General features: G+C 41.1%; 50 protein-coding genes, 2 tRNA genes and 3 pseudogenes (2 of these 55 cut by a window edge). 30 read left to right on the top strand and 25 right to left on the bottom strand.

Annotated features, from left to right (window positions below; genetic code table 11):
• The 6 genes from RMX98_RS15445 to RMX98_RS15420 form a co-directional block, all read left to right on the top strand.
• On the top strand, positions 1–2,498 hold the 3' portion of the coding sequence (locus tag RMX98_RS15445; protein WP_322681619.1) for an EAL domain-containing protein. 139 nt of this gene lie to the left of the window's left edge; 2,498 of the gene's 2,637 nt are visible here — the last part of the coding sequence; the start codon falls outside the window, past its left edge; it ends in the stop codon at positions 2,496–2,498.
• Positions 2,499–2,660: 162 nt separating this feature from the next.
• Positions 2,661–3,581 carry a histone deacetylase gene (locus RMX98_RS15440; protein ID WP_322681620.1) on the top strand — a complete coding sequence of 307 codons (921 nt, stop codon included), beginning with the start codon at positions 2,661–2,663 and terminating at the stop codon, positions 3,579–3,581.
• Between the two features lie 453 nt (positions 3,582–4,034).
• Positions 4,035–4,172 (top strand): hypothetical protein, encoded by a 138-nt coding sequence (locus tag RMX98_RS15435; RefSeq protein ID WP_322681621.1) that lies wholly within the window; start codon positions 4,035–4,037, stop codon positions 4,170–4,172.
• 177 nt (positions 4,173–4,349) lie between these two features.
• Complete coding sequence (locus tag RMX98_RS15430) at positions 4,350–4,796, top strand: tellurite resistance TerB family protein (protein WP_322681622.1); 447 nt, start codon at positions 4,350–4,352, stop codon at positions 4,794–4,796.
• 254 nt (positions 4,797–5,050) lie between these two features.
• Positions 5,051–6,406 (top strand): UDP-N-acetylmuramoyl-tripeptide--D-alanyl-D-alanine ligase, encoded by a 1,356-nt coding sequence (locus RMX98_RS15425; RefSeq protein ID WP_322681623.1) that lies wholly within the window; start codon positions 5,051–5,053, stop codon positions 6,404–6,406.
• Positions 6,407–6,539: 133 nt separating this feature from the next.
• Entirely contained in the window at positions 6,540–6,764 is a 225-nt protein-coding gene (locus RMX98_RS15420; RefSeq protein ID WP_409881250.1) for a GNAT family N-acetyltransferase, read from the top strand.
• Positions 6,765–6,827: 63 nt separating this feature from the next.
• Here RMX98_RS15420 and RMX98_RS15415 read toward each other — a convergent pair whose 3' ends face one another.
• Together RMX98_RS15415 and RMX98_RS15410 are read right to left on the bottom strand one after the other, a co-directional pair.
• Complete coding sequence (locus RMX98_RS15415; RefSeq protein ID WP_322681624.1) at positions 6,828–7,157, bottom strand: hypothetical protein; 330 nt, start codon at positions 7,155–7,157, stop codon at positions 6,828–6,830.
• Positions 7,158–7,357: 200 nt separating this feature from the next.
• Positions 7,358–7,759: a fasciclin domain-containing protein gene (locus RMX98_RS15410; RefSeq protein WP_322681625.1), complete on the bottom strand. Its 402-nt coding sequence runs from the start codon at positions 7,757–7,759 to the stop codon at positions 7,358–7,360.
• A 176-nt stretch (positions 7,760–7,935) separates the two neighbouring features.
• Here RMX98_RS15410 and RMX98_RS15405 point away from each other — a divergent pair.
• Positions 7,936–8,278, top strand: a pseudogene (locus RMX98_RS15405) (ketopantoate reductase C-terminal domain-containing protein); the annotation flags it as partial.
• Positions 8,279–8,350: 72 nt separating this feature from the next.
• On the opposite strand, the gene RMX98_RS15400 reads toward RMX98_RS15405, so the two are convergent.
• Complete coding sequence (locus tag RMX98_RS15400) at positions 8,351–8,821, bottom strand: GAF domain-containing protein (RefSeq protein WP_322681626.1); 471 nt, start codon at positions 8,819–8,821, stop codon at positions 8,351–8,353.
• Between the two features lie 235 nt (positions 8,822–9,056).
• Between RMX98_RS15400 and RMX98_RS15395 the strand changes: the two genes are divergently transcribed.
• From RMX98_RS15395 to RMX98_RS15385, 3 genes are all read left to right on the top strand, one after another.
• A complete protein-coding gene (locus RMX98_RS15395; RefSeq protein ID WP_322681642.1) occupies positions 9,057–9,599 on the top strand; it encodes a Uma2 family endonuclease in 543 nt (180 codons plus the stop codon).
• Between the two features lie 173 nt (positions 9,600–9,772).
• Positions 9,773–11,476 (top strand): serine/threonine-protein kinase, encoded by a 1,704-nt coding sequence (locus RMX98_RS15390; RefSeq protein WP_322681627.1) that lies wholly within the window; start codon positions 9,773–9,775, stop codon positions 11,474–11,476.
• A gap of 69 nt (positions 11,477–11,545) precedes the next feature.
• Positions 11,546–12,292: a DUF561 domain-containing protein gene (locus RMX98_RS15385; RefSeq protein ID WP_322681628.1), complete on the top strand. Its 747-nt coding sequence runs from the start codon at positions 11,546–11,548 to the stop codon at positions 12,290–12,292.
• 221 nt (positions 12,293–12,513) lie between these two features.
• Here RMX98_RS15385 and RMX98_RS15380 read toward each other — a convergent pair whose 3' ends face one another.
• Positions 12,514–13,662 (bottom strand): DegT/DnrJ/EryC1/StrS family aminotransferase, encoded by a 1,149-nt coding sequence (locus RMX98_RS15380; RefSeq protein ID WP_322681629.1) that lies wholly within the window; start codon positions 13,660–13,662, stop codon positions 12,514–12,516.
• Positions 13,663–13,989: 327 nt separating this feature from the next.
• Here RMX98_RS15380 and RMX98_RS15375 point away from each other — a divergent pair, with 327 nt between their 5' ends.
• A complete protein-coding gene (locus RMX98_RS15375; RefSeq protein ID WP_322681630.1) occupies positions 13,990–14,766 on the top strand; it encodes an ABC transporter permease in 777 nt (258 codons plus the stop codon).
• A gap of 482 nt (positions 14,767–15,248) precedes the next feature.
• Entirely contained in the window at positions 15,249–15,467 is a 219-nt protein-coding gene (locus tag RMX98_RS15370; protein ID WP_094350008.1) for a hypothetical protein, read from the top strand.
• 166 nt (positions 15,468–15,633) lie between these two features.
• Here RMX98_RS15370 and RMX98_RS15365 read toward each other — a convergent pair whose 3' ends face one another.
• From RMX98_RS15365 to RMX98_RS15345, 5 genes are all read right to left on the bottom strand, one after another.
• The gene (locus tag RMX98_RS15365) at positions 15,634–16,290 is read right to left on the bottom strand and encodes a Uma2 family endonuclease (protein ID WP_322681631.1); all 657 of its coding nucleotides are present in this window, start codon (positions 16,288–16,290) and stop codon (positions 15,634–15,636) included.
• A gap of 402 nt (positions 16,291–16,692) precedes the next feature.
• Complete coding sequence (ftsH3, locus tag RMX98_RS15360; RefSeq protein WP_322659564.1) at positions 16,693–18,534, bottom strand: ATP-dependent zinc metalloprotease FtsH3; 1,842 nt, start codon at positions 18,532–18,534, stop codon at positions 16,693–16,695.
• 113 nt (positions 18,535–18,647) lie between these two features.
• Positions 18,648–19,430 (bottom strand): aminotransferase class IV, encoded by a 783-nt coding sequence (locus RMX98_RS15355; protein WP_322681643.1) that lies wholly within the window; start codon positions 19,428–19,430, stop codon positions 18,648–18,650.
• A 26-nt stretch (positions 19,431–19,456) separates the two neighbouring features.
• Positions 19,457–19,876 (bottom strand): GNAT family N-acetyltransferase, encoded by a 420-nt coding sequence (locus RMX98_RS15350; protein WP_322681632.1) that lies wholly within the window; start codon positions 19,874–19,876, stop codon positions 19,457–19,459.
• A 58-nt stretch (positions 19,877–19,934) separates the two neighbouring features.
• A complete protein-coding gene (locus RMX98_RS15345; RefSeq protein ID WP_322681633.1) occupies positions 19,935–20,720 on the bottom strand; it encodes a hypothetical protein in 786 nt (261 codons plus the stop codon).
• A 520-nt stretch (positions 20,721–21,240) separates the two neighbouring features.
• Here RMX98_RS15345 and RMX98_RS15340 point away from each other — a divergent pair.
• From RMX98_RS15340 to RMX98_RS15330, 3 genes are all read left to right on the top strand, one after another.
• Positions 21,241–21,741 carry a hypothetical protein gene (locus RMX98_RS15340; protein ID WP_322681634.1) on the top strand — a complete coding sequence of 167 codons (501 nt, stop codon included), beginning with the start codon at positions 21,241–21,243 and terminating at the stop codon, positions 21,739–21,741.
• 106 nt (positions 21,742–21,847) lie between these two features.
• The gene (locus RMX98_RS15335; RefSeq protein WP_322681635.1) at positions 21,848–22,687 is read left to right on the top strand and encodes a hypothetical protein; all 840 of its coding nucleotides are present in this window, start codon (positions 21,848–21,850) and stop codon (positions 22,685–22,687) included.
• Positions 22,674–23,621, top strand: coding sequence for a hypothetical protein (locus tag RMX98_RS15330; protein ID WP_322681636.1), 948 nt, complete (start codon positions 22,674–22,676; stop codon positions 23,619–23,621). Before RMX98_RS15335 ends, RMX98_RS15330 begins: the two co-directional genes overlap by 14 nt.
• 103 nt (positions 23,622–23,724) lie before the next feature.
• On the opposite strand, the gene RMX98_RS15325 is transcribed toward RMX98_RS15330, so the two are convergent.
• Complete coding sequence (locus RMX98_RS15325) at positions 23,725–24,945, bottom strand: acetate kinase (RefSeq protein WP_322681637.1); 1,221 nt, start codon at positions 24,943–24,945, stop codon at positions 23,725–23,727.
• Between the two features lie 53 nt (positions 24,946–24,998).
• Between RMX98_RS15325 and RMX98_RS15320 the strand changes: the two genes are divergently transcribed.
• Entirely contained in the window at positions 24,999–25,382 is a 384-nt protein-coding gene (locus tag RMX98_RS15320) for a hypothetical protein (RefSeq protein ID WP_409881239.1), read from the top strand.
• On the opposite strand, the gene RMX98_RS15315 is transcribed toward RMX98_RS15320, so the two are convergent.
• Positions 25,365–25,859, bottom strand: coding sequence for a hypothetical protein (locus RMX98_RS15315; RefSeq protein ID WP_322678606.1), 495 nt, complete (start codon positions 25,857–25,859; stop codon positions 25,365–25,367). The two genes, RMX98_RS15320 and RMX98_RS15315, sit on opposite strands and share 18 nt — an antisense overlap.
• 235 nt (positions 25,860–26,094) lie before the next feature.
• Here RMX98_RS15315 and RMX98_RS15310 point away from each other — a divergent pair, with 235 nt between their 5' ends.
• From RMX98_RS15310 to RMX98_RS15295, 4 genes and pseudogenes are all read left to right on the top strand, one after another.
• The gene (locus tag RMX98_RS15310) at positions 26,095–26,973 is read left to right on the top strand and encodes a M48 family metallopeptidase (protein WP_322678605.1); all 879 of its coding nucleotides are present in this window, start codon (positions 26,095–26,097) and stop codon (positions 26,971–26,973) included.
• Positions 26,974–27,320: 347 nt separating this feature from the next.
• Positions 27,321–28,253 (top strand): annotated as a pseudogene (locus RMX98_RS15305) (hypothetical protein).
• A 222-nt stretch (positions 28,254–28,475) separates the two neighbouring features.
• Positions 28,476–29,600: an alpha-hydroxy acid oxidase gene (locus RMX98_RS15300; RefSeq protein ID WP_322678604.1), complete on the top strand. Its 1,125-nt coding sequence runs from the start codon at positions 28,476–28,478 to the stop codon at positions 29,598–29,600.
• A 111-nt stretch (positions 29,601–29,711) separates the two neighbouring features.
• Positions 29,712–29,795: transfer RNA gene (locus tag RMX98_RS15295), tRNA-Leu, on the top strand.
• 295 nt (positions 29,796–30,090) lie between these two features.
• On the opposite strand, the pseudogene RMX98_RS15290 reads toward RMX98_RS15295, so the two are convergent.
• Positions 30,091–31,144 (bottom strand): annotated as a pseudogene (locus RMX98_RS15290) (IS630 family transposase).
• An 821-nt stretch (positions 31,145–31,965) separates the two neighbouring features.
• On the opposite strand from RMX98_RS15290, the gene RMX98_RS15285 reads away from it, so the two are divergent.
• Both RMX98_RS15285 and RMX98_RS15280 read left to right on the top strand, forming a co-directional pair.
• Positions 31,966–32,622, top strand: coding sequence for a WecB/TagA/CpsF family glycosyltransferase (locus RMX98_RS15285; protein ID WP_322678602.1), 657 nt, complete (start codon positions 31,966–31,968; stop codon positions 32,620–32,622).
• A gap of 312 nt (positions 32,623–32,934) precedes the next feature.
• Positions 32,935–33,006, top strand: a tRNA-Gln gene (locus RMX98_RS15280).
• A gap of 88 nt (positions 33,007–33,094) precedes the next feature.
• Here the strand turns inward: RMX98_RS15280 and RMX98_RS15275 are convergent.
• Positions 33,095–33,574, bottom strand: coding sequence for a hypothetical protein (locus tag RMX98_RS15275; protein ID WP_322678601.1), 480 nt, complete (start codon positions 33,572–33,574; stop codon positions 33,095–33,097).
• Positions 33,575–33,763: 189 nt separating this feature from the next.
• On the opposite strand from RMX98_RS15275, the gene RMX98_RS15270 reads away from it, so the two are divergent.
• Positions 33,764–35,062, top strand: a complete 1,299-nt coding sequence (locus tag RMX98_RS15270; protein WP_322678600.1) for a hypothetical protein — start codon at positions 33,764–33,766, stop codon at positions 35,060–35,062.
• A 287-nt stretch (positions 35,063–35,349) separates the two neighbouring features.
• Here RMX98_RS15270 and RMX98_RS15265 read toward each other — a convergent pair whose 3' ends face one another.
• From RMX98_RS15265 to cobU, 5 genes are all read right to left on the bottom strand, one after another.
• Positions 35,350–36,495, bottom strand: a complete 1,146-nt coding sequence (locus RMX98_RS15265) for a SpoIID/LytB domain-containing protein (RefSeq protein WP_322678599.1) — start codon at positions 36,493–36,495, stop codon at positions 35,350–35,352.
• 209 nt (positions 36,496–36,704) lie between these two features.
• Complete coding sequence (locus RMX98_RS15260) at positions 36,705–38,912, bottom strand: polysaccharide biosynthesis tyrosine autokinase (protein ID WP_322678598.1); 2,208 nt, start codon at positions 38,910–38,912, stop codon at positions 36,705–36,707.
• A gap of 644 nt (positions 38,913–39,556) precedes the next feature.
• On the bottom strand, positions 39,557–40,516 hold the full coding sequence (locus tag RMX98_RS15255; protein WP_322678597.1) for a ribonuclease Z: 960 nt from the start codon (positions 40,514–40,516) through the stop codon (positions 39,557–39,559).
• A gap of 351 nt (positions 40,517–40,867) precedes the next feature.
• Positions 40,868–41,287 (bottom strand): hypothetical protein, encoded by a 420-nt coding sequence (locus tag RMX98_RS15250; RefSeq protein WP_322678596.1) that lies wholly within the window; start codon positions 41,285–41,287, stop codon positions 40,868–40,870.
• Between the two features lie 50 nt (positions 41,288–41,337).
• Complete coding sequence (cobU, locus tag RMX98_RS15245; RefSeq protein WP_322678595.1) at positions 41,338–41,913, bottom strand: bifunctional adenosylcobinamide kinase/adenosylcobinamide-phosphate guanylyltransferase; 576 nt, start codon at positions 41,911–41,913, stop codon at positions 41,338–41,340.
• Positions 41,914–42,420: 507 nt separating this feature from the next.
• Between cobU and RMX98_RS15240 the strand changes: the two genes are divergently transcribed.
• The 6 genes from RMX98_RS15240 to RMX98_RS15215 all read left to right on the top strand — a co-directional run bounded on the left by RMX98_RS15240 (position 42,421) and on the right by RMX98_RS15215 (position 49,660).
• On the top strand, positions 42,421–43,233 hold the full coding sequence (locus RMX98_RS15240) for a hypothetical protein (protein WP_322678594.1): 813 nt from the start codon (positions 42,421–42,423) through the stop codon (positions 43,231–43,233).
• A 276-nt stretch (positions 43,234–43,509) separates the two neighbouring features.
• Positions 43,510–44,442, top strand: a complete 933-nt coding sequence (locus RMX98_RS15235) for a glycosyltransferase family A protein (protein ID WP_322678610.1) — start codon at positions 43,510–43,512, stop codon at positions 44,440–44,442.
• 23 nt (positions 44,443–44,465) lie between these two features.
• Entirely contained in the window at positions 44,466–45,470 is a 1,005-nt protein-coding gene (locus tag RMX98_RS15230) for a glycosyltransferase family 2 protein (RefSeq protein ID WP_322678593.1), read from the top strand.
• A gap of 114 nt (positions 45,471–45,584) precedes the next feature.
• Positions 45,585–46,166: a hormogonium polysaccharide biosynthesis acetyltransferase HpsU gene (gene hpsU / locus RMX98_RS15225; protein ID WP_322678592.1), complete on the top strand. Its 582-nt coding sequence runs from the start codon at positions 45,585–45,587 to the stop codon at positions 46,164–46,166.
• A 516-nt stretch (positions 46,167–46,682) separates the two neighbouring features.
• Positions 46,683–49,079, top strand: a complete 2,397-nt coding sequence (locus tag RMX98_RS15220; protein ID WP_322678591.1) for a response regulator — start codon at positions 46,683–46,685, stop codon at positions 49,077–49,079.
• A 104-nt stretch (positions 49,080–49,183) separates the two neighbouring features.
• Entirely contained in the window at positions 49,184–49,660 is a 477-nt protein-coding gene (locus RMX98_RS15215) for a hypothetical protein (RefSeq protein ID WP_322678590.1), read from the top strand.
• A gap of 215 nt (positions 49,661–49,875) precedes the next feature.
• On the opposite strand, the gene RMX98_RS15210 is transcribed toward RMX98_RS15215, so the two are convergent.
• From RMX98_RS15210 to RMX98_RS15200, 3 genes are all read right to left on the bottom strand, one after another.
• Complete coding sequence (locus tag RMX98_RS15210) at positions 49,876–50,274, bottom strand: nuclear transport factor 2 family protein (protein ID WP_322678589.1); 399 nt, start codon at positions 50,272–50,274, stop codon at positions 49,876–49,878.
• Positions 50,275–50,312: 38 nt separating this feature from the next.
• The gene (locus RMX98_RS15205) at positions 50,313–51,320 is read right to left on the bottom strand and encodes a zinc-binding dehydrogenase (protein ID WP_322678588.1); all 1,008 of its coding nucleotides are present in this window, start codon (positions 51,318–51,320) and stop codon (positions 50,313–50,315) included.
• A 299-nt stretch (positions 51,321–51,619) separates the two neighbouring features.
• Positions 51,620–52,414, bottom strand: a complete 795-nt coding sequence (locus tag RMX98_RS15200; RefSeq protein WP_322678609.1) for an aspartyl/asparaginyl beta-hydroxylase domain-containing protein — start codon at positions 52,412–52,414, stop codon at positions 51,620–51,622.
• Between the two features lie 117 nt (positions 52,415–52,531).
• On the opposite strand from RMX98_RS15200, the gene RMX98_RS15195 reads away from it, so the two are divergent.
• Positions 52,532–54,016, top strand: coding sequence for an amidohydrolase family protein (locus RMX98_RS15195; protein WP_322678587.1), 1,485 nt, complete (start codon positions 52,532–52,534; stop codon positions 54,014–54,016).
• Between the two features lie 299 nt (positions 54,017–54,315).
• On the opposite strand, the gene RMX98_RS15190 is transcribed toward RMX98_RS15195, so the two are convergent.
• The 4 genes from RMX98_RS15190 to RMX98_RS15175 all read right to left on the bottom strand — a co-directional run.
• Complete coding sequence (locus tag RMX98_RS15190; protein WP_322678586.1) at positions 54,316–55,218, bottom strand: DUF4437 domain-containing protein; 903 nt, start codon at positions 55,216–55,218, stop codon at positions 54,316–54,318.
• An 83-nt stretch (positions 55,219–55,301) separates the two neighbouring features.
• A complete protein-coding gene (locus RMX98_RS15185) occupies positions 55,302–55,601 on the bottom strand; it encodes a protealysin inhibitor emfourin (protein WP_322678585.1) in 300 nt (99 codons plus the stop codon).
• 217 nt (positions 55,602–55,818) lie between these two features.
• Positions 55,819–56,898 carry a M4 family metallopeptidase gene (locus RMX98_RS15180; RefSeq protein ID WP_322678584.1) on the bottom strand — a complete coding sequence of 360 codons (1,080 nt, stop codon included), beginning with the start codon at positions 56,896–56,898 and terminating at the stop codon, positions 55,819–55,821.
• A 413-nt stretch (positions 56,899–57,311) separates the two neighbouring features.
• Positions 57,312–57,671: the 3' portion of a class I SAM-dependent methyltransferase gene (locus RMX98_RS15175; protein WP_322678583.1), read on the bottom strand. The gene runs 357 nt beyond the window's last position; only the last 360 of its 717 coding nucleotides appear in the window; its start codon lies beyond the right edge, outside the window; the stop codon is at positions 57,312–57,314.

The raw sequence follows: 57,671 nt of genomic DNA, 5'->3' as shown, positions 1-57,671 counted from the left end.
CAGTATCAATGCAACATGCAATTTTATTGCGAGTAACTGTTCCAGAAACTGACCAATATGGCTTCCAAATAATTGATGGCAACTATAAAGGAAAAGGAAGTACTAATGGCTTATTTGTAAATGGTAGTAAATGCTTTTCTCATAATCTCAGGCATGGAGATATCATTGCCTTTGGCAGTAATCAAGCTCAGGCTAAATATTATGCTATTTCCAATATTTCAGAACAAGTATTTTCGGAATCTTTTGATGTTGAAGATTTATCTGGTTTTCTTTCAGAGCAAGCTAGTCCTGCCAATCCCTTTCAAACTTTAGCTGTCGATCCTAGCTTTGAAGCGGCTAGTGAATCCGCCTTAGCCCGCCTAGCATCCTTCCCTGAACTCATCCCCAATCCAATTATTGAGATGGATTTTGAGGGAACAGTTACTTATCTCAATCCAGCCGCAGCTCTTAAGTTTCCCAAGCTTCGGGAAGTTGGGACGAAACATCCTATTTTAACAGGACTTCTGAGTGGAGTTAACAATCTAGAAACAAATCCTTTTGTGCGGGAGGTGGAAGTAGGCACGGAAGTTTTTGAACAATCCGTTCTCTACCTTCCTGAAAGTGATTTAATTAGAACTTTTATTGTTAGGGATATTACAGAGCAAAAGCAAGCTACAGCCGAACTGCGCCAGCGCGATCGCTTGCTACAGGCAGTTGCCGAAGCTGCCAATTATTTGCTAGGGGAAATGAATTATGAAACTGGTATTGATCGAGCTCTAGCTGTACTGGGTGAAGCTGCCAAGGCAGATCGTGCCTATCTCTTTCAAAACCATCCCCATCCTATTACAGGTGAAATAGCAGTCAGCCTACGATTTGAATGGACGCACTCTTTTATTGAATCTACCCACCATCATTGGCAAAATCAGCCTTATCAAGCTTCAGGATTAGCCCGTTGGTACACTGTTCTCTCTAGTGGCCAGTCGATTAGCGGACTCACTCAAAAATTTCCTGTCGCTGAACAAGAATTACTGATTCGAGATGGCATTCAATCTCTTCTCTTGGTACCTCTTCGCTTGGAAAATGAGTTCTGGGGGTATCTTGGCTTGGCAGACTGCACCTTTGAGCGTCATTGGTCTAGGCATGAAGAATCTACCCTTTTGACAATGGCCGCCAGTATCATTAGTACGCAGCAGCGTCAGCAAGTAGAAGAAAAGATTCGCTATCAAGCCCTCCATGACATGCTAACAGGGTTGCCGAATCGCTTACTATTTAATGAATTGCTCAGTAAAACTCTGCTCAACGCCACTCGCAATAGCGAAAGTTTAGCTGTGATTTTCCTTGACCTGGATCGCTTCAAGGTCATTAATGACACTCTGGGGCACACTCTGGGAGACCAATTATTACAAAGTGTCTCTCAAAGATTAAAAGACTCGCTCAGAGGCGGAGACACTGTAGCTCGTTGGGGAGGCGATGAATTCACTATCTTACTCCCGCGAGTCAATGATATTGAAGAGGTAACTTTGGTGGCGCAGAGAATCTTACAAGCCTTAGAGGATGCTTTTCATCTCCAAGGACATGAACTTTATGTAACAGCTAGCCTCGGTATTGCGTTGCTTGATAACAACAGTCCTGATGCCGAAACCCTAATCCAGCACGCAGATGCCGCTTTGTATTACGCCAAAGACAAAGGGCGGAATAACTACCAATTCTACAGTGTTTCCCTGAGTGCTAAAAATCCTGAACTCCTGACTTTAGAAAAGAGCTTGCGCTATGCCCTAGAACGCAATGAATTTACGATGTACTATCAGCCTCGTGTGAACATTGCCACAGGAGAAATTACCAGTATGGAGGCTCTATTGCGTTGGCAGCATCCAGAGATGGGATTGGTTGCACCCAGTGTCTTCATTCCCCTGGTTGAAGAAAGTGGATTAATTGTCCCCATCGGCGAATGGACGCTGCGGACGGCTTGTATTCAGAATAAAATCTGGCAAGATCAAGGATTTCCACCCATAAAGATCGCTGTCAATCTTTCTCTTAAGCAGTTCCGCCAACCCAAATTGGTGCAGACTATAGCCACAGTTTTAGAACAAACCGGTCTAGAGCCGCGCTTTTTAGAATTAGAAATTATGGAAACCACAGCCATTGAGGACTTAGATTTTACCAGAACGGTGTTAGAGAATCTACAGCAAATGGGTGTTTATATCTCCATTGATGACTTTGGTACAGGTCATTCCTCGCTCTCGCGCCTACAGCTTTTGCCACTCCACAATCTGAAAATAGATAAATCTTTCATTCAAAATTTGACACAGGATGTCAAAGTAGCTCATATTATCCAGGCTATAGTTACCTTGGGACACAGTTTGGGATTGAAGTTGACGGCTGAAGGGGTAGAAAAGGAAGAGGAATTGGAGTTCTTAAAATCTATCAACTGTGAGGATGTACAGGGCTATTTATTCTACCGACCGCTTTCGGCCCAAAAAGCAACAGAAATCCTTGAAAGTAAACGACCAACACTCTAGTACAAAAGATATCTTCAAAAAAGCAAGACGTAGCAATGCTACGTATCTACAAGGTTTCTGGATAACGCATATTTATTTTCAACAAATGTTTAAAGAAAAACTGTTTGTACTAGTGAGGATACAATAACATTCAGTGTCTCTGCTGCCAACCTTTATCATTCTATGCTGCCAGTCATCTATTCCGACGAATTTTTAGATCACAAGACTGGAAAATACCATCCTGAAAAACCAGAACGCTTGATCGCGATCGCAAATGCCCTAAAAGCAGCTACATTTGCAGATCAAATCACCTGGCGATCGCCTACACCAGAATCAGAACAGCCTTCACTAATGCCTTCGTTGGTTCAAGCTCATAGCCCAGCATACATCAAAAAACTTTGGCAAATCGCCTCTAGTGGCGGTGGCCCTTTGGATGGAGATACGCCAGTTTCCCCACGCAGTTATGATGTGGCATTGTTGGCAGTCAGTGCATGGTTGGATGGAGTTGAGGTTGTGTTAAAGTCGGCTAATCCAGCTTTTGTACTAGCGCGTCCCCCAGGACATCACGCTGAAAGTGATGCGGGGATGGGTTTTTGTCTATTTTCTAATGCCGCGATCGCCGCTTTATTTGCCCTCGAACAACCCGGAGTTAATCATGTCGCCATCTTAGATTGGGATGTGCATCACGGTAATGGTACTCAGTCCATTGTCGAAACTTATCCACAAATTGCTTATTGTTCGTTACACCAGTACCCTTGTTATCCTGGTACTGGGAGAGCTACAGAACGCGGCTTTCACAATAATGTCCTCAACTTGCCTGTACCCCCAGGTAGCGATATTACAGTATATCAGCCGTTGTTTGAAAACAAGGTAGTACCCTTTTTAGCCAACTTTCAACCAGATTTACTAATTGTCAGTGCTGGTTACGATGCCAACGCGGCAGATCCTTTGGCAAGTATCAATTTGCAGCCAGAAGACTATGCTTTGTTTACTGATTATTGTTTAGGGGTAACTCGTAAAATTCTGTTTGGCTTAGAAGGTGGCTATGACTTTGATACTCTTTCTCAATCAGTTGTAGCGACGATTGGACGTTGTTTAGTCTAAGCTTTCCTCGTCTCAATGCTGAGTTTCGAGGCAGCGATCGCCCTTGGCGTCAGAAGTTTTGATGCTTGTGGCAAGCCTTGTGGTGGGCATCTACTCAATACAATTCAGTTCATCTCTAAGAAAGTTACAGTAAGTTTTTCCCCGCTACCCTTTTGCCTTTTGTACCCAATGCCCACTTGCCCTGAGCGACTTGTGCCGAGCCGGAGCCGAGGTAAGCCCTACCACTTCGTGGAAGCAAGCTACGCGTAGCGTCTCGCAGAGAAGGGATGCCCCATTCCCCATCGCTTTTTTATAAACTTCATTGAATCTTCAGAAAGAAAAATTTTAAGCAGGGTTATGAAAGAGCTAAAGTTTTGTTAAGATGCAATTGCTAGCACTTTCTCAACGAAATTCACCTATCCGGGTGTGGAGAAATAAAAAGCACTAGCAGCACAAAGTTCAAAAGGTGAAGCAATGACCACCTATATTTTTTTCGATGAAGCTTTACAAATGCTGACCAACGCCTATTTGATATCGGTAGTACTGTTAATAGCAGCTTCTGGTATAGGTTTGGCGGTAATTGAGACAATAGAAAAGACAGGAGAACGCTAAATTTACAGATGGCAATGTAGTTCTTGCCAAAAACCATTGGGTACAACTGTTCGCCATGAATAAATCCTGGGAACACTAAGGGATGAAAGTCTTATAGCATTACAGTCTTACCTGTAAATCTACCAAACATACGGGTCGCTGTAACGCTGTTGGGACTCTAACCAAGGAGCTACTACAATGGGTCTATTCGACGCTGTGTTGGGCACAGAAAGCCAAACCCAAGCAGCACTCAATCCAGCAGAAGCTTTTGCTGTCATTATCTTGACGGCAACTGCTTCAGACGGTTATATTTCTGTTGAGCAAACAAATTCTATCATTTCTGTGCTGTCCCGGATGAAACTTTTTAAAAGTTATCCTAATGAAATGATAAACAGGCTATTTGACAAAATCTTGGGCATTCTCCAGGGTGATGGCTTTAATGCTTTGTTTAATGCAGCAAAAGATTCTCTATCTCAAGATTTGCGGGAAGCAGCCTTTGCAGTAGCGACCGATTTAGTCCTAGCTGAAGGTATTGTACCTGAAGAAGAAAAAAACTTCTTAAATGATTTATATCAAGCTTTAGGGGTTTCTAGTGAGATAGCAATACAAATTATGCAAGTAATCTTGATTAAAAATCGCGCATAGGGTGATAGAACATAACTTTTTATGCCCATTGTCCTTAGCTGATTAAACTCTATAAGTAGCTTATAAAGAAAGCGTGGCAGGGAAGTTAAGCTTCTTTGCCACTATTTTTTGATTATTTATTTGCGATAATTCCATATCGTTGAAAAATATTGCATTACAACGTCTCTACATTGATCGTATAAATTATCTGATTTAAACAATATTATGTCATAATTCGATTTTATGATTTTGAACAATAAAATTGTAAATTAGTTATGCGTTGTTCTGCCACCCTAACCCAACTGGTTGAAGTTATTTTGGCCCATTCTGTAAACTTATCTGAAACTGCTTTAACACAAGTAACTAGCGGTATCCAAACAGATAGCCGTACCTTGAAGCCGGGTGAAGTATTTGTCGCTTTCCGAGGCGATAAGTTTGATGGACATGAATTTGTGCCAACTGCGATCGCAAAGGGGGCAATAGCTGCAATCGTAGATTTTGAATACGAAAATCCGGGATTTCCTGTATTACAGGTAAAAGATACTCTCAAGGCATATCAACAAATTGGCCGATGGTGGCGCGATCGCTTTAATATTCCTGTAATTGGTGTCACCGGTTCGGTGGGTAAAACTACAACTAAAGAATTGATCGCCGCAGTTTTAGGAACAAAGGGACGAGTTCACAAAACTTATGGAAATTACAATAACGAAATCGGTGTTCCGAAAACTCTCCTAGAACTTGGTGCTGAAAATGACTACGCCGTGATTGAAATGGCGATGCGGGGTAGGGGACAAATTGCCGAACTGACGCAAATAGCGCGGCCAACAATTGGAGTGATTACCAATGTGGGGACGGCACATATTGAGTTACTCGGTTCCGAAGAAGCGATCGCTGAGGCAAAATGTGAGTTGTTAGTCGAAATGCCTGCTGATAGTGTGGCAATTCTCAACCACGACAATCCTTTATTAATGACCACGGCGGCAAAATTTTGGCAGGGAGAAGTTTTGACTTACGGCTTTTCTGGTGGAGATATTCAAGGGCAGTTAATTGATAACGACCAGGTGGAAGTCGCAGGAATCCAATTACCTCTACCTTTACCTGGCCGTCATAATGCGACTAATTTCTTGGCAGCTTTAGCAGTGGCAAAGGTGTTGGGGATTGATTGGGCATCCTTAAAAACAGGTGTAATCGTAGATATGCCTACAGGGCGATCGCAGCGATTTACCTTACCCAATGATGTGGTAATCTTAGATGAAACTTATAATGCTGCACCAGAAGCTATGATTGCAGCGTTGCAATTATTGGCAGAGACACCCGGAAAGCGGAAGATTGCCGTATTGGGTGCAATGAAAGAATTGGGAGAGCGATCGCAGCAGTTACACCAGCGAGTGGGAGAAACAGTACGAAAGTTGAATCTAGACGGTTTGTTGGTTTTGGTAGATGGACAAGATGCCGAAGCGATCGCTCTTAGTGCCGAGGGTATCCCATCGGAGTGCTTTGCAACTCATGCCGAGTTGGTGGCTAGGTTGAAGACATTTGTGCAAACAGGCGATCGTTTATTGTTCAAAGCCGCCCATTCTGTGGGACTAGATCGGGTAGTCAATCAATTACGTGCAGAATTTCCCAAATGATACCACTAGAAACCAAACGTCTTATACTGCGAGACTTTGTAAAATCAGATTGGTCAGGGGTTCATCAATACGCTGCTAATGCTGAAGTTGTGTGTTACTTGACTTTTGGCCCCTGACAATCAAATAGCCTCTAATAAGCTCTATTGGATACTCTTTCACTAAGGACTTTTGGGGACAAGGATATGCAACTGAAGCTGTAAAAGCAGTTGTATCATTCGGTTTTCAGGAGTTAGGCTTACATCGCATCTTTGCCACTTGTCACCCAGAAAACATTGCCTCAGTAAGAGTTATACAAAAAATTGGAATGCGGCAGGAAGGGTATTTGCGAGAACACCATTGGATTAAGGGAGAATGGTGAGATTCTTGGCTATATGCCATCCTTGAGCATGAATGGAGAGGTCTAAAATATCACCTATAGATTTCAATTGGAAAGACTAGGACTGTTACTGTAGCGTCTTTGAAAAAGAATTGCTGCCAAATTAGTCACCAAACAAGTGATTGCTAGCCACATCAAGATATAAGTAGGAGCCATCACCACACCAATCATGAACCAAGTATATACGTGCAGTATCATTACAGAAGCGAAAAAGCTAGCGATTCCAGCAGATTGCCACACTTGAGGCGATGGACGACGTAAGGCAACTAGGCTCATCGTTAAAATTGTGACAAGTAAGTTCGCTGGTACGAGAAATGCACAAATGCTTACGCAGTTGCCACGAGAGAACTCAGCTAAGGTGTTAAAATCGAGCATTAATTTCCTGGGATAGATGTTGGCTTTTTAAGAATTTAATTTATTTTAAAACAACGAAATTTATATTAACATAACAGTGAGTACTCACATTGCAAACATAACACAAACTAAACTTTTGAGTTGCGTTTTAATAGTACCAATAGTTAGTTAATTATAAAGATTTTAGATAAGTAGGGTGGAAAATACCCACCCTAGCTGAATTAACCTGGTAAAATTACCGTATCGATAACGTGTACCACACCATTATCAGCTTCGATATCTGCTGCTAAAACTGTGGCATTTTTAACTTCAAAACCATCAGAAGAATCAATTTTAATGGGTGAACCTTCCACAGAATTAACCGTACCCAGTTGTGCCAAATCAGCCCGTAGCAGCTTTCCTGGAACGACATGATACTTTAAAATCCGCGTTAGCTGGGGAATATTCTGTAACAAAGTTTGGATAGTTCCCGCAGGTAACTTGGCAAAAGCATCGTCATTTGGTGCAAAGACAGTGAACGGCCCAGGACTTTTTAAAGTTTCTACTAAACCCGCAGCTTGTACAGCCGCCACCAGTGTTTTAAACGACTCAGCCGTAACTGCAATCTCAACAATATCAGCCATATATCTTACCTAAATATCTGCAAAAGATTTTAAAGGATAATAAACCTCTTTTAAGTTTTATTAAACAAAATAAATTTAAAATCAAGTGGTGAATAAACTACGCCTAGAGGCGTACTCCCCTAAGACATCACCTTATGATGTTTCTAGGAAAATTCCGTTATATTAAAACGTATAAGTATACCCGCGAGTTAGTCGAACAGTTGATGTATGAAGTAGCGGTGGGGGCAAAAAGCTATGGGCGAATTATTAGCGATCGCTTCATTCAAACAATGCTCTATTATACTGTCAAAATGACGCCTTAACGTTCTAATATGAAAATTGACTACGACGAATCGCCCGTTGGAAGTAGAAGTAATTTTCAGCAACCCATTACGGAAAGCCCAAGCAGCAGGTGTGAATTTAGTGCAAATTAGCTGTTTATACCACCAGTTGAAGTTTTTATATGCGAGGGGAAAGTTAGGGGAATCAGGGAGACAAGAAATTCTTAGAGGAGCAATATTGACAGATTTTCCTGGTTAGATACCTCTTGGTAAGAAAACTGTAGAGATTTGTTAAAGAAAGAGTCTTAAAAGATTTAGTCGCTAGTTGATTTTAGCTGACGATTTTCCGGCTAATAACCTCTCCAATCTCCATCAGTGTCTCTTCTTCTTCGGGAGTAAATTCGTAGCTAATCGGCTTGGCAATGCCCAAGGTACCATACAATCGGCCATTCAGCATTAGCGGCACTGCGATAGAACCTTCTACCTTGGTTTCTTTTGCTGACGGTCTAGCCACATCCGATTCGTCGGTTTGCAGGTTGCAAATCTGTACGGGTTGCTTGCGTTCGGCGGCGACACCGGCCATCCCTTTACCAATGGGAATTACTGTCATTTTAGGCAACAGGAATTCTGGAATGCCTTGGTAAGCTTTTAGGTGCAATAACTGGCTGTCCCGATCTAGAGTGTGGATGGTACCTGTAGAACAGTCGAAAGCGGCCAGAATTTCGGTCAGCATTCGGTTCCAGTCGATGGTAGGCGCTTCGTTAGCCAGGGTATCAAAAATAGCTTTGGTATCTGAAATCATAGTGGTAGAAAATAAAGTTTGATCGAGAACGCCAAGGGCGAACCCGCAAGTTAGGACACAAAGGAATAAGAAGTTAAAAAGTTTGGCGCAGCCTCATAAAAGAAATGGTATTAGTAAAACCAATCTCTCCTTTCCAGATTCCGTAAAAGTCAAGGGAATTTATGGGGCGATCGCATCTGGAAAGGTCTGTTGTCTCCATAATATAAATACAAGGCGTGCGATCATTAGAGGTTTTATGTCCCTAACGCTTGAAGACTTGGAACAAATGCAGCAACAGCATCCTGACTATCGTATGGAACTAGTTAAGGGTAATATTATTGTTTCGAGTCCATCAGGATACGAATCAGATGAGGTCGCTGCTGCCATGATTACCGAGTTACGTAACTGGGTTAGACCGCGCAAACTAGGACGAACAGCAGCTTCTAGCGCTGGTTTCAGATTGCCTAATTCCGATTTGCGCGCACCGGACGCTTCATTTGTTTTAGCCGAACGCTTGCGTCGTAGTCCGAAGTCTTTTGCTCAATTAGCTCCCGATTTGACTGTAGAGGTGAAGTCCCCTAGCGATAATTTAGAGGATCTGAGAGCCAAAATTCAAGAATTTCTGAGTTTGGGAACTAAAGTAGGAATTTTGCTCAACCCAGATGAGCGGATTGTTGAAGTTTACAATTTTGGACAAGAGCCAATAATACTTCGTGATGGCGATATTTTAACAGTTCCCGAACTGCTCCCAGGATGGGAAGTACCAATCGCAGATTTGTGGCCTCTAGAGTTTGACTAGGATAATGGTAAAAGCTCCTACAGAGCTAGATGGGTAGAACCAGAAATTTAATATCTAGCTGAATTAGGACAATAAGCTCCAAGAGCAAAGTTTTACAAGATAGCGATCGGAAATATTAAGGGATGCACAGGAAGTATTTATCATAGATTACAACGGGTGATAGATGCCTAACTATGAGCTACTGCCTCAATCTCAGTTGCATAAAGCCCCTCAACCCTAATGGCATAAATTTTTGTCAAAGTTGCGGGACAAGATTACTACCACGGCTACGAAACCGCTACCACATTATTCAACCACTCGGAGGTGGCGGATTTGGCAGAACTTTTTTAGCAGAGGATGAAGACAAGCTCAAAGAGCATTGTGTAGTTAAGCAGCTAGCACCCCAAGTCCAAGGAAGTACTGCTTTGCATAAGGCAACGGAATTATTTCAAGAAGAAGCACGGCGTCTGCAACAGCTAGGAGAACATCCTCAAATTCCCACTTTGTATGCTTATTTTGAGCAGGATAACTATTTATATTTGGTGCAGCAGCTGATCGAGGGGCAAACTTTAGGGCAGGAGTTACAACAACAAGGAATTTTCAGTGAAGACAAGATTTGGGAAGTTTTGAGTGAATTATTACCTGTTTTGAAGTTTGTCCACGAACATCAGGTAATTCACCGCGATATTAAGCCAGAAAATATTATCCGTCGCCAAAGCGATCGCAAGTTAGTGCTGATTGATTTCGGTGTTGCCAAGCAGTTAACAACAAATTCTTTGCATCATACAGGCACGAGTATTGGTTCCTATGGCTATGCCCCAATTGAACAAATGAAACTGCGTCGTGCTTATCCGGCTAGCGATTTATTCAGTTTGGGTGTGACTTGCTTTCATCTGTTAACAAGAATTAACCCCTCTGAACTCTGGACTGAAGAGGGCTACGGCTGGGTAACATCCTGGCAGCAATACGTTAAGTTGCCAATATCTGCATCTATAAAAGATGTACTAGGTAAGCTGTTACAAAAAAATATCGAGGAGCGTTACCAGTCGGCCGATGAAGTCCTCCTAGACTTGAATTCAAGGTTACAGCCGCTATCAATGGGTCACTATAGAAGACCTCCATCTGCTTTACTCGCAACTGTTGCACCACCATCTGCTTTAATCGCCACTGTTGCACCGCCGAAAATCCAGTGGAAAAGTAACCTGCTGGTGGGGGCTGCTGTTGTGCTATTGGGGTTAGGGGGATATATATCTTTACGAAGCTTGGCGTCTATTCCAACTCTAACTGGGCATTTAGGCGAAGTTAATTCCCTGGCTATGAACTCTAACTCTTTAAGTCATAACCTTGCCAGTAGCAGCGATGACAAAACTGTTAAAATTTGGAACATCGAAAGTGGGGATGAAATTCGCACTCTTACCGGGCATTCAGACTGGGTTTATGCTGTTGCCATCAGCCCAGATGGTAAGACTGTTGTCAGTGGCAGCAAGGATAAAACTATCAAAGTCTGGAATTTGAATACTGGTAAAGAAATAAATACCATTATGGGGCATTTAGGCGATGTGAATGACGTTGTAATTAGCCAAGATGGTCAGATGTTAGCTAGTGCTAGCGATGACAAAACCATCAAAGTGTGGAAACTGGACACGGGCATGGAAATACGCACTATTACAGGGCATTTAGCTGATGTAAATGCGATCGCCTTCAGCCCAAATGGGGAATATATTGCTAGTGGTAGTGATGACAAGACTGTAAAAGTCTGGCAACTGAACACGGGAGAAGCAATACACACCTTTAATGGACATTCAGCCGAAGTCTATGCGATCGCTTTCAGTGCGGATGGCAAAACTTTGGTTAGTGGAGGTAAGGATAAAACTATCAAGATTTGGCAACTGCCGTAGAGATTTAGTCCCCGATCAACTGAGGGACGGTAGAATATACCTAATTTTCGTAGCTTCAAAAGCCAAACTATGACGATGCATTCCACACTCCAACGTGCATTTACTAACCGCCGCGTTCTCAAAGTGATTAGCGGTTTGAATAACTTCGACGCAGCTAGCGTGGCTGCTACAGTCAAAGCTGCTGAATTTGGCGGTGCTACTTTTGTCGATATTGCCGCCGATCCAGCTTTAGTCCAACTAGCTAAAAATTTGACAATTTTACCTATTTGTGTATCAGCAGTAGAGCCAGATAAATTTGTGCAAGCAGTGGCAGCTGGTGCTGATTTAATTGAAATCGGAAATTTCGATTCTTTCTATGCTCAAGGACGCCGCTTTGAAGCTCCAGAAGTGCTAGCACTGACTAAGCAAACTCGCGCTCTCCTCCCAGAAATTACCTTATCTGTCACCGTTCCCCACATCCTGGAACTAGATCGACAAGTACAGCTAGCAGAAGAACTGGTGAAAGCTGGAGCAGACATTATCCAAACCGAAGGCGGTACTAGCAGTAACCCAGTTCACCCCGGAACTCTAGGATTAATTGAAAAAGCTGCTCCCACCTTGGCAGCAGCTTTTGAGATTTCCCGTGTAGTTTCAGTGCCAGTATTATGTGCCTCCGGCATTTCTAACGTTACTGCACCATTAGCGATCGCATCTGGTGCTGCTGGCGTTGGTGTTGGTTCCGCCATCAATCAACTCAATAGCGAAGTCGCCATGATTGCTGCTGTGCGTGGCTTAGTAGAAGCCTTAGCGACTGCAAGAGTGCTGACTGAGAAGTAGGGCATTGGGGATTGGGCATGGGGCATTGGGCATTGGAGATTGAAAAGAGACAGGGTAGACAAGGAAGACGGGGAATAACAGAAAAAGATTTATTCAATAATTCCTCCTTGTCCCCCTTGTCCCCCTTGTCCCCCTTGTCCCTTGCTCCCTGCTCCCCTGCTCCCCTGCCCCCCTGCCCCTCTGCCCCTCTGCCCCTCTGCCCCTCCGCCCCTCCTCTCCCCTCACCCCAAACAATCTTTCAACGCATAAATCACCTGGTCTTGCTGCTGTTGTGTCAGTTCTGGGAACATAGGCAAGGATATAACCTCATGGCAAGCTTGCTCTGCTATTGGTAAGTCCCCAATTTCATAGCCCAGACTTTGATAAACTGGCTGCAAATGTAAAGGGTGGGGGTAGTAAATCATTGAACTCACGCCCTGTTCTTGCAATTGACTACGCACCCAATCTCGATATTTAGCACTAGAACCATTGCGCCCTTCGCCAGATATGCGAATAGTATATTGATTCCATACCCCAATACCTTCAGGTAATTCTTGGGGCGGGACAATCCCCGGAACTTGGCTAAGAAACTGGTAGTAATAGTTGGCAATATCTCGTCTTCGAGAATTCCAAATATCTAAATAACGTAGCTTAATCTGCAAGATGGCTGCTTGGAGAGCATCTAATCGGCTATTTACACCGATTTCTTCATGTAAATATCGAACCTTACTACCATGATCTCGTAGGATTCGCAATTTAGTGGCGATCGCAGGGTCATTAGTCGTTATTGCTCCACCATCGCCACAACCACCAAGATTTTTGGTAGGGTAGAAACTAAAGCAACCAATATGTCCAATACTTCCGACTTTTTGATCGGCCCAAATTGCTCCTGTAGACTGAGCGCAATCTTCAATTATGGACAAATTGTGAGACTGAGCGATCGCCATCAATGATGTCATATCCACAGGTTGTCCAAAGAGATGAACCGGGATAATCGCTTTGGTTTGGGGTGTAATCGCCGCCGCGACTCGCTCCACATCCAAATTAAACGTGGTCGCGTCAATATCGACGAAAACAGGCTTTGCACCGACGGCGCTAATTACTTCAGATGTCGCAATAAAGGTAAAAGGCGTTGTAATCACTTCATCGCCTGCACCAATGTCCAAAACTCGTAACGCTAAGTAGAGCGCATCAGTACCAGAATTACAAGCCACACATTCAGTGACAGTATTATAAGCGGCAAATTGTTGTTCAAAGCCTTCGACTAAGGGGCCGCCAATATAGCGGCCAGAAGCTAAAACCTCTAAGACGGCTGCACTTACTTCTGCTTCGATGGTGGTGTATTGCTGCTTGATATCAAAGACAGGGATGGGATTTACACTTTGGATCATGAGTTCTCATTTTATCGGGAGATACAAAGGATGCACTTCGACAGTCAATTTTTGCTGATTGAATTGTTAATCAAAAAGGAGCTACGAAAAGACTATCGCCCAAGATACGCATCTATTAGGGTTTTTACTTAAATTGTGGTGCGGGAAACCACTGCACATTTAATTTACAGATAGTAGGCATACTAGGTGTTTGCCATGTTAAGGTCGTACCATTTGGAATTTTGAATTGATGAAAGTGATATATATCAACCAAGATCCAACACATCGGATCAAAGTTCCTCTTGTGTATACTGCTTGGAGAAGAAAACATTAGGAAATAGAGAACCCATGCAGGATCTGATCAAGCTGGATTTCGTGGATTTAGCTATAGCTGTGGGATTGATGGCGATCGCCATTGGTTTATCTGCCTGGGAAAAATTAGGATTAGAGTTGAACCTAGCCCTTGCTACTGGGAGAACCATCTTACAACTTCTTGTATTGGGATACATTTTAGATTTCATCTTGGCTTTAGACAATCCTTGGGCAGTTTTGGCGCTATTAGCAATAATGCTGACAATTACGGCGATTGTCGCACGAAATCGCATTACTCCAAAAATTCCTTATCTGTTGCCTTTGGTGTGGGGTGCAATTTTAATTAGTACCGCCGTGACAGTGTTTTACATCAACTTCTTAATCGTTCAACCAGAGAGATGGTACGAACCACAGTATATAATTCCCCTAGCAGGGATAGTTTTAGGAAATGCGACTAATGCAGCTGCGATCGCAGGCGATCGTCTGGTCAGCACCATTAATTCCAGCCATCTCGAAATAGAAACCCATTTAAGCTTAGGTGCAACTCCAGAGCAAGCAGTTAGCCAGTATCGCAAAGACGCCATCAAAGCCGGATTGATTCCTACTCTTAATCAAATGATACTCATAGGTATGGTCGCAATACCAGGAATTACCACCGGACAGTTATTAGCTGGTGTCAAACCTCTAGATGCTGTCTCCTACGAAATTTTGATTATGTTTATGGTTGCTTTTGCTAATTTGTTGACAACAGTTTTAGTCACAAAGGGGTTGTGTCGTCAATTTTTTAATTCCGCCGCGCAGTTGGTGAGATGAAGAGTGCTGAGTGATGAGTGCTGAGTGCTGAGTCAAGAGTCAAGAGTAAGGAATTAATCTACTCCAAAATAAGTATTTCATTTTCTTGTAGGGGCGCACAGCCAGCTATGCGCCCCTACAAGTCTCTACACAATTGAAATATCAAGAGATTTTGGAAGCGCATCTATCCTATGAAGTATTTTATACAAAGCATAAATAAATATTTATATAGTTATTTAAAAATCATGTGATTTTAGTATTCAAACCTGACGCTGTAAAGCTGAAAATTCAACCTATTACTGTCTATCGGAGGTAACAGAACCAAAAAAGGAATGTCATCATTATGAGATGTACCTAAAGGTAGGGATGTCAAGTAGGTGAAATATTTATTAATATTATTAATAGATAGTAAATGTAAATTCAGCGTCAGGAATCCGAAAAAATTCCTAATGGCAGGTATTGAGCATCAATCACCAGATTGTTCACCAACGGAACAGAAGATTATGAAAGATCAAAAACGATCGGACTCTAAAGAATTCGTCGGAAATCTCAAGAATGGAATTTGGCTATTTGGCCTGTCATCTTGGGTATTTGGCATTACCGATCGCAGCATTGCTTCATTTGCAGATGGCTATCTATCTGCTTTGGATTTGACGCAACTATTTACGGCGGCTACATTCTTTGTGGCGTGGCTGTTTTTGAAACCGACATCTAGAGTGTAAGTTAACCAACTAATTAGTATCCAGTCACAGGCGCTAGTCCGATTGAGATTTAGAAAGTTATCTATTTGATGGCATGAAAGGTGTGCGACAGAATGCATAAATTATTTTGCAGCGATCGCAATCAAGGTAATTCGTAAAATCTCCGAGTTACCCTGATTTCGAGTGATTACGGGAGAGAATCAGGATCGATACCAAGTTCGCGTAACCTCTGTGCCAACATTTGGGCACGTTCTTCTGGCGTTAGTAAACGTCGTTCTTGCTCGTTATACCAGTACAGCCACTCTCGCGTGATACCGTGATATATTCCTCGTTCTATGCCAATTCCCAAACCTACCTCTGGTAGCCAAACAGGATTTCCTGACAGCAATTGGTACTCGTTATTGACTAATTTATAGACCTCTAAGTGTTGCTTGCGGCGGCGAGTAGGATTATAAACAACATAATACAAGACTTTAAGCTTTGCGTACTCGTTTTTTTTGGTAGTGTATTCTCCGCGATAAGTCTGAGATACTACTTCCAGTACCAATATAGGAACTTTTTCTTCTTCCCAAATTGCATAACTTAGACGGAGGTTTTCATCAAAAAATCGCTCAACTCCCAGGCTTAAAAATCCATCTGGCACTATCGGTGGTAGATTGGGGTCATAGTAAACAGCCATATCAGCCCCGAAAAACCAGTCCATTCGATCCGCCCATGCCATTGCCAGTACGGCTTTAAGTAAACTAGGAATTAAGTCTTGTAGTTCATTATCCACAGGGGTATCGTCAGAGTCGGGCAGTTCCTCAGAGGAGGGCAAGCAAGCTAATGGATTGTACTCTAACATGATGGGTTCGGGGATTTTTTCACAATCCAGACTTCTTAAATTGTAGCTAGATTGTATCTTTTACCTTGTGAAGTCAAAGTTATAGCTCTTTTGATTTTGGTGTATCTAAAAAAATTTTTCTAATTTTCCGGAACTGATTATAGTCACGTGGTAGTCTTTATCATCAGATTAGCGTTAGCGATTTATACTGAAACTTTATAACGAACCTCCGGGGAATATAACCCCATTACGGATTAAAAGCCCGGTCTTCATGGCCGGGCTTTTGCCAAGAAATAAAAGAATTGGGGTAACTCTGAAAAATCCCAGAATTACCCCAAACTTTTAAAGTTACGGATTGTTCTTAACTCCTAACTCTTGTAAAGACGCGATTCATCGCGTCTCTACTCCTAACTACTGATTAAATTAGGCAAACGCAGCAGTTGTCACATCGTTATTCGACAGAATTTCTTGCAACTCTTCAGCGTCTACTGTTTCTTTATCAACCAGCATTTGCGCTAGCTGATCTAGAATGTGGCGATTGCCCACTAACACTTCTTTCGCGCGTGTATAGGCTACATCTACAAGTTTGCGGACTTCTTCATCAATAGCGGCAGCAGTTTCTTCAGAAAAATCACGCTCTGACATGATATCTCGTCCGAGGAACATGTTACCTTGTTGACGACCAAGAGCAACAGGCCCTAAGCGATCGCTCATGCCAAATCGGGTAATCATTTGACGAGCAACCCGTGCTACTTGTTGGAGGTCATTAGAAGCACCAGTGGTAACTTCTTCTTCACCAAAGATTAATTCTTCAGCAATCCGACCACCCAAAGCCACAGCCATCTGATTTTCCAGATAAGCGCGGCTGTACAAACCTGTGTCCATGCGGTCTTCACTAGGAGTAAACCAAGTTAAACCACCTGCACGACCGCGAGGGATGATGCTAATTTTTTGTACTGGGTCATAATCTGGCATCAAAGCACCAACTAAAGCGTGACCAGCTTCGTGATAAGCTACCAAGGTTTTGCGCTTTTCGCTCATTACCCGGTCTTTCTTCTCTGGCCCAGCTAATACGCGATCGATCGCGTCGTTGATTTCATCCATTGAAATTTCAGTCAAATTCCGGCGTGCTGCCAGAATTGCGGCTTCATTCAACAGGTTGGATAAATCTGCGCCAGTAAATCCAGGGGTACGACGAGCGATTTTATCCAAGTCCACATCTTTCGCCAAGGTCTTACCACGGGCATGAACCTTGAGGATTTCGCTGCGTCCGGCATAGTCGGGACGGTCTACCACAACTTGACGGTCAAAGCGACCAGGACGCAATAAGGCTGCATCTAGGACATCAGGACGGTTGGTAGCGGCAATAATGATAATGCCAGTGTTGCCTTCAAAGCCATCCATTTCTGTGAGCAACTGGTTGAGGGTTTGTTCCCGCTCATCGTTACCACCACCTAAACCTGCACCCCGTTGACGACCTACAGCGTCAATTTCATCGATGAAGACGATACAAGGAGCATTGGTTTTAGCTTGTTCAAATAAATCGCGGACGCGGGATGCACCCACACCGACGAACATTTCCACAAATTCTGAACCGGAGATTGAGAAGAAGGGTACACCTGCTTCACCAGCTACAGCACGAGCTAGGAGGGTTTTACCTGTACCAGGAGGGCCAACTAACAGCACACCTTTAGGAATTTTTGCACCAACGGCGGTAAAGCGATCGGCGTTTTTCAAAAAGTCTACGACTTCGTTTAATTCCAACTTGGCTTGGTCAATACCAGCGACATCGCCAAATGTCACCTGAGTTTGTGGTTCCATTTGCACTCTGGCTTTTGATTTGCCAAAGTTCATTGCTTGGCTACCTGGGCCACTTTGAGCGCGACGTAGTAAGAAGAATAAGCCAACCAAAAGCAATACAGGGAAAAATAAGCTGCTCAGTGCCTTAAACCAAAATCCTTCGTCGGTTTGGGGCAAAACAGAAATATCAACGCCTTTAGAAGTCAGAGTATTAATCAAGTCTGGATCGTTGACTAAGGTAACAATCCGTTTCGCTGGGTCATATTTGGGTGTAACCAGTGCTGTAGAGCGGTCTGCACTCAAACTGACTTTTTCTACTCTGCCTTGCTGAACTTCTTGAATAAAGCGACTGTATCGCCATGTCTCTCTGCTTTGGGGTTGTTTGTCAAAAAATGCTGTTCCCAGCGCAATTACGACAATAAACAGCAGCGCGTACAGCCCTGCATTTCTCCATCTTTTATTCACTAAGGTCTATCCTCCGGTATTTTTCGCGCAATCGCCTAGCTTCTCTGCTCGAAAAGGTGATTATTAAGATTTATGTTAACTTATCTTAAGATATAACAAATTTGGTGTGGTTGTCATACTAAAAAAAGCTCCCTTATTAGCTGAAAACTTTGATGGTAGGGATTACATTGTAGCGACCCTGAAGGCAGATGAACTGTATGAATGGGAATAATTTCGACCACACTATTAGTGTAGGCGATCGCTTCAAATCTCTGGACTAACTCGACGCTCCAAGTTTCTTCTCGCACTGACTGCTGGTGGTTTTGCAACCAGTTTACAAGTTGCGATCGCATAATTCCCGGCAAAATTCCGGCCTTTATTGGTGGCGTGTACCAAGTGCGATCGCACCATCCCCAAAGGTTGCCTGTACTGGTTTCTAGCCAATTTCCTTGAGCATCGACTAATATTGCTTCTTGAGCATCTGAGCTAGTTTTTGCCAACCAAGCACTCAAATAGTTTCCAGTTTTATGAGAGGGGAGCGAGCGAGAAAATTCTGAACTGGCAACAGCGCATGAAATACCATTCTTTTGTTTTTCTGTCAAATTTTGTGGTAATGATCTCCCAGTTATCCATTCTCGTCCATCGGGAAAGAGGGTGATTCTGAGAACGGGGAAGTGTGCCAGAAGAATTTGAGCGCCTTGACGCAGACGGTTCCAATCGGGTTGCTGCCAACCAAAAGATTGTAGTGAGAAGAGTAAGCGATCGCAGTGTGCTTGCCAATGAGTTAAATTACTGTCTAGGGAGTTCTCATAAACCCGCAATGTTGTAAAAACAGTTGCCCCATAAAGTAAACCCGGATCGTTAATGTTTAATTCTAGGGTTTGAGAGTGAATTAATTTGCCGTCATACCAAAAAATATTTGTCACAACCAAATTGCTTGTTGCTACAACTCCATTGAAAAGTGATGACTTGTAATGCTCATACGCTGCATGAGATAAAATCTGTGGGCTGCAAATCGCTGAACGCCAGAATCTAGACTCAGGTGTTTACACTGATGATTTCTGGCATATTCAATTAGCCACTGAAGTAATTGTTGACCATAGCTGTGTGATCGTTTCAACTCATCAACCACTAAATCATCAATATATAAAAACTTTCCCAATGCTAAACAATGAGAAATACGAAATCCAGCAATCGCTACAACTTGCTTTTCTACCTCTAAGAATGCAAGTTGATATCCTTCTTTCATTTGATATCGAACTTGTTCTACAAAATTATCCTGCTCCAGGTGCGGGCGCAACTGAGAAATAACAGGAAAACACCCTAATATTTGAAAATCAGATTCTGCCACTTTTATTGACATTAGTATTGTTCATAAAGATTACGAATTACGAATTACGAATTACGAATTATGAATTATTTTAATCCTTTGGGGGAAATATAATTTTATTTGTGCCTTCAGGAGTTGTAACTATTTTTCCTCCCAAAGCTTCGATTTCTCTAATTGCGCGTTTCTGAGTTCTTTCATCAGCATGATTATTTAAAACCATTGACCATGTAGAAATTTGAGCATATTTACTATTAGGATTTCGACTCAGAAATTCCGCAGTCTTTTGGGAAGTATTAGCTATAAGCTGACTCTCTGGATCTGAAAATTTACTTGCCCAATTTGCCGCCGTTGCAAAAGACTGTTGAGCAGCTTTTGCGTTGCCTAAAAATAATAACTCATCAACTCCTTTATAACGCCATATATAATAAGACTTTTTGGGAACTGAGGGAGATATTGATTTTAAGCCTTTCTCTGATATTGCGATCGCCCGTTCTGGCATACCAGCATATAATGAAGTACTGATCGAAAGACTGCGATACGCTGCTAAAAATCGCGGGTCGCGTTCTAGAATAACTTTAAAATATTCTGGACTTAAACTGTAACCTGTTTTATCCCGAATTTCATCATCTCCAAAATATTGGAGAAAATTGAGATATACCAAATCTGCAACAAAGTTATCATAACCAAAACTAGGCGTTTTTTCGAGAAAATTTAGACGGATATTTTCAGCTTTTATTTCTTTTTTTAAAGTTTCTAAAGAGGCAGATTGTTTTCTATTTATTAATTTTTGCAATTGGGGGAATTGAATCAACCCAACTCCTAAAATACACATAGAAATTACAAAAGGTGTAGCAAAAGCTTGACGAGATAACAACATATTTCCTTTGTCTTGATCATTATAGTCATATTATTGTATACATGGTGGTATAAAAAAGTCAGCCCTAGCACGTATATGCGTTGCTAGTCCAAATAAAAATAAGTTGATAAAATAAATTTATTTAATACTTAAGTATAAAATTATACTAATATTTTTTAGCTCAAAAATATATCTAGCTTATTTTATGTACTAAAAGGAGCTAATTTATACCTCATTGCAACGAAGTATTCAAAAGCTAATTAAATAATTCTTTCAAAATCACGTCACATTAAGATAAGAGGAAACCCTACCGCAGTGCTAGACTCACTGCAACATAATAGCTCTAAAATCTAAAATGGTATTATTCTTTTTCTAAGATAAATTTGACTTTAGGAAATCATAACTTTTTTTTAGTAAAACATTTTTAAATTATTAAGTTGTTTTGACTTTAGTTACTTTTTTTTAGTAAAAGCCTTAAAACTTTTGACATAATCTAAAATTGTATTTTGTTTATATTTAAATCTTTAAGCTCTAAAATGTCATGGTAAATAATACTTTTAACGAAAACACAGAAATTAATGGTCAGTCCATCGAAAACGTGGAAAATAATAGTCAAATTAGCAAACCAAGTAATGAATTTAAAAGAAAAGTTAAGAATCTGAATACTAGAGGAGAAGGATTCAATATTGATGATGTTATTGATGCTATTAAAACAGCAATAGTTGAAGTTGTAGAGCTAGAAATTACAACTTGGGTTCCAGACCCCTCCAATCAACAACCACAAGAGCAACAAATTGCTCAAACAGGTAATCGAATTCATACTATCATCAATCTAATTGATGGTGATATAACTAATGAAGTTGGTAGTCAATTTGTTGGCAGTGGCCCATATACAGAACTTCGTGAATTTCATCTCAGTCAAATAAAAGAAAGTCGGGAGATTATGCAAAAAAATATAGAAAGTTTGCATAAGTTGTATGGATTTTTTATAGAGATTATGAAATCTCGCAAAACTTCACAACAATTGCTATCCCGACCATAATAGTTGATATTTATTAATTAATAGTAACACTAAAATACCTACAGGATATGAGCTTATCCCAACCTGTAGGTTAATTTGCTTTAGAGAAATCAAGGAAATTCTGACTATGCCTAATAAAATTCAAGAGCAAGCCAAAGATTTGCTAGAAAAAGTAGTCTCATCTGTACATGGATTAGTTGATGATATTACAGCTTTAGAAGTAAATACAATGGTTGTGGAGCAAATTACAGGTGCAAAGTTTAATGCTTGGCAAGCGTATGAAGAGATTTATTCAATAAACGACAAAGACTACTTTGATAGCAAAGGAATTCCAAATCCAGACGATTTATCAGAACCAGAAAAAACTCAAGCTCAAGAGCTACGCAAGCGTTATACTAGCCTATTTTCGCAACTTGAAAGAGAATATTTTTACATTCTCCTTGAACAAAGTAATGACACTAGTGAGCCAGATTCCAGGATAATACAATATCAGGAGCGTCTTAAATATCAGGTGGAACATAAAGCAAATATTGTTCCAACTGATGAGGTATACATAAAGTTAGCTCGACCAATATTGCCTGCTCCAACTCCTGTTGCAGATCAAGAAGATAATAATCAAAAAAGTTTGCAGCAAAGATGGCGAGAGATTGAAGAACTTTTGAATAATGATAAATTTATTCGCACACTGCGGAAAATGTCTGAACTAAAAGCTGCACTTAATAGTGGGAATATTACTAGCGTAGATATCGATATTATCTATGCTCAAACTGTGATGCAGTTAGATGGAGATATTATCAGTCGTTACCATAAAAACCTATTTCAATTACCTGATGGAGATAGAGATTTAATCCTAAAAATACATAATGAAGGGGTAGTGGCTGGAGAAAAACAATGGCGTGGAACACTAGATTTTCTGATTGGTATTGTACAAAGTATCGCCAAATTATCCCGAAATGAACGTTTATAAAACACACACAGATCATCAAGCTGATGTTCAACTATCTTTCTTTGTGCAAATCCCTCAAGGTACTCCGATTGAACTCGAAATTAAGGTTGAGTCAGCACAGTATAGTTTTTATCTAAACAATGCAATTTTAAAACAAATTGAGCAAGCACGAAAAATAGGTTGCTCTCTGTATCTTCCACCAAAATTACTAGCTTATCTTTGGTACTATAGCTGCTTTAGTGATGAGATTTGCTTTAGTAAGAACAGTATGCAATACAAGAAATTAGTAATTACTAAAAAAAGCTTTAAAATATTTGATAATAGCTTTTTAGTAAATTTTATAAATTTATTTTGGAGGAAATCATTACAAAATAAATCGAATTTACAGAATGGGCTTACTTTTAATTCTTATTATAGAGAAGATATATCAGCTTTATATCTTTGGAAAGAACAAGATATTGTTTTACAAAGCAATATATTATTTTATGGCGACATAATTCACAAAATCAGGAGTGATTTTATTCAAAATCCTGAGTGTTTAAATATTGTTTATGTGCATTATTGGCTTATTGAAGAAATACTAAACAGTTTTCGGACTAAATTAAATCTATTAGCTTGGGAGCTAGCTTCGCTATTTCCTGCTGCTTTTTTCGTTTTGAAATTAAATTTAGCACTTTCATTATCAATATTTACTGGGCTAGTAACATCTTTTGTATTTGCGACTATTCGCTATTGGCTTGTTAATCAACTTCCGAGATGGACTTCTATTAACTCTCAATATCGCAATTGGCTGGCGTGGGGAGTAACTTGTGTCACTTCTAGTATTTTTCTTTTTACTCCCACTGATTTCTTACTTTTACTGTTGTTGTCACTGCTTGGGCCACTATTACAAAGGTTTTTTAGTTTTATAGTGGGGCAAATTGGTAAAGGTTTCATGCGTTGGTTACTAGCTTGAAAATTGGGTATGAGGCATTGAAAAAATTACTCGTGACAGACTATTTAAAAAAATTAAGTAGTTGACATATTCAAACAATGTTACCCAAATTAAATCAGACTTTCTAAGTATGTTTTAACAACTGCCAACACTGTTCGGCGATCGCCCAATCTTCTTGAGTATGAATAACCAATATCCGTACTGCTGAATCGGGTGTAGCAATATCCTCATCTACAGGCTGCTGGTGATTTTTCTCAAGGTCAAGTTTTAGTCCGATAAATCCAAAGGCTTCACAAGCGGCTTGGCGAATTTCCCAAGAGTGTTCGCCCACGCCTGCTGTGAACACTAAAGCATCTAATCCCCCCAAACTCGTAAGCATTGCGCCGATCGCAGAACGCAAGCGATGCACGTAGATATCCCACGCTAGTTGAGCGCGGGAATTACCTTGAGCCATCGCTTCTCTTACTTCACGCATATCACTAGACACACCCGAAATTCCCTTTAACCCAGAAGCTTTATTTAATAACTCATCCAACTTTTCTACAGAGTAATTGCAGTGGCGCAACAAATAAATCAGAATCCCCGGATCGACTGAACCAGAACGACTACCCATCATCAATCCTTCTACGGGCGTGAATCCCATAGTGGTATTAATACTGCGACCATTTTTAATCGCCGCTAAAGAGCAACCATTACCCAAATGGCAAATAATTAACCGCTCAGATGCAACATCTCCACCGAGAATTTGGACAGCACGTTGAGAACAGTATTGATGACTAATACCATGAAACCCATAGCGGCGAATACCTTGCTCTACCCACTGATATGGGCCGGGATAGATTGCTGCTGCATCAGGTAAAGTCCTATGAAATGCGGTATCAAAGGCTGCTACTTGGGTGACATCTCCTAAGATTTGTTCAATTGCTTCTATGCCTTCCAAACCCACTGGATTATGCGCTGGAGCCAGGTTAGACAGATCAGCGATCGCCTTTTTGACATCCTCTGTAATTAACACACTATCTCGATAATCCTCTCCACCATGTACTATCCGATGCCCCACCACATCGATTTCTGACAAGCGATCGATTACCTTGGTTGCACCATGACTAAGTGTATTGAGCATATAAGTAAGGTGCGCCTGTGGAGAATCACCAGAGATTGATTTTTGCAGCGTTCCACCCGTAGCAGTTTTCACCTCAATTTCTGCCACAGCCCGATCTTGAGTCCAGTTGATTTTCCCTTCCCAAAGGGGTTCGGGTGCTTGGCTGGGGAGAGCTTCATCTGCAATTTCATACAGGCAACTCTTTTGGCTGCTCGATCCGGCATTCAGTACCAGTATCTTCATAGTGACAACAGAAAAAGACGATTTCCTCTGATCGTGCCACTAATTGTAGCTTCATGCTTAGTACAGTTTTGCGTAAAAGCATAGCGTTTTTAATGCAGGGGAACGCATTAACAAAGCAGGCTGACGCATTAACAATGCAGGCTGACGCATTAACAATGCAGGCTGACGCATTAACAATGCAGGCTGACGCATTAACAATGCAGGCTGACGCATTAACAATGCAGGCTGACGCATTAACAATGCAGGCTGACGCATTAACAAAGCGGGCAAAGTGCCTCATCAAGTCAAAGCGCGTAACTTTCTGCACAGCTGCTTATTTCACCCCTCTTTCTACTGTTCGGGGATACGGTACACAGTTTGAAGATGCAGGTTTTATTTTTACAAGAGCAGGTACTAGGAAGCGAGGAGAAGTGGCTTGCTCAGTTATCATTTCGTAGGTTGATTGGGCGGATGTCGCGGATCTTTAGGGTTCTTTTGCCTGCGTTATCGTCGTCATCAATTGTTACCAGGTATTTCACGACCGTATGGTTTGCATTTCCACCAGTCACGGTAGTAACAAATGCTGAGTAACTGTTAGTGTTTGTGCCACAACCACTCCGGTCATGAAAGGTTTGATTCCATTCACCAATATGGACACCTTCACCTCGTGGCTCATCACCACTCTGTTTAATTTCATTTAGGAGAGCTACTTTCAGTTGAGATAGCTTTGATTTTTTATCAGCAAGCATAAGTTTAAGAAAGCGATCGCGATTAAACTGGTCAAGGTTGCCGCCGTTGCTGCATTTATCTTCGTAGTTGGCCTCAGCCGAATCCGGGCTGGTCATTACCAGTGCTGGGATCTTGGGAGACTGAGCGGCGTGCCCACTTGTTGCCGCTAGTGCGAGAACACATAAAGTAAAAAAACCAAAGCGCATTCAATTCTCCGAGCGTGAATTAGTGTGTCCAATCAAGATTAACTGCAACGGACACTAAAGGACAGGATTTGCTCGGTAGGCTTATGCAGCAAAGGGGTGAAATGAGCAGTGATACCAAAAGTTACGAGTATGCAAGAAACGAAACCCTCAACTGAAATCGTTATACTAACTGTGGGAGGCTGTTTATCTATCCAGCCAGATTCCATAGTTGTGTTTTTTTATAGCTTGTTGCACTATGTCATTCTTCAAAACCCCGCTAATTGGTTTAAAAGCTGACTCATTTCGTCATCCGTTAGACCTGGAAGCTACCAGAGCGCTCAAGCAGATACCAGGCATAGATATGTTGGTGCGAAACTGGCTTGGCCCAATGGCAGAGCAGGTTTTCTATGTGGAAAATATTGCCTCCAGTGTTCTGGTAGGTGAAAAGCAACTGCCCGATTTACACAAATTGTTGTTAGATGCCTGTAAAACCCTGGATATAGATCCTCCCCAGTTGTACGTCCGGCAACATCCGGCTCCCAACGCCTATACTTTTGCTATGCGGAGTAAGCAGCCCTTTGTTGTGCTACACACTTCCCTAATTGATATGCTCACACCGGAGGAAATACAGGCAGTAATTGCCCACGAATTGGGACATCTCAAGTGCGACCATAGCGTTTACTTGACTCCTGTAAATTTACTTATATTAGCGGCGGCGATTGTGCCCAATGTCGGTACTTTCGTTGCCCAAGCCATACAGGCGCAACTTTTGGAATGGGTACGTTGTGCTGAGTTTACCTGCGATCGCGCCGCATTACTAGCAACCCAAGACCCCAAAGTTGTCATGTCAGTGTTGATGAAGTTGGCGGGTGGTTCCCCCACCTTAGCGCCACAACTGAATCTTGATGCTTTTATTGCCCAAGCCCACGCTTACGATGATATTAGTAAGACAGAACTAGGCGAAATGGTTAAAGCCGCCCGCACAGCCCAATTAACTCATCCAGTACCAGTGCTACGGGCACGAGAAATTGACCGTTGGGCAAGTAGCACAGAATATCAAACTCTGTTGCAAAGTCATGGATTGAAGTCTACTAATAATGAAGTTGCACCCAAAGGTGGGTGGCGCAATTGGTAGAGTTATTAATCGCAATCACTTTTATACTTTGTAGAAGGGAAAACGAGATTCTCCTCATCCACTAGACGTTTCCAGAAATTAAATATGCATTATCCAGAATCCTTGTAGAGACGTAGCAATGCTACGTCTCTACATTCTTTTAGCAATGCTACGTCTCTACATTCTTTTTCACCAGAAATGCAGAATATTAGTAAAACTTTAGAAGTAGTTTTATGCATTAATTAATATATTTGTCAATATTATAAATGCAATGTCTGGCAACAAGCCGCTTCTCGTAGCTTGTTTGAACCTATAAGTGTGCGTCTACAGACTTATGTAAAATATTGGTACAGCCAAAAAATTAGCTAATGACCAGGTTTCCCTACGACCAGTTTGCAAAAGATTATCTTAAAGAATTGTTACAACCATTGGGAGAAGTTGAAACAAGTCGGAAAGTTCCGGCGGAAATCCGAGAGGTTGATGTTTATTTTGTCCCTTCACTCGAATCGGCAAGCGATACTATACAATTAGGACTGCTAGGAAAATTTGCGGCTGAACCTGCATTAATTGAACCATTTAGAAATGCGGCTACAATTGCAGAAATCCGTAGCTGTATGAATAAGCTTTTTGATATTTTCGCTGAAGTAAAGCGTCAGAGTAAAGTTGATAAAAGTCGGATTACAGAATCAGATTTACCACGATTATGGATTTTTTCACCTACAGCGTCAGAATCTATATTGGATGGTTTTAGAACTCAGCTAAATGATCAAAATTGGGGAACAGGAGTACATTTTTTAGCTGATTATTTGAGAACGGCAATTGTGGCAATTCATCAATTACCCTCTACAGAAGAAACACTATGATTGAGAATTTTAGGTAAGGGAAGAGTCCAACAACAAGCTATAGATGAACTAGAAGCGCTTCCCCAAAATCATCCCTTACGTTCCAAAGCAATTGATTTATTATTGAATTTAAAGACTACCTTAGAATTCAATCAAAATATAGACGAGGAAGACAGAGATTTAATTATGCGCCTATCACCCATTTACGAGCAAAAATTAGCAGCAGTTAAACAAGAAGGAATTCAAGAAGGAATTCAAGAAGGAATCCAAGAAGGAATCCAAGAAGGAATCCAAGCAGAACGTCGTAATGTTATAGAGAATTTATTGCGAGTTCGCTTTGGTTCTTTGGATGCAGAACTAAGAGTAATTATTGAACCTTTGTTGGCATTATCTCCGGCGGAATTTACTCCTTTATTGCTGCAACTATCCAGAGAAGAACTATTAAATAGGTTCCTCTAGAACAACTGTGCCGAAGATACTGGCTTGTCCAGGTTGACTAATAAATCAATCATTACTTAAGCCTGTTCAATCAAATTAAAAAACATCCTATTAGTTAACTTATACTCACTACCATAACAGTTGTAAGTAGAAAGGCTTAATTAAATCAAAACTCCTAGTAAACGGCTCTAGCCATTTAAAATCTTATGCAGAGCAATAAATTGCTCACTACTACATTTAATTATGTCTACCTACTTATCCAACGGCGATCGCTTTCAACCCATTAACCTTTTTGAGTACGAAAAACTAGCAAGAGAGTATCTGTCTCAAACGACACTTGATTACTATAGCAGTGGTGCTTGGGACGAAATCACATTGCGAGATAATCGTGCTGCTTTTGAGCGAGTCAAGCTGCGACCTCGGATATTAGTCGATGTGAGCGATCGCAATCTCACTACCTCTATTTTAGGACAACCCCTGCAACTACCATTGTTAATCGCACCAATGGCTTTTCAATGTCTAGCTCATCCAGACGGAGAAGTTGCCACGGCTTTAGCTGCTGCATCAGCTGGCGTGGGCATGGTTTTAAGTACAATGGCAACAAAGAGCATTGAAGAAGTGGTGACTGCATGTAATCAGTTTCCAAATTCTCTGCGATGGTTCCAGCTTTACATTCATAAAGACCGAGGATTAACTCGTGCTTTGGTAGAAAAAGCCTATAATGCAGGCTACAAAGCACTTTGTCTAACTGTAGATGCACCCGTTCTTGGACAGCGCGAGAGAGATAGACGTAATGAGTTTGCCTTACCCCAAGACTTACATCTGGCTAATCTTGCTAGCATCTCAGGATTAGATATTTCCCATGAAAAAGGCGAATCTGGGCTATTTACCTATTTTGCCCAACAGCTAAACCCAGGAGTCAGTTGGCAAGATTTAGAATGGTTGCAGTCTTTATCTCCATTACCTTTAGTTATCAAAGGAGTTTTACGGGGAGATGATGCTGTGCGGGCTGTAGAATATGGAGCTAAAGCAATTATTGTTTCCAATCATGGAGGCAGGCAACTCGATGGTGCGATCGCTTCTTTAGATGCTCTAGCTGAAATAGTAGCCGCAGTGGATGGTAAAATCGAAGTCCTCTTGGATGGAGGCATTCGTAGGGGCACAGACATTCTCAAAGCTCTGGCATTAGGGGCAAAAGCAGTACTAATTGGACGACCTATTTTGTGGGGACTAGCGGTAGGAGGACAAATCGGCGTCTCTCATGTAATCTCACTCCTACAAGATGAGTTAAATGTGGGAATGGCACTTAGCGGCTGTGCCAAGCTACAGGATATCGACCGTAGTTTATTGACCCTGCCACGCTTTTAAGCTAGAGACTTCTTAGAACTATCTATTTATTCCAGCAAAATTTTGAGAATTAATTTTCAGACTTGTTACAAAATCACTTAATTAGAGTATACTAGTTAAGGTTGGATATATGGGCGGGTGGCGGAATTGGTAGACGCACCACACTCAAAATGTGGCGGCCTTACGGTCATAGGAGTTCGATTCTCCTCCTGCCCACTACCAAACAATCAAAAATTACCAGAGAGGTAAAAAACTTATGCGCCTGAAAAGATGGGAATCTCCCCGTAAAGAAGGCAGGAATGACAAAGGTAGAGGCGGTTCTGCCAGGAAGCGGCAACTCAAAAAGCAAAGGCAAATGTTACGGCAACGATTAAAGGAAAGTAACAAGCCAGAAAATAACCGAAACGACAGAGAAGGGGAAGATAAGTTTATCTTCCCCTTATTTTTTGTGATTTTATCTCAGAAAAAAATAAAATTTGGGGATTTTTCAATACAAGAGACTATAGCAATCCTAAATCATTTGTGAGAAATTACCATACTCATTTAGCTTAGGAAAGTCAAAAATTTGACCATTGACGGCTAGCTCAAATAATGCTTTAACTACAGAAAAAGAATGGCAGAAAAAATAAAACTCTCTAATCAATTTTTTCGCTTGTAACCAAATATCTTCTACGGGATTTTGTTGTGGAGCATTTGGGGCAAACCGTTTACAAGTTATCAACCATTGTTCTTGCTTAAGCTGACGATTCAAAGAGTCTAAATAGTCTTGAATTGCATTAGAACGATGATAAGAAGCTCCATCCCAAATTATTAAAAAATTAGCTCCTGGACGCTGTGATTGAAGATATTCCAAGAAATTTATCGTGTTTTGGGAGTCTCCTTTTTTAGCTGCGTAAGTTATAAATTCGTGGGTTTTGTAATCTATAGCACCAAAATATGTTTGCTTATCACGAGCGTTTACAACTGGAACTGATATGCGTTCGCTAGTTTTTCCCCAAACATATCCACAGATATCACCCCACAACAGATGACATTCATCAACCATGAATACCACTAACTTTCCTGACCGGAGGCGGAGCGTCTCCGGCTCCGCTCGATTTCAGAACGTCTCGCTTCCAGTAACTCACAGATTTCTTTTTTTTTGATGCTACTAGTTCTTCGTCATACTTGGGGTTGTGAGCTTGAGTTTTCTTCCAACTAATCCCGGCTGTATCAAATAAGTCGTAGTAGCTCTGTTTCGATTCAAACACTACCCCATACAAAGATGCTATCTCGTATTCTAGTTCGCTTAAATTCCACTTATCCTTGCTTTTGAGCCATTCAATTATTTCTGCACGCTGTTGTGGATTCAAAAATCCCTGACTTCCCTTGTATCTAAGCTTTAAGCCTTCTACTCCAAAAGTGAAAAATGCCTTTTTCCACTTACTTATAAATCCTGATGAAACATCCAATATCGATTGGATAGCAACATGAGTGTATCCTTCTAGCAGCATCTTGACTGCGAGTGCCCGTTGAATTTCTCGCTTGTCTTGGCTATTTTCGATAAACTCTGATAGCGATCGCATCCACATTGATATTCCCCTGTAATGGCTACTAATTATACCTTCAACCCTCTTACGTATTTTCTCACAAACCAAATAGGATTGCTATATATTAAATGGCATTGCAAAGAAAGCGGGATGATTTGACAACTTCTAAAATTCCATCCAAATTTATCTCCCTGTTCTGCAACGCTAATTAAATCTCTAATAGATTGGGAAAGTGATAATAAAAAATTATTTTACATTATTTTAAATATAGTTAATTTTAATTAAACCTATTAAGCGTATACTAGCGTATACTTACGTATCAAAATTGCCAGACTAAGTGACTGGCATTTTTCTTTACTATTTAAATACATAAGTAGCTTGCGAGACTCAGTGTAGAAAATACATCTGGGAATTTGTCGCAATTGTAATGCTTACATGAACCAATGAAAAATTAATTATAAAGGAAGTATGAATTTTGTCACACAGCGTCTAAAATCTCTAGCTTAAAACAGTAAGCTAGAACACAGCAGTTAAATAATTATAGTATTACTGATTAAGTCAAAAGTATACTAAGAAGGCAATTGCATCTCCATGTGTTAACTTCCAATGATGACAGAAGCCTACATAAAAGTCAGGAGTGATCCAATCTGAATTAATCAATATTCTGATTGATCTAAGTAATCTATGGATTTTTTTCTTTGACACAGGAGTTATTGAAGGTGGCGAGAGTGCTTCTACCTACTAAAAAAGTGCTTGATTTTTCTATTACTGCTTTACGCTTTGACGACCAGATACAAACAATACTTAGGTGGGCGAGTAGGCGTGAGAGTAAAACTGTATATGTAGCAAATGTACACATGCTCATTGAAGCTCATTGGAATCCAGAGTTTGCTACCGTATTACGAAATGCAGATATAGTTACTCCTGATGGTATGCCTCTTGTATGGATGATGCGAAAAATGGGAGCGCTTTACCAAGACCGTGTAGCAGGAATGGATATTTTCTTAGCATTGTGTCAGCTAACTCAAACACAAAATCTGAGTATTTTCTTTCTAGGTTCCCAAACGGAAATTCTTTCTAAGATGCGAAAAAGGTTAGAGAAGGAATTTCCGCAGGTGAAGATTGCGGCGATGGAACCTCTACCCTTTCGTCCCTTGACTGACATTGAAGACGAAGCTTTGGTTAAAAAGATTAATTCTAGTGGTGCCAGCACCGTCTTAGTGTCTCTGGGATGTCCCAAACAAGAAAATTGGATAGCTCAACATAAGGGCAAGATACAAGCTGTAATGATTGGACTGGGAGGAGTTTTCCCTGTTTATGCAGGAATTCATAAACGGGCACCCCGCATAGTTAGAGACTTAGGGCTTGAATGGCTGTATCGATGGATTCAAGAACCGCGTCGACTTTGCAGCCGCTATGCTAAGACTATTCCACTCTTTATATGGCTGGCAACGAAGCAACTCCTATCATCAAGTCGTATTGCAGCAGTCTTCCTTCACGAAACTGGGGAGTAAAGAAAAATAAATAGGGTGAGACTGGCTCTAAGGCATTGATCCTTTAGTCAAGCATATTTTGAATGCCAAGGAATCGCGATCGCGAAATTTTCTGCTTTTACCTCTTTCATAACTATCGGAGAAATTAACGTGAGTTCGACGACGACCGCCAAACTTTAATTTAAAGGTTCACCTCAAAGTGATGAAAAAGTCTAATTGCAACGATTCCGACCAATCAACGTCCTACTGTAAAAACCCCTTATCTGAAATTAACTATTAAAATACTTGACATTAACCCAGGATTAAATGCTATATTATGCATAGTGAAATTGTTGGGGCGTCGCCAAGTGGTAAGGCAGCGGGTTTTGGTCTCGCCATCCCTGGGTTCGAATCCTAGCGCCCCAGTTAATCTAAAGACAGGTATAACAGCCTGTCTTTTAAAGTATTTAATACATTTTTCAGATACATCTCAATGCATCCAACTCTGTAAATATTACTTGTCAGGCGATTTGAGAGCTTGATCGAGAGTCTGCCGAGCCTGTTCTGCTTTAGCTCGCGCTTCCTGGTAACGCACATTGGCTTGGGCAAAATTTTTGAGAACTTTAAAACCTTCCTTGAGTCGAGTAATTTCCTCTTCAGTCACAGACTCATCGGTGAACAGAACATCAACCGCTTTGCGAATTTCCAACGCTTCGGCTCGTGACTCCTGAACTTTCAACTTGAGTGTCGCCAGGTTACTCAGAACCTGGACAGCTTGTGTAATTGTATCCTCACCGCTAGCAGTATCAATAGTTGACTCTTTAACCTCAATTAATTGTTGAGGGCCAAATCCTTCTTCCAATTCCGTGGGTAACTTACCTGCATCCATCAGTTCCATTAACTGATCCATTGCCTTATCACGGGCTTTGGCTGAATCTTTTCCAGAAACAGTAAGGATAATTTCTGGACTTTGAGCGAGAGTATACTGAACCATATTTGAGCAGAAAATTTGCTGGTTAACCAAGCTGAGGCAAACAATTATAACACGTTGCGTGTTAGTCCATTTGTTGATTTACGCAAGAGGTCTATTTCATTCATGCTTTATTTCTACCCCTGGCAAGTTGCTCAAAATAAAACTTTATACTTAAGAAAAGGGAATAAGTTTTAACAGGAGGGGAGAGCAATGGCTCCCAGTCCCACCATCATGCAAGCTGTGGAACAACTGGGCTACCGTGTCACCGTTGGTGATGTGGCAACTCAGGCAGGATTGAATGTAGCTGAAGCTAATCAAAGCTTGTTAGCCCTGGCATCTGATGCTGGCGGACATTTACAGGTAGCGGATTCAGGTGATATAGTTTTCCTTTTTCCACAAAATTTTCGAGCAATTTTGCGTAATAAATACTTCCAATTACGATTGCAGGAATGGTGGAAAAAAGTCTGGAGTGTTCTGTTTTACCTGATTCGCATTTCTTTTGGAATTTTCTTAACTATTTCCATCGTCTTGATAACTGTTACCATCTTCATGATCATTACTGCTGCCAATTCAGATCGTGACGGCGACAATCGGGGCAGTAATTCCGGTGGTGGGGGCTTCTTCTATTTTCCAAATTTATTCTGGTATCTTAGCCCAAATTATGACACCCACTACCAGGAACGGCGGCGTGGAAACCAAGAAGAAAGCAATCTGAATTTCTTTGAAGCTGTGTTTTCATTTTTGTTTGGCGATGGTAATCCTAACGCCAACTTAGAAGAACGCCGTTGGCAAGAAATTGCTACAGTGATTCGGAATAACCGTGGTGCAGTGGTAGCAGAACAAATTACCCCATATTTGGATGATATTGGCGAGGGATACACAAGAGAATACGAAGATTATATGTTGCCCGTTCTGACGCGATTTAATGGGCAACCAGGGGTAAGTCCAGAAGGTCAAATTGTTTATTACTTCCCAGAGTTGCAGGTGAGTGCAGTTAAAAAGCGCCGTTATGCAATATCAGATCACTTGGAAGAATTTCCCTGGCGTTTTAGTGCCGCAAGTTCCGGGCAAATTATGCTGAGTGCTGGGTTAGGGATACTAAATTTTGTTGGTGCTTTAGTACTGGGAAGTTTGTTGAGAGATGGAACTGTTGCCATCCAATTAGGCGGACTGGTAGCTTTTGTACAAGGAATTTATTGGCTGCTATTGGCTTACGGAGCAGGTTTTTTAGGTATACCGTTATTGCGTTATTTCTGGATTCAGTGGCGTAATCGCAAAATAGGCGATCGCAACCGCGATCGCATTTCCAGAGCAAGGCTATTGGCAAGTCCTGATTCACCTTTGCAACAAAAAATCAACTATGCTCAACAATTTGCAACAGAAAAAGTCATTGGCAACGAAGATTTAGTGTACTCTAGCGAAACTGACTTACTAGACCAAGAAGTTGAGCGTTCTGCAAAAATTGACGCTGAATGGCAACGGCGCTTAGAACGTGGGAGTGGGGAATAGGAAGTAGAGGGGCAGGGGAAGCAGGGGGAGCAGCACTTCGGCTCATTTCGGCTACGCGGTAATCGAGCGACTTGCACTGAGCGCAGTCGAAGTGAGTCGAGATTCAATGACCAACGCGGAAATCGAGCGAAGTCGAGATTCAGTGACCGAGGAGCAGGGGGAGCAGGGGAAAAGGTTATGGTTCGGCAAGCTCACCAACCAGGTTAAAGGGAAAAGGAATAAATTTAATCTTTCCTCTTTTCCCCTTACCCTTTTCCCCTTACCCTTTCCCAATCCCCAATCCCCAATTACTTCGCCTGAATTGGCGTTAGGGCTACACCTTGATAATAATGTCCCAAAATTTGTAGGTGGTTCACTCCTTGCCGAGCCAGATTGTACGCGCCCCATTGACTCATACCTAAAGCATGACCATAGCCAAGCCCTTGTAGTACAAAACTACCATCGCCTCCCTTGGCGACAGTAAAGCGGGTACTTTTTAACTTGAGGGCTGTTCGCACTTCTTCCCCCTGTAGCACCTTCGTGCCCTTATTGCCGACAATTTTTAAAACTTTAACACTGCGAAAAGGTGAGTACGTCTCTGGAATCATCGCCGTCACGCTGCCCACTTCAGGAAATTTAGCGCTAATTTCACTGGGCGAGAAGGTTTTCACCCAATTACACTCGCGGATATTTTGATCGTAGTCTTGAACAGCACGTAGATAAGGTTCGCTACTTCCCCAAACATCTTCCACGTTTTCGGTGTGTCCCCCAGAACAAGCGTGGAAGACTGAGAGAATAATCCGGTTTTTGTAAGTTAGTACCTGCCCTAGAGTAGAATCCACTGCGGCATAAGTAGCAGGAGATTCACTAATGACACCTTTGTAAATTTGCCAGCGATCGGGGGTATTGCCTAAATCATAAACGGGATTATTCCGTTGTTTTTCTCGTTCGTAGAGGGCGTAAGTGCGGGCTGCGATCGCTTGGGCTTTTAAAGCTTCTTGAGGCCAGCTAGCATCCATTTCGCCACCGAGAACGCTGTAGAGATATTCTTGGTCATCAACCCAGTTAACAGCCGTTAAGCCTTTGTCTGTGGGGACAACCAAAGTTCTGCCTCGATACCAGCGATCGCCAATATAAACAAATCCCTTGCCAGTTGGCTCAATCCAAAATAAACCAGACTGCCACTTATCTAAAGCAACTCCGCCAGGAACGGCTTGGGCGTAATATGCACTCATCGCTGGTAACTGTCCGAGAGTCCGGCCAGTACTATCCTTCACGATCCCAGTGGTGGAACTGCCCACTTTTACCTGATTAACACCCCTCTCAATTGCCACGCGCAGGATTACAGACGCTTGGGCTGGGGCAACCAAAGCTATCCACAAAAAAATACTTACCCACCAATGACGTACTTTAATTTGCGAAAATAAAGAGCCTAAATAAAGTTGGAATTTCATGCTGATCATCTAATCACACTAGTATCTAATTGACGCTCTGGATTATGGCGCCTACTACTTTAAGATGAGACAGTTCTCCAACGCAGGAGGTTGCCACCTCCTACTAATTATGCATTTTGCTTTAGCTATCAGGTAGAAATCAGTTCAAGAGGGTATAGCGAGAATTCCTCTGCCTCTTCCCAATACCCAATGCTCCGTACTTCTTCAGCCTACGATGCCAATACCTTTTGAGAATTGCTGACTTCATTAGCGATAATTCCGATTAAATTCAACTTACTCAAAATTTCTGTTGCTTGAGTCAATTCAGTTCGAGTCACTTTTCCCATACGCTCTACCATCACAATACCATTGCAAAAAGATGCCACAATCCTGGCATCAACCGTGCCCAAAATAGGTGGAGCATCTATCAGTACTAGGTCATAACTTTGCTCAAACAACTCTATTAGTTCTTTCATCCGTTGAGAACTGAGCAACTTTACCGTATCTTCCGGTTCCGGCCCAGCAGTCAAAATATCAATAGAGGGATGAATGGGTTGGATGTAATCTTGAAAATGAGTAGTTGTCTCATCAACTAATAACAGAGATAGTCCCCAATCATTGGATATTTCCAGGATTTTGTGCAGGCTAGGATTATGTAGGTTCGCATCAATTACTAATACCCGTCGATGCATTCGAGTAGCACTAGCTACAAGCCCTAATACTAAGGTTGTCTTTCCTTCCCCTGGTAATGCTGAAGTAAACATCAGCGACTTGAACGGTAAGGGATATTTTAATATTTGAATATTTTGGTAGATCATGTCCAGGGTTTCATGGACGGGCAATTTAGTACTGGCTTCTATTACAGAATCTGAGCTTCCTCGACCATTCCAAGGCAGACCTAGCCGCCGCTTTTTGGCACTACGCGAGGATAGTTTTGGCACTGACCCCAGTACACGTAAGTTCGTCAGTTTCTTTAAATCTCCGGCACAATAAATAGCGTCATTAAACTTTTCTAAAATCAGAGCTGCTAAGATACCTAAAATCGGCCCAATCACTGCTCCTCCGACTAAAAGTAACAATCTGTTGTTACCCATATAAATACCCGGAGAAGGTTCTGCCAAAACTTGCCAGCTATATCCTTCCTGAGCAATTTTTAGTCCTAATGACTGTTGCGCCTGAAGTAGTTGTTCAAGGGTTTTGCGACTAGTTTCTACCTTTGGCAGCAGACTATTATATTCTGCTATTAAACTTGGATATTTGTTTAGCTCAGAACGGATTTGCTGTTCTGACTCGGTTAGATTTTTTTCATTGGCAGTTAGTCCTAAAACAGTTGTCTGTACCAAAACAAACTCGTCTAATAGCGTTGGATCAACTCCTAGAATTTGTCCTTTGAATAAAGGTTTTTCCTTACTATTAGTAATAGTTTTCACCTCTTCTCTTAATAGAGACAGTTCACTTTGGCGTTGCTGCTTTAGTTTTTGTACCGATGGGTAATCGTCTGTATAGCGCAGCCGCTCTTTAGCCAATGCTAGTTCCGTCTTTTGAATTTCACTCAATAGTGCTTGGTAGCGACTTGACTGATTTAAACGAGAAGAAATTAGTGTATTCTGTTGAGATGAAGACGCTATTTGCTGCTCTAAATTATCGTAGCGAGCGTTTACATCCTTAAGATTGGCACGAGCGGTTTGTAGCTGTTGTTGAACATCGGCTAGAGATTCTAGCAGAATTTTACTTTGGACTTCGGGATCAAGTAATTTATGTTTCTTGCGAAACTGTTCCAAATTTTTCTCAGCTTTACTCACCTCTTTTTTTATCTCAGGTAGGCGAGTGTTTACAAAAGCTAATCCCTGATTCAGACGTTCTTTTTGTTGCTGCTTGTTGTAGTTTTGGTAGACTTTCTCTAGAGCTTGAAGTACTTTTTGTGCTTTTATTGGATCGTCATCATTGAAAGAAACTTTAAATGCTTGATTAAAAACTTTATTAGCTCCTATACCTCCCTCTTCTGGAGTTATTTCTAGAGCGGCTTTTGTCTGATGTCCTTTTTGACCATTGATATCTTGTAAAGTAATATTAGGATAATCAGAATGAAGTAAATCTACAGCTTTCTGAAGCAACTTAGAACTCAGCATAAGTTTCATCTGAGTAGTGGAATCAACAACTTGAGAATTGGAATCAGTAACCTGAGTATCTGCCCCAACTGGGATATTATTTGACTGTGCCCCTTCGGATGAATTGGAACTCACCAATATCTGCATATTGCTCTGGTAAGTAGGTTTGACAGTGACAGCCAGGAGGCTAGCAACTGACATCACTACACAGGAAACCCCCAAGATCAGAAAGCGTCGGCGAAGCAAAATAGTAGATAGTTGTCTGATGTCAACTACGCCTTGTGCTGAAGTAGTAACCTGTTGCTCTTGATTCAGACTAGTCTTAGCCACTATCAAACTCCTCTAATATCGAAACACTATATTTATCTGGAAGATTTATGAGAAATGTGAAATGATTTTTTTACACCTAATAGCTGCAAGAGCATACTTAATTCTTCTTCCAACAATGACAAGCTAATTTGGCATAATATTATGCCAACTGGCGCTTTCATGTTCATCAATTCATGCATATAAATTCTTAATCAGTGTTGGAAGAATAAATTTTTAATAAATATTTTATTTAAGGAATAAAAATCTTGACGAAAAATTAATTATTTTTCTTAAGTATTTGAGTAATAAATTATCTAATTTACAAACATTACTTTATCTAGAAGTTATTTTTATCACTTGTAATCCAAGAAACACATTAAGATAAATATTTAAAGCATAGTACTTCTACCTTTTTGATACACTTAGTTAATCTAAATTCATGGTTAACTAGTTGACTTATTCGTAAAAGTTAGCTGCTATCTATTTGCTGGACGTTATCAGTTTGACTACAAAACTTTAAGATAGATCCTGGTTAATTTTAGATTTTAGATTAGAAGGGTTCAATATAAAATCTGTCTTGCAAAGTTGTGATGGCTGCGGTGGGATGCGCCAAGGAGTCCGCGAACTTCAAAACCGACCTTCAGACTTTCCACAAAATCTAAAATTTAAACGCCTATCTTGGTTAGCTCTACTTCCCGTCGTCTGGGTACTTCATGAATCATAAAATCGTAAGCCATATCAGTACGGGGAAAAATAGCACGGGCTTCCTTGAGGAGATCCTTCAATTCTAAAGTATTTCCAGGAGCATAGCGGGGACTGAAATGACTCATAATCAGTCGATGTGCCCCAGCAGCTAAAGCTGTTTGCGCTGCCATTGTGGTTGTGGAATGCAATCGCTGAAAAGCCATATCTGCATCTTGATGGGCAAAGGTTGCTTCGTGAATTAATACATCTGCATCATGAGCTAATTCCACTGCACCATCACAATAAATTGTGTCCGTACAATAGGCAATCTTTCGACCAATTTCTGTAGGGCCGCATAATTGAGTGCCATCAATCACCCGTCCATCAGTAAGGGTAACTGTTTCACCGCGCTTAAGTTGACCGTAAACCCGACCAGGAGGAATTTGCAACGCCTTGGCTTTTTCCACATCGAAGCGTCCGGATCGGTCTTTTTCGGCTACGCGGTAGCCAAAAGCTGTAATGCGGTGGTGTAAATTAGCGCAACTAACGGTGAAGTCATCGTCTTCATAAATTATCCCTGGACGGATGGCATGAACTTTGATTGGGTAAGAAAAGTGCGTGTAGGAATAACGTGAGGCGGATTGAATGTAATCATTTAATCCAGGTGGCCCATATATATCAATTCGCTCCACATTGCCAGCCAAGCCGCAAGTAGCAAGAAGTCCCATCAAGCCAAAGATATGGTCGCCGTGCATGTGGGTGATAAAAATTCGGGAGAGTTGACTGATTTTCAGTTCACTCCGCATAATTTGATGCTGAGTACCTTCACCACAATCGAACAACCACAGTTCTGCCCTTTGGGGTAATCTCAGAGCGACACTGGAAACATTGCGCGATCGCGTGGGTACACCGGAACTCGTCCCTAAGAATGTTATCTGCACAGTGTTCTTTAGTCTTCCTATTGCTCAATTTGCAGCTCTATTTTCTATAGTGGCACGGTTAATGAGTAAAATATTTAGGATTTTTGGGATTGGGCATAGTTATACCAAATTGCGTTCAAAAATATTAGTTTTGACAGGCTGTTCTTGAGCAGGGGAAGCAGGGGAGGCAGAGGAAGAAATACTACATATAATTGCAAAATGGTATTAATAACCAATAGTTATTTTTCCTTAGCTAGTACAAGCATACAAAAATTCTGTAGTGAGACTCAAGAACACTACAGGAGAAATTAAAATAATCAAATAATTAGAAAATTAGAAGAAAGTTGTCAGATTGATAAATTGCTTGTTTATTTATGTAATATTATTTACAAGCCGATCGCGGATTGTTTTGAGTTGGTCTTGAGTCTTAATTGGCTCTCGCGGTGCTGGCAATTCAGTATTCGGCCAGTTAGGTAAATCATTGCAGGGACATAACAACGCGGGCATTCCGACGTCTCGTGCGGCTATCGGCATACTGCATCGACTGCAAGGCAGCATATCCCATGCTGGTGTCAACAGTTCAGCAATGGTTTCGGATGTACCCTCCAGGTAACAATCACCTGATTCCGGCGAGATAATTTTCTGCCAGCACTCTTCAAATTCTTCACTATAGCGATCGCCATTTAGCACCGATTGGGGCAAAAAGCTTGCCTTACCGTTGCCCGTAATCACTTTCTTACCCAACTGAAACCAGTAGGCAAGGTATCCTCTAACTTCTTGTTTGGTTGCCATATTACAATTTTAGATTTTAAATTTTAAATTTTGGATTAATTTGAATCTAATTAAGAATCTTGACTTCTGAATGTTCCAGCATCCCCTCTATTTGGCAATGGCGAACCAAGGACACTGAGATTGAGGACATGACCACCAGTCACTAAATAAACAGTTTCGCTGAGTGTACTTACCTGGCGTACTAAAGAACCGAGGCGATCGCGGAATGCCCTCCCAAGGGGATAAGCTGGTATCACGCCCCAACCCACCTCTTCTGCTACGAACAGCATATCAGCAGCAACCAGTTCCACCGTCTCTAATAACTCTGTAACAATGTTTCCCCAGCTAGATTCGTCTTGTTCCAGGAGATTAGCAACCCAAGTTCCTAAAGAATCAACCAAGAGGCAGGTATAGGGTTTGGCATCGGCGAGAGTAGCAGACAGTTCCACGGGTACAGATAGAGTTACCCAGTCTTGGGGACGACGTTGTTGGTGTTCTAAAATGCGTTGATGCCATTCTCGATCGTCTGGGTTATCGGTGGCTGTTGCTACGTAAACAACTGCTTTTCCTGACTGCATAGCTAAAGTTTCTGCCCATTCACTTTTACCAGATCGTGCTGGCCCTGTTATTAAAATGATTTTACCCAAAGTTTTTTACTGAGTATTTTAACAATATAGGACTCATATTTGATTGCGTGAAAAAAACTCAGTACACTTTTATTCCTTCTTCCCAGTCCCCAGCGATGCACTGAGTTTCGACACAACGACAAGCTCAGTGCATCGCTTGGCGGTAATCGAGCGACTTGCACTGAGTTTCGACACAACGACAAGCTCAGTGCACCGCTTGGCGGTAATCGAGCGACTTGCACTGAGCGGCGCCGAAGTGAGTCGAGATTCAACTACCGCGCAGTCGTTGTGTCCCCGGTTTTCACTCCTTAATTCAGGAATCAAATCGGATTACTATAGTACGACTGTTGCAATTTATCACCACAGTTTTTTACTTCATGGGTGAGATTTTTGGTTTCAAATAACTTTTAAGGGATAAAATTAGCACCAGCATCATTGATGCCACAACTGGCAAAAGCCAAAAATCCCAACAATCCCATTCTCAATTATTCAATACCACTGGGGAAAGCAAACTTTAGGATATCTTTTATGAACGCAGGCTTAAAACGCATTGAAGCAACTCTACACGATTTAGGGAATCGCGGCACTGCCTCTACTGCCGAAACAAGTGATTCGACGACGACAAAACGGCCTTTCTCTTTTAGAATCAGCGTCGGAGCCAACGAATCCACAGAAAGTACACAAATTCCATCCTCTCAGGATGAGAAACTCGTTGAATTGGGCAAAGAGACTGAGAGTGATTATTCATCTGAACAAAATTTCTTTCCTCACCATGACTCTGTACAGACCTTTCAAACAGAAGAGAATGGTAACAGAACACCCAGCCTACCCAAGTTGAAAACTCCGAGCTTTAGTAGTCATCGCCACGGTGCGAATCCAGCATTGGCGATGAATCTATTGCAAGAAATTCAGGAAACTGTCGCTGGTTGGCAAACAGAATTGCAAAATATTTTGAAGCAAATTCAGGATATTTACTTAGAAGGGCCAATTGTCAATGGCTGGTTAGAATCCAATCCCAGCGAACCAGAACCAGCAGGAACCGCGACACTGCGTCATGCAGAGGTTGACCGCTTAATGAACTACGTAGAAGAAATTTGCGCCACTGGTGGAAAAGTATCTTATCAATCATCTATTACTGGCTATCGCCTCTGTGGTTTAGACGATGCTGGTAAAGTCTGGTCGCGCCCATGTCCACCGGATCAGGTTCCCAATGTTAGTATGGCGATCGCTCGTTACCAAAAGTTACGTCAACTGTTAGGGCGCAAGCAATCTTTGGAAACTCGCCTGAGTCAACTCGCTCAAACTCTTGTAGTTTTACACAGTCATATTCAACAAACGTGAAGTTTTAAAGATTATTTCCGAAGAAACTCGGTTGGTAGGTCGGTAACTTTTGGTTTAGATTAACTTTCAGCAGTTATGCATTGGATTTAAGATTTTAATCTAAAATCGTTCGACTGAGCGACTAGCCTTGACTTGTGCCGAGCATCTCGACTTACTTCGACTACGCGGTAGTTGAGCGTAGTCGAAACTCAGTACAAGTCGCTCGATGGAGCCGAAGTCGAGGTAGCGAAGTCGAAAGGAGCCGAAGTCCCAAATCTCAAATCCAAAATTAAATCTATGCCAGACACACAAATCTCTGCCATTATCTGTACTTACAATCGAGATACCTATTTAGGGGCTGCAATTGATAGTCTTTTAGCACAGGATTTTGCTGCTGACTTTGAAATTGTGGTAGTTGATAATGGATCTACTGATCGCACTCGTGAGGTTGTAGAAGAAAGAACCCACAATCAGCGCCTGAAGTATGTTTTTGAACCCACCATTGGTTTATCTGTAGCCCGTAATACGGGTGCAAGAATAGCCAGTGGTGATATTCTTGCTTATCTGGATGACGATGCCGTTGCCAGTAAGGGCTGGCTGCAAGTTTTATATTCTGCCTATTACAATAATTCTAAACTAGCGATCGCAGGTGGCAAAGTCACTCTCCTGTGGCCCCCAGGAATTCAACAACCACGGTGGCTATCTCCAGGGCTAGCTGCAAATCTGGGTGCATACGACTTAGGTGATAATACCATCTACATCGAGCAACCTGGCTCAACACCTAGAGGCTTAAATTACTCCATCCGCCGCAGTTTCCTAGAAGAAATTGGCGGTTTTGATCCTAATCTCGGTCGAGTGGGAAAAAATTTATTATCTAATGAAGAACTTCTAATGACTGAATTTGCCCTACAGCGTGGTTGGCAAGTCGCTTATCTTCCTGAAGCGCTAGTCGCTCACAATGTAGCCCCAGAACGCCTCCAACGCTCCTGGTTTTTGAACCGAGGCTGGTGGCAAGGTATCAGTGAATGTTATCGAGAACAACTCGCTGGTAAAGCTGGAATCGCTCAATTGCAGCGAGGTAGTGAACGGTTTGTGCGTGGCTTGTATAAGGCATTGCAATATTTCTCTGATCCAGCAGAACGGTTTGACAAACTTGTTTATGCTTATGGTCAGATTGGTTACTTAAATGCTGCTATTCAGGGCCTTTTATCTACATCAAATAAAAAATAGCCAATAACATAATTTATACTCCTATGCTATCTAAAATACCAGTTTCAGTACTAATTCCAGCCAAAAATGAACAAGTAAACTTGCCTGCCTGTCTTGCTAGTCTTAGTAGAGCAGATGAAATATTTGTAGTAGATTCTCAAAGTACTGACAACAGCATTGAAATTGCTAAAAATCACGGTGTAAATGTCGTTCAATTTAACTTTAATGGACGTTGGCCCAAAAAGAAAAATTGGTCTTTAGATAATCTTCCTTTCCGTAACGAATGGGTACTAATTGTAGATTGCGATGAGCGCATTACCCCGGAACTGTGGGAAGAAATTGAACAAGCAATTCACAACGAGGAATATACCGGTTATTATCTCAATCGCCGCGTATTTTTCTTAGGAAAATGGATTCGTTATGGTGGGAAATATCCTGATTGGAATCTACGTTTGTTTCAACATAAAAAAGGTCGCTACGAAAATCTAAATACAGAAGATATTCCGAATACTGGTGATAACGAAGTTCACGAACACGTGATTTTACAGGGGAAAGTTGGATATCTCAAAAATGATATGCTCCACGAGGATTTCCGCGACCTTTACCACTGGTTAGAACGACACAACCGTTATTCTAATTGGGAAGCCAGTGTTTATTTTAATATTCTCACAGGTAAAGACGAGAGCGGTACTATTGGCGCAAATCTATTTGGTGATGCCGTACAACGCAAGCGCTTTTTGAAAAAAGTGTGGGTACACTTGCCATTTAAACCCATTTTGCGGTTTGTTTTGTTTTATATTATTCAACGTGGTTTTTTGGATGGCAAAGCAGGATATATTTATGCACGCTTGCTAAGTCAATATGAATATCAAATTGGCGTTAAACTTTACGAATTACGTAACTGTGGTGGTCACTTAAATACTGCAACTACCCCGAAGGAAGGAGTAGGAGAGCAGGGGAGCAGCATTTCGGCTACGCCCTTCGACGCCGCTCAGGCTAAACTCAGTGACCAAGGAACAGAGGGAAAGCTATTGACCATTGATTCCTAACTTTGCCAATTTTAGATTTTGAATTTTGGATTTTGGATTTAAGGAAAAATTTAAAATCTAAAATAGTTCGATTGAGCGCCACGCAAAAGCCTAGAATCTAAAATCTAAAATTGAATGACAAATGACCAACCTTTCGTAGATTTACGCAAATATGACCAATCTTGGTTTGATCGGGGGCGTCCAAGTTGGTATGTTTTATTATGGTGGTTTGTACAAGCGATCGCCTTTCCTCTTACTCCTCAACCGTTAAATATCCTGCGTTGCGCTCTGCTACGGTTGTTTGGCGCTAGTATCGGCAAAGGTGTATTAATTCGACCTACTGCCCGCTTCACTTACCCTTGGAAAGTTACGATTGGTGACTACAGTTGGATTGGAGATAACGTAGTTTTATACAGCCTCGATCAGATCCACATCGGTGAACATTGCGTAATTTCCCAAAAAAGTTACCTGTGTACTGGTAGTCATGATCTCCAAGATCCTGCCTTTGGTTTGAAAACAGCAAGTATCACCATTGACAATGGTGCATGGGTAGCAGCAGATTGTTTTGTTGGGCCGGGAGTGCAAATCGGGGCTAATGCTGTGATTGGCGCTCGTAGTAGTGTTTTTACTAATATGCCCTCTGGGCAGGTTTGTTGGGGAAGTCCCTGTCGTCCCAAGACGGTTAGGATAAAACTTGATCCTCCCACAACTCCCTGATTTTATAGATAAACATATTGGGGGCGCACAGCTAGCTGTGTGCCCCTATTTATTAGATATCTGGTGAAATTAATTACGCGTGCTTTTGGAAAAGGAAATAAAAGTGCGATCGCCACGCATAGGCATAGCTCTCAGGCTACACCAACATCGAAGTTTCAGATCGAAATGCTCTAACTCAGAGCTTATCTACTTTTTACATGCATAGCTGATGCTTATATTTCTTACCTATAAGCTCTACTTTATAGATAGATGTAGGCATTTCCTGGAGATAGTTTACTTTAAATTAAATCTTTTTGCTTTTTATTCCCAAATTCGTATATATCTACAAAAATTTGCCGAAAATATAATATACCAATCAGCTAAGAGAAATCAGCTAAGAGATAGTCTAATTAGCAAATTTTTTTGCCATTTCAACAATAAGTAGGTGATACAGTGCCGTTTACCAACTTACCAAATATTTTTTTTAAAGGCAAATAAATTCGACAACTTTTAAAACTATTTTAATAAGGGGCAACTATGAATTGTAACAAAAACGAAAAACATGTAATTTTAATAGTCGATGATACTCCTATTAATTTACAAATATTATTTGATTTATTAGAACACTACGGTTTTAAAGTTTTAGTAGCTGAAGACGGTCAAAGTGGCGTAAAAATGGCAGAATATGCCTTACCAGACCTGATTTTGCTAGATATATTAATGCCAGGGATCGATGGTTTTGAAACTTGTAGACTTTTGAAAATAAATCCAGCCACTCTAGATATTCCCGTAATATTCATAACTGCTATGAGTGACAAGGTGGATAAAGTCAAAGGTTTGAATCTTGGCGCAGTAGATTATATTACAAAACCTCTAGAGCATGAAGAGGTTTTAGCTAGAATAAATACGCATTTACGTTTACGAAACCTGACAAAAAAACTCACAGAGCAAAATAAACGTTTAGAGATGGAAATCTTGGAGCGCCAGCAAATAGAGGAAAAACTGCGATGTCATTCAGATGCATTAGATGAGTGGAATAATCGGTATCAAGCACTAATTCAAGCGAGTGGTCAGATTCTCTATGACTGGCATTTACATACCAACGATATTAAATATGGTGGGAATGTAGAGGGAATATTAGGTTACTCTATGGCTGAGATGTTAGGAGGTTTGAATCGTTGGTTAGAGTTGGTTCATCCTGATGATAGAAACTTCTTTAACGAAGAGATTAACCGTGTTTTAGCCACAAAAAAGCGATTCCATCTTGAATTTCGGGTATGTCGCAAAGATGGAACTTACATTACAGTTGAGAATAACGGGTATATCTTTTTAGACTCTACAGGAAAAGTTGCTCGAATGGCGGGCTTTGTAATTGATATTACCGAACAACAAGCTGCGCTGCGCGAACGTAAAGAAGCAGAACAGAAAATCCGTGAGCAAGCGGCTTTGCTTGACATCACCACAGACGCAATTATTGTTCAAAATTTGGTACACCAAATTCAATTTTGGAATAAAGGCGCTGAATATCTCTACGGTTGGATGGCAGAAGAAGCAGTAGGCCAAAATGCCAATCAGCTTTTGTATCGAAAGCCAAGTTTTGGCGAACTGAAAAACATCCAGAAAACTTTAGCTGAGAGTGGTTCATGGCAAGGTGAGTTACATCAAGTCACAAAACAAAACAAACAGATAATTGTTGCTAGCCGTTGGACACTAGTAAATGATGATGAGGGACAAGCTAAATCTATCCTGATTGTCAACTCTGACATTACAGAGAAAAAACAACTCGAAGCACAGTTTCTCCGGGCCCAGCGTATGGAAAGTCTTGGCACTCTGGCAAGTGGCATCGCCCACGATCTCAACAATGCACTGACTCCCATAATGATGACAGTACAACTTTTAGAGGCAAAGCTGCCCGATGAAAAAAGTCAGCAATGGCTGACAATCATGGAAACAAATGTTAAACGTGCAGCAGATTTAGTTAAACAAGTGCTGTGGTTTTCACGCGGTTCTGTAGGTAACTTTAAAACCTTACAGGTGGGGAATTTAATTTCAGAAATTGAAAATATTGTCAAGCAAACATTTTCCAGAGCGATTGAAATTCGCATTGATGTTCCTGGGCAAAACCTATGGAATATTTTTGGCGATGCTACTCAGCTACACCAAGTGTTGATGAACCTCTGTATTAATGCGCGTGATGCTATGCCGCATGGCGGTATCCTTAAGATTTCTGCAAAAAATTTCTGGGTTGATAGCCACTATGCCCGAATGAATATTGATGCTAAGATGGGTTCTTTCGTGATGATTAGCGTCTCTGATACAGGTACAGGAATTACCAGAGATATAGTAGATAGAATTTTTGAGCCATTTTTTACAACAAAAGAACTGGGTAAAGGCACAGGGCTTGGTCTTTCAACAGTGCTTGGTATTATCAAAAGTCATAGTGGTTTTGTGAATGTAGTTACTGAAGTGGGCAAAGGTACAGAGTTCCAAGTTTGCTTACCTGTAACGCAGACAATCGATACAGATGAGAAACTGGCCAGAGAGCAGGACTTACCAGCAGGGCATGGAGAATTGATTCTTGTTGTTGATGATGAAGATTCAATTCGAGAGGTAACTCAAACCTGGTTAGAAAAAAATGCCTATAAAGTTTTAGTAGCTAATGATGGTATTGATGCGATCGCACTATATACAGAACATCAACAAGAAATTAGCGTGGTGTTGGTTGATATGATGATGCCATATATGGATGGGCCAACAACGATCAATGTTTTGAAAAAAATTAATCCAGACATCAAAATTATTGGTGTTAGTGGATTAGCCTTCAATCATGAAATGATTAAAAACCTTGGTAATAATGTCAAAACCCTTTTGTCCAAACCCTACACCTCAAGCGACTTGTTAAGAAATTTACAAATGGTGATTAGTACAAAGTAGAGTTTGTCATTAGTCATTAGTGAATAACCAATGTCCAATACCCAAGCAAAATGGTAAGTAGCAGTGGTAATATGTTTTCATGGCTGCTCTAATCCTTGCTATTAATGAACAAACTATTGGATGAAACGCTGTCAATCAAAATTGCTGAACAGATAAACAGCAGAGCCAGCACTCCCTTTGACAATGCTTACAAAGCCGCACTGTCCACTGAAGGAGCAAGATATATTCAGGGATTTTTAGCTTTTGCTGGTAAGCCATACAGACCGATTGAACACAGTTGGATTGAGCTAGGTGATGCCTCTGATGTCCGCATTATCGATCCTACATTACCTTATCTAAACAAAAACCCCCAAGAACTCTGGTATTTTGCAGCACATAGTCTGACTGTTAAAAAGCTGAAAGCCATCATTGAAGAATCGAAAGAAGATTATCCCGAAGATGATCCATTGCCAATTTATGGCGACCCACCTTATGAATATTATGGTGATGTAATGTTGGGTGGTCAAGACTATTTAGCAGCATATCAAGCCGCAGAAGCTAAGTGCAGAGAAATCAACGAACTCAACCCCGAAAGTAACTAACAAAACTAAATTAAATAATTCATAATTACGAATTACGAACTTGTACTGAGTTTCGACTACGCGGTAATCGAGCGACTTGCACTGAGCGGCGTCGAAGTGAGTCGAGATTCAACTACCGCGTAGCCGTTGGCGTGGTAACAGAGCGTAGTCGTTCGCGGAGCGTCTCGTAGAGAAGTGCAGCCTCTCGTAGAGAAGTATTACGAATTACGAATTATTTAATACGATTTACCATCACTGCCAAAGTATTCCCTATAGCCACAAATTTTGTCTCCACGCACATCAAAAGAAACTGCTACCCGATTTTTGTAAGGCTGTCCGAATAAAGGCCCCTCGTCCCGAAACTCAAAGACAGCAGTCGTTTCATTACTGGTAACATGGTCTAGACTAGTCAGTTTTAACCCAGGATTGAAGGATTCAAAAACGTATTCGAAAAACTCTCTAGCTCGCTCTTTTCCCACATTCAAACCGTGGAATTTACCCATTGGAAACCAAAGGGTAAAATCTTCTGTGAGCATATCTAATAAAGCTTCCCACTCTCCAGTTGCCATACCGTGCGTCAGATTATCAAATGCTTGCCGAGCAACTTTTAAAGTATTTTCTGAATCTTGTGTCATTCTCACTCCCAACTGGATATAAGCTAATAGCGTTTTACTTAAAACCTCACAACCACTTTGCCAAAATTCTGACCACTGAGGAGATATTGTACAGCATCGGGTATTGATTCTATGCCTTGAAACTGTGTTGGATCAACGGCAACTTTAAGTTTGTCTGTGTAGAACAGGTTTAAGAGGCGATCGCCTGCCTCTGACATATACTCTTTATAATGAGCCATGAGAAAGCCTCTGACAGAAGCTGCTTTCCAAAATAGTTGGTGATAAAGACGTGGTTGTGTAATTTCTTCTACATTTTTTGCGTATTCGGAGATAAAACCAACCACTACTAAACGTCCCCGCACTGCTAAATTTTCAATGCAGGTATCAAATACTGCTTTACCTACACACTCAAAAATCAAATTAATCCCATCGGGGTATTCTTGCTTGAGGACTTGATTGAGATTTTCTGTACGATAGTTGATAATGCGATCGCACCCTAATTCTCTGAGTAATTTTGCCTTCGCCTCAGAACTGCAAGTACCAATGACATGATTCCCAGCTAGCTTTGCCAATTGCACCGCAATATGACCAGTTCCTCCTGCTGCTGCTGTCACTAAAACCACTTCATTACTTTTCATCTCCCCCACTTGTTCCAGTGCCACCAAAGCTGATACACCTGTAGGCATTAGTGTTAGCAACTCTGCCGTTGCTTCGCGCACCTTCACTGCTAAGTTTGCATCGATAACTTGATATTCTCGATAGCCGCCACCACGGACGGTAGTTACTACAGCATCACCTATTTGAAAATCTTTGACATTTTCACCTATATCGACAACTTTTCCCACAGCTTCCACACCTAAATCAAAGGGAGGAATTAAGTTAATATATGGAATATCACCACGACAAAGTAAGGTGTCAAAACCACCGTTAACGCCAGCAAATTTGTTTTGAATTAAAATTTCATTAACAGCAGGTTTGGAAATAGGAATTTCGACAATTTCAATGGCTGATTTAAAATTCTGATTCAGTTGTTTGACCGTTAATTTTCTGTAAGTTTTTAAATTCATTGGTAGAAGTAAATGGGCGCAAATATTTAAAACTATATTAATAAATTTGAAGAAGAATTCAGAAGTCAGAATTCAGGAGTCAGAATCAATTAGTGGGGGATTCAGACCCACCACTACGAAAGTTGACCACCAAATTTTCAATTTGGTGGGGGTCTTAAACCCACTTATTCAGGAGCCAGTCGTACAGAATTCATACTGAATTCTGACTCCTGACTCCTGAATTCTATTTTGATAAATTTAGAGTGCGTTAGCTGAAAGCATAACGCACCATCAACAATCTCACGTGAATTATAGTAAGTTTATAAAGCTTTATCCCACTCTAATTGATGAGCTAAACCATACTTGATAAAATCTTCTACTTTTGCTTTATCGCTTTTACCAAAAACACCTAAGCTGTAAGGATTATCTTGCATACGTTGGCTGACTTGTTCTTTCTCAAATTGGATAACTTCTTCTCTAGGTTTATCTGGTTTAAAAAAGTCTACAACCAAAACAGTTCTATCATAATTGGTGTAATTATGCGGGCAGTGTGGATAGCTGTGATCTAAAACCAGAAATTTTCCTTCATGCCAATAAAGTTGCTCATGGCAGATTTTCATAGCCACATCTCCCTCTGGTACAATCAATCCTAGATAGCCACGATTTGTATGAGGGTTATAGTTCACATGTAACTTGATATCCAAGCCTGGATGGAATGTACCAAAATACACATTTCTGATAATTTTATCATTACTCAAGTTGACTTTTTCTATTACTTGAGCCAAATTTGAGAAATATTTCTCTCTTAATGCAAGTGCTTTTTGTGATGCTTCATCTGGGGCATAGTCAGGATATTGTATTTGATGCACTTGAATATATTTTTCAATAAACATCCCTTGAAATAAAATCCCAAAAGCGCTGTATTTGGCATCACCCTTGGTTTTAATCGTTTTACTTTTAGGGCCGAGAATATCGTAAGCTAGTTTTAACTCTTCATTAGATGCCTGTTTAATAAAGCGTGTAAACTCATCTCTAATCACTTGCCAGTTATCTTGAAAACTTTTGAGAAAAGGAAATTCCTTTGGGTCTATATGATACTCATTAAAACTTTCCATTGTCTTTTCTCCTGAAGATGATTTCATAAAAAACCGTTATATAATAATAGGATTTTGTCTTTGTCTCGATTCGATGTTGGAATTCCTGACTAAACTCATTTTAGTGTGAGGTCTACCGTGTCTGAAACTCCTGTATTAGATCAAATTATCAAAAATGTCCGAGTAGTTCGTCCCCATCAGGATGTAATCGAACTACTTGATTTAGGAATTCAGGATGGAAAATTTGCTCAGATTGCCCCTAATATTAGCCCAGACACAGGCAAAGAGGTATTTGATGGCAAAAACTTGCTGGGCTTTCCTGGGGTCGTAGATGCCCACATGCACATCGGTATTTATCAACCCCTTGACAAAGATGCTGTGACTGAAACCAAAGCAGCTGCAATGGGAGGTGTGACTACTAGCTTAAATTACATCCGTACAGGGCAGTATTATCTTAACAAAGGCGGCTCCTACCGCGATTTTTTTCCAGAGGTTTTGGCTTTATCCGCAGGTAATTTTTTTGTAGATTACGCCTATCACATCGCACCTATAGCTAGCCAGCATATCGACGAAATACCTTTATTGTTTGAGGAACACGGTGTCTCTTCGTTTAAAATTTTCATGTTTTATGGCGGATATGGATTGCATGGTTTATCAGACCAGCAAAACCTCTTTTTGATGATTAATAAAGACGAACGGTACGATTTCGCCCATTTTGAATTTATTATGCGCGGTTTAACTCGTTTGATGGAAAAACATCCAGAAGCGCGAGATACTATCAGCTTGAGTTTACACTGTGAAGTTGCAGAAATTCTCAACGCCTATACCAAAATAGTTGCAAACGATTCTAGTCTTAGTGGATTACACGCTTACAGTGCAGCGCGTCCACCTCATTCCGAAGGTTTAGCAATTTGCATTGCTTCTTATTTAGCATCCGAGACTAATTGTGCAAATATCAATTTGTTGCACCTAAGTTCGCGTAAAGCAATGGAAGCAGCTTTGACTATGCAAACTGCTTTTCCTCATATAAATTTTCGGCGAGAAGTTACTGTCGGACATTTGTTATTAGATGTCGATACTCCCAATACAATTTGGGCAAAAGTCAATCCTCCTATTCGTCCTCGTGCCGATGTGGAATATTTATGGCAAGCAGTACTTAACAATCAAGTAGATTGGATAGTTAGTGACCATGCTTGCTGTTCTGCTGAACAAAAAAGAAGTGCTAAAGACCCGAATAATATTTGGTTAGCAAAGTCTGGTTTTGGTGGTACAGAATATTTACTTTCTGGTGTATTTAGTGAAGGTAGCAAGCGGGGAATGTCCTACAACCATATCGCTAAATTGCTATCTTGGAACCCATCGCGGCGTTTTGGTTTGTTAGAAAAAGGCGATATTGCTATTGGCTATGACGCTGACTTGGTATTAGTAGACCCTAATGAAACCTTTGTGGTACGTGCTGCTGAGTCAGAATCACAACAAGGTTATACACCTTTTGAAGGAATGGAATTAAGTGGAAGGGTAAAAAGTACCTTTTTACGTGGTAATTTGATTTACAACAATGGAGAGGTTCTAGGTTCACCAATTGGGCGCTATTTAAAAAGACCTTCTAAAATGTCAACATAGAAATCTTGCTATTTAAAAACTTAATAAGTTGACATAATAAAACTAAACTGTGTGGCGAAAAGTCAATAAGGCTCAAACTCTTTTCTTCCTGCCCCCTGCATTATCTCAACGATAATTATTTACGCCAACCTCCTTATATGACTCATATTTGATTTCTGAAAAAATCCAGTACAACTCAAAGAGGTTTCTTGACTATTGCCTATTGCCTCTTACCTCTTGCCTCTTACCTCCTACGCAAATAATTATGGCTACGCCATGCTGTGCGAACAGAAATCAAAGCGGATTGCTATATATGTTTATTAGTGTGCATACGACAAGACTGTTGAAACTTCTGATAAATCCCTATCAACTCGGATAAAGAATAAGCAACCATCATCTGTTCTGTGCCAAGGAGAGATGGTAAAGCTGGGAATATAGCCAAAATAATCCTTTATAAATCGGTAATCTCCAATATCACAGTATCCAGCTAGACAATACCCTTCCTCGTTATAACATTGAATCATTGGGGACTTACCATCATAATGTGGCAAGATAGCAAGCAGCCAGACTCCACCCCCGTTATTATCTTTCCTTAGCCACTTTTTATTTGCTTCTATAAATTGAGCTGTTACTGTATTGCCCCACGGTATTAATTTGCTATCCAATGCTGGGATAAAACCACTTAACCTAGCATCTGGATGATTATTTAGTGAATATTTATACTTGAGAGAACCGTTTTCCATCCAAAGGATTTCCACTTCTTCATCACCTAGTACTTTCCAAGGGCCTACTCTGACTCCTGCGGGAATAAAGGAGTAGCCATGCTTGTTTAGCTGCCACTCTCCCACTTGGATTGCACCCCTAAGTACGAAAATCTCCAAATCAGAAGTAAAGAAGCCAGATGGTAGTTCAAACTGTCTTGGTATTACAACTCTTGACGTTGATGCACCATTGTCATGCCAAGTAAGTAATCGACGGCTTCCAGCTACTACATTTTCTGGCATTCCACTAATGCGCCATACGTGTTCTTCTAGCGCCGTATTCGTATCAAAGTATTGGTACTGGCGAGGTACATACTCTTTGGAGATTGCTGTGCGCCTTCCTGATAGATTCATGCGCCCTCTTCCATCTCCACCCCAATCCTCTTTTACAGATGCTATATGCAAAAAATCATCGGTTTGGTTTTCTTCAGTGGAATTAAAATTTACATTCTCTTCGCCCACGACTTTACATTCTCCTGGGATATTTAATTTTAGATAGCATTGACTGGATTTTTATCTAAAAATTTAATTGCTAATTCAGCAAATTACCTTTTTTGTGCTATATTTTGCAGCCATTCAATCAGGGGTCTTAAGGTTCCTGGTAATGCTGATTCGCTGACAGTCACCGTATGCTGCTTACCGTTATCTTCTACTGTTAATTTATATTGAAAGCGATCGCTCTGGAGATTTGGCGAAGTAATTACTTCAGGTAGCCTAAATAAATCAGCAGCCTCAACCAGTCGGAGAAGTGTGCTGGCTTCGTTTGGCAAGAGAGTATCTGTATCAACGGTTGTTTTCTTGGTAATCCCAGCAAAGCCGCCTGTGCGTTCAAACGATATCCGCATTTTTTTGCTCTCCGTTGTGCTACTTAGTTGGGATTTGATTTCTGAAGTGATTTGTGTAGACAGGCAATAGGCAATAGGCACTCTTGCAACGGGAAAGAAGGCTCCCTAGTTGTACTGAGATTTTTCAAAAATCAAATATGAGTCCTATAGTACATCTAAAAGTTAAGAGTTAAGAATTAGGAGTTAGAAGTTATGAAAAAACTCCTAACTCCTAATTCTAAATAACTCCTACCTTTTTCCAAGCATTCTGTACAGCTTTTTGCTCATCACTATCATTACCGTAAAGTTCGCCAGCGACTTGAATGGTGACGCTAGCAGCTTTTTTAAAATCTGCTTTGGCACGTAGGCGATCGCGCAAAGCTATGTACCAGATTTTACCAGCCTTTTCCCAAGCATAGCCACCAATCTCAACAGCCGCCAGATAAAAGGCATAGTTAGGGATTCCTGAGTTGATATGCACCCCGCCGTTATCATCAGTACCTGTATATTTATCTTTTATATGGGCTGGTTGGGGATCTTTACCCAGTACTGGGTCATCATAAGCTGTTCCTGGTGCTTTCATTGAGCGCAGAGCAACACCTTTGACAGTCGGTACTAAAAGACCTTCGCCAATCAGCCAATCTGCTTCTTGTGCAGTCTGATTTTTGGTCTTCTGTTTCACCAGAGAACCGAAAACATCAGAAAATGATTCATTTAATGCTCCTGATTCACCATAATACTGTAAACCCGCTTCATATTGGGTTATACCATGAGTTAGCTCATGCCCAATCACATCAATTGATGTCGTGAAGCGTTGAAATATTTCTCCGTCGCCATCACCATAAACCATTTGGTCGCCGTTCCAAAAGGCGTTGTCATATTTAACGCCATAATGCACGGTGGAGTCTAAACGTAGTCCTTTGTCGTCAACGGAATTGCGATCGAATATTTCATGAAATAAGTCATAAGTAGCACCAGCAGCATCGTAAGCTTCATTCACTGCTGCATCACTGCTTGGTGGATCTCCTTCACCACGCACTAGTGTACCAGGAAGTTGCTGACCATATTTTGCATCGTAAATGGTGCGGCGCTTTTCGCCTGGAGAAGGCGCAAACGACACATTACCTACGACGTTTCTTCGCCCCAAAAATTGCGCCGAAATATTTAATGTATGAAAAGCCCAAGTACGTTGCTGGGGATTGCCATTCACCACGACATTTTTAAGTATATGCGGTGGGACAATACAACAAATAGGACATCTTGAGTCAAGCGAATGCTCATATTTGAACCCGGCTGATTTCTTTTTATTTCGAGCCATCCAAGATATTCTCCTTTTGAAATTAAGTGATTCTTACAGTGGCTTTAACTCCACTTTTGAAACGAGCAGAAAAACTAATGTAAATTGCGTGTCCCTGGTTTCTTTAAGAATAAAATTTTCTACTCTGTATTTTCGGATAGGTCTGTGGAGGATTGATAGTACCCTCACGGGTACTTCTGATGGGGAAATATTGTATAACAACACAAAGCTAGCTTAATTAACGCAAATTTCAGCTAAAAACTTTGCGTGAGTTAGCAAGACCTCCTTTACAGACCTAATGCGTTTATATATTAGTTCCGATCAAGAAAAATAATCTTATTTATTGCTGTTTTGTTACTATCAAGCTGTTAATGCTATAAATACCCATAAGAGACAGGCGAATTCCAAATCTAGACATCCAAAACCTCAAATTTTCACAGCCAGCCACCAAACACCGCCAGACCATAATATTTCCAAGGTACTGCAACTGTCTTAAATCCAGCTTTGCTCAACATTTGTAAATGAGCATCCAAGGTAGCTAGCTGGTCTTGACTGGAGTAACCTTGGGTAGTGCTGATGCCACGTTTAGCGCGAATCTCTGTTAAACTAATTCCCTGTTCAACTGACCATTCCTCTCGTGCCGCCTTGTAAACTTCTGCTAAGGCTGGTGATTCTGGTAATGTGGGGTCGGCATTCCAAAAACAGCCGTCTTGAGTAAGGCTAGCAGCAATTCGCTCAAATAACTTCAATTTCATTTCATCTTGGAGATGGTGAATTGCCAAGGATGAGACACA

The sequence above is a fragment of the Nostoc sp. DedQUE02 genome, assembly GCF_034531035.1.
In the GTDB taxonomy this organism is placed as follows: Bacteria; Cyanobacteriota; Cyanobacteriia; order Cyanobacteriales; family Nostocaceae; genus Nostoc.
Note: the sequence above shows the minus strand (reverse complement) of the source record. Positions and strands in the feature narration are given on the sequence as shown.

Excerpts from the sequence above, each read along its gene's own strand:
- RMX98_RS15365 (WP_322681631.1), bottom strand. The coding sequence starts at position 16,290 with ATGTTAGAGTACAATCCATTAGCTTGCTTGCCCTCCTCTGAGGAACTG.
- RMX98_RS15315 (WP_322678606.1), bottom strand. The coding sequence starts at position 25,859 with ATGCGCTTTGGTTTTTTTACTTTATGTGTTCTCGCACTAGCGGCAACA.
- RMX98_RS15380 (WP_322681629.1), bottom strand. The coding sequence starts at position 13,662 with ATGATCCAAAGTGTAAATCCCATCCCTGTCTTTGATATCAAGCAGCAA.
- RMX98_RS15205 (WP_322678588.1), bottom strand. The coding sequence starts at position 51,320 with ATGAATTTAAAAACTTACAGAAAATTAACGGTCAAACAACTGAATCAG.
- RMX98_RS15430 (WP_322681622.1), top strand. The coding sequence starts at position 4,350 with ATGGGTCTATTCGACGCTGTGTTGGGCACAGAAAGCCAAACCCAAGCA.
- RMX98_RS15345 (WP_322681633.1), bottom strand. The coding sequence starts at position 20,720 with ATGTTGTTATCTCGTCAAGCTTTTGCTACACCTTTTGTAATTTCTATG.
- RMX98_RS15240 (WP_322678594.1), top strand. The coding sequence starts at position 42,421 with ATGAACGCAGGCTTAAAACGCATTGAAGCAACTCTACACGATTTAGGG.
- RMX98_RS15385 (WP_322681628.1), top strand. The coding sequence starts at position 11,546 with ATGACGATGCATTCCACACTCCAACGTGCATTTACTAACCGCCGCGTT.
- RMX98_RS15285 (WP_322678602.1), top strand. The coding sequence starts at position 31,966 with ATGCTCATTGAAGCTCATTGGAATCCAGAGTTTGCTACCGTATTACGA.
- RMX98_RS15210 (WP_322678589.1), bottom strand. The coding sequence starts at position 50,274 with ATGACACAAGATTCAGAAAATACTTTAAAAGTTGCTCGGCAAGCATTT.
- RMX98_RS15340 (WP_322681634.1), top strand. The coding sequence starts at position 21,241 with ATGGTAAATAATACTTTTAACGAAAACACAGAAATTAATGGTCAGTCC.
- RMX98_RS15220 (WP_322678591.1), top strand. The coding sequence starts at position 46,683 with ATGAATTGTAACAAAAACGAAAAACATGTAATTTTAATAGTCGATGAT.
- RMX98_RS15395 (WP_322681642.1), top strand. The coding sequence starts at position 9,057 with ATGTCCCTAACGCTTGAAGACTTGGAACAAATGCAGCAACAGCATCCT.
- RMX98_RS15330 (WP_322681636.1), top strand. The coding sequence starts at position 22,674 with ATGAACGTTTATAAAACACACACAGATCATCAAGCTGATGTTCAACTA.
- RMX98_RS15435 (WP_322681621.1), top strand. The coding sequence starts at position 4,035 with ATGACCACCTATATTTTTTTCGATGAAGCTTTACAAATGCTGACCAAC.
- hpsU (WP_322678592.1), top strand. The coding sequence starts at position 45,585 with ATGACAAATGACCAACCTTTCGTAGATTTACGCAAATATGACCAATCT.
- RMX98_RS15300 (WP_322678604.1), top strand. The coding sequence starts at position 28,476 with ATGTCTACCTACTTATCCAACGGCGATCGCTTTCAACCCATTAACCTT.
- RMX98_RS15180 (WP_322678584.1), bottom strand. The coding sequence starts at position 56,898 with ATGGCTCGAAATAAAAAGAAATCAGCCGGGTTCAAATATGAGCATTCG.
- RMX98_RS15270 (WP_322678600.1), top strand. The coding sequence starts at position 33,764 with ATGGCTCCCAGTCCCACCATCATGCAAGCTGTGGAACAACTGGGCTAC.
- RMX98_RS15390 (WP_322681627.1), top strand. The coding sequence starts at position 9,773 with ATGAGCTACTGCCTCAATCTCAGTTGCATAAAGCCCCTCAACCCTAAT.
- RMX98_RS15230 (WP_322678593.1), top strand. The coding sequence starts at position 44,466 with ATGCTATCTAAAATACCAGTTTCAGTACTAATTCCAGCCAAAAATGAA.
- RMX98_RS15410 (WP_322681625.1), bottom strand. The coding sequence starts at position 7,759 with ATGGCTGATATTGTTGAGATTGCAGTTACGGCTGAGTCGTTTAAAACA.
- RMX98_RS15265 (WP_322678599.1), bottom strand. The coding sequence starts at position 36,495 with ATGAAATTCCAACTTTATTTAGGCTCTTTATTTTCGCAAATTAAAGTA.
- RMX98_RS15400 (WP_322681626.1), bottom strand. The coding sequence starts at position 8,821 with ATGATTTCAGATACCAAAGCTATTTTTGATACCCTGGCTAACGAAGCG.
- RMX98_RS15215 (WP_322678590.1), top strand. The coding sequence starts at position 49,184 with ATGAACAAACTATTGGATGAAACGCTGTCAATCAAAATTGCTGAACAG.
- RMX98_RS15415 (WP_322681624.1), bottom strand. The coding sequence starts at position 7,157 with ATGCTCGATTTTAACACCTTAGCTGAGTTCTCTCGTGGCAACTGCGTA.
- RMX98_RS15275 (WP_322678601.1), bottom strand. The coding sequence starts at position 33,574 with ATGGTTCAGTATACTCTCGCTCAAAGTCCAGAAATTATCCTTACTGTT.
- RMX98_RS15235 (WP_322678610.1), top strand. The coding sequence starts at position 43,510 with ATGCCAGACACACAAATCTCTGCCATTATCTGTACTTACAATCGAGAT.
- RMX98_RS15185 (WP_322678585.1), bottom strand. The coding sequence starts at position 55,601 with ATGCGGATATCGTTTGAACGCACAGGCGGCTTTGCTGGGATTACCAAG.
- RMX98_RS15375 (WP_322681630.1), top strand. The coding sequence starts at position 13,990 with ATGCAGGATCTGATCAAGCTGGATTTCGTGGATTTAGCTATAGCTGTG.
- RMX98_RS15370 (WP_094350008.1), top strand. The coding sequence starts at position 15,249 with ATGAAAGATCAAAAACGATCGGACTCTAAAGAATTCGTCGGAAATCTC.
- RMX98_RS15335 (WP_322681635.1), top strand. The coding sequence starts at position 21,848 with ATGCCTAATAAAATTCAAGAGCAAGCCAAAGATTTGCTAGAAAAAGTA.
- RMX98_RS15440 (WP_322681620.1), top strand. The coding sequence starts at position 2,661 with ATGCTGCCAGTCATCTATTCCGACGAATTTTTAGATCACAAGACTGGA.
- RMX98_RS15250 (WP_322678596.1), bottom strand. The coding sequence starts at position 41,287 with ATGGCAACCAAACAAGAAGTTAGAGGATACCTTGCCTACTGGTTTCAG.
- RMX98_RS15310 (WP_322678605.1), top strand. The coding sequence starts at position 26,095 with ATGTCATTCTTCAAAACCCCGCTAATTGGTTTAAAAGCTGACTCATTT.
- RMX98_RS15325 (WP_322681637.1), bottom strand. The coding sequence starts at position 24,945 with ATGAAGATACTGGTACTGAATGCCGGATCGAGCAGCCAAAAGAGTTGC.
- RMX98_RS15320 (WP_409881239.1), top strand. The coding sequence starts at position 24,999 with ATGCTTAGTACAGTTTTGCGTAAAAGCATAGCGTTTTTAATGCAGGGG.
- RMX98_RS15350 (WP_322681632.1), bottom strand. The coding sequence starts at position 19,876 with ATGTCAATAAAAGTGGCAGAATCTGATTTTCAAATATTAGGGTGTTTT.
- RMX98_RS15200 (WP_322678609.1), bottom strand. The coding sequence starts at position 52,414 with ATGGAAAGTTTTAATGAGTATCATATAGACCCAAAGGAATTTCCTTTT.
- RMX98_RS15425 (WP_322681623.1), top strand. The coding sequence starts at position 5,051 with ATGCGTTGTTCTGCCACCCTAACCCAACTGGTTGAAGTTATTTTGGCC.